A 43,173-nucleotide genomic window follows, 5' to 3' on the forward strand; every position below is an offset into this window, starting at 1 on the left:
GCCGACGGCCGCCATCAGTGATGATCTCTATCTCAGACATAAGCACGTGCTCAGGCATATGCCTAAGCCTCCATGGCTGTGCTCAAGTGTCCGGTCGAAACGGGGGCCAATTCACGACGCCAAGCCGATGACTCCCTTATCCCAACGGGGCCGAAGAGTGCCGACGCTTACAGAACCCAAGAAAAGCCGCGGTAGCGTTGCGTGGTTTTTCGTCCTGCTTTCCTGCAAAAGCCAGCCATTCATGGTACAAAGCGTGCACGTCATAACCCGGCGCCAACCTGCGCGCTTTGTCGAACGCGTCTGGAGAAACTTCGCGCTCAGCGTCAAACAGATCGCCCTGTTCTTGTACTGAACGCAACCGACGAGCAGGAGCAGTAGATTTCCTTGTAAATATCGCCTTTGGACCATCAATACTGATGTCATAATCAGGAATATGTCCGTCTGAAGCAATCTGCTTAAGGAAGAATCTGAATTTCTTCTCAGGAGAATTGCTCCCAACCTTCTTCTGAAGAACTGAGATATTTATGATAAACGGATGCGATTGGTCGCCCACATGCTTTCTAGCTAGCTCATAAATTCGACGTTCCAATGGTCTTCGCAAGCGGAAATATAGCGGGCTGATTGTAAGAACTTCCATTCCTTGAACCGCCCGATATGTCCAATCTGAAACTTTGACGCGTATCTGCGTAAGTCGCCCAAACGGCGACAACTCGCCCTTCGCGTTCTTTCTATTTATTTCAAACTCATCAATAAGCCCAAAGCCACGTGTTTGCGTGTGGCCATCCGTCGCTATATCAGTCAGAATTACCGTTCCTTTAAGCCTAATCAATGCTTCTTCAAATCGCTGATAGCTCGCGTCATTCGTTCTCCAATTAGTTGCAACCATTACCTCATGAGCACTCATTTCGACCCAAGGCGTAATTTCTTCTCCAGAGTTCTTCTGATGAACCATCTTACTTATGCAATACAATAAGATATCTTTGTCCATAATAGTGGCTAGACCCTTGCCACTAGGGACGACCCTCAATCGACGACCGTTATGCTCGTACTCAAGCTCCCGCATATCCGGCTTGACCGAAAGGGAGAACACCGGATGCTCCATCGACGCCAGATCATCCTTTGGCGCAGCGTCCGCCACGTCCAAGATAAAAAAGTCTCGGTTCGGATGACGGTTAGGCAGAAGGGTTCCCATGCGCTTCTGTAGCTCGGATTCGCCCCTCTGGGAACCCGCATTCGCCCTTCTAGGAACCTCGCGCTACCGAGCAACCAATTCACCGATTCGCCCTTCTAGGAACCGGGCTTCGCCCCTCGAGGAACCATTTGCGCTATCGGCTCACCATTGGCGCCCTTCGCCCGTCTAGGAACCGAGAATCGCCCTTCCAGGAACCGGAGAATCGCCCCTCTGGGAACCAAGATTCGCCCCTCTGGGAACCAAGAGAGGCATCACAGAGAAAGATGTATGCGCATTCCCAAGGCCTTAGATGATAGGGAATGCAGGCGTAACTACTCTAACAATACGTTAACTAAATTAACTAGCAGCCGCTCCAAGCGATTCTGTGGATAACAGTAGATTCGGACAGGATCGGGGATCGACGGGCTAACGCCCGCTCACCCCCGCCCTGACGACTTTGCCATTCCTGACGTCCGCCCAGCATCCGGGCGCCCGCGCGTCAACCGGCAAGCGGCGGCCAGGGCCGCCAGCTCCGCCGCCCCCGTGTCCTCGCCTCGGGCTGCGGGCCGCGCCAGGGCGTCTCCGCCCGGTTGACCCGCGCCCGCCCGGCCGCGGGTCGGGCAGTCGCCCTCCCCGCTCTGCCTTCCCCGGAAATGCGGGGTGCATTTCCGGTCGGCAGACCGGGACGGCTCCGCCCAAAAGCGGACCGAAGGGCAGAAGACCCCGGCCGCTCCACCACAAAGGAGAGACCAGCCATGATGGTTGTCGAACAGGTTTCGTTTGAGGACCTCTACATTCACCCCCTGAACCCGAGGCTCGACCCGCCGCAGGCCGAGATCGACGCGCTCGCAGCGAACATCCGCGAGCTCGGCCTGATCCAGAACCTCGCAGGCCTCCGGGGCGATGGCGGCAAGGTCGGCGTCATCGCCGGCGGCCGGCGGCTTCGTGCCCTCGCGCAGCTGCAGGACGACGCGCGTTTCGCGACGGTGCCGGTGAAGCTCGCCGACGACGAGGCGACGGCGGCGGTGTGGGCAGCTGCCGAGAACAGCCTGCGGTCGGCATTGCACCCGGCCGACGAGATCCACGAATACGCCATGCTCCGCGAGAAGGGCGTCGGCGAGGCCGCGATCGCCATCGCCTTTGGCGTCACCAAGGCCCACGTCAAGCGTCGGCTCCGGCTGGCCGGGCTTCCCGAGCCGGTTCTGGCCGCGCTCCGCGCCGACAGGATCGGCCTGACCGAGGCGGCGGTCTTCGTCCTCTGCGACGACCCTGTGCGGATCGAGGAAGTCCTCGCGCAGATCGGCGGGCATCCCGGCCGCTATTCCGAGGACAGCATCAAGCGGCTGTTGAAAGCCGGGGCGGTGCGCGACACCGACCGCCGGGCCTGCTTCGTCGGAGTTCCGGCCTACCGGGAGGCCGGGGGGCGGATATCCACCGACCTCTTCGGCGGCGAGGTCTATCTCGACGACGTCGACATCCTCGACGCCTGCTTCGCGGCCCGCTTCGCCGAGCTTGCCGAAGAAACCCGCGTGCGCGACGGCTGGAAGTGGGTGCAGACCAGCACCGACAGTTCGGCTTGGGGGATTTGCGACCAGCTCGACGCCATCACCCTCTACCCGGCCGAAGGGGCGCTGACCGAGGAGGAGACCGCGCGGCACGACGAGCTCGCCCTTCGCGCCGAGGGAGACGATCTCGACCCGGCGGAGGCCGAAGAACTGGACCGGCTGGCCGCCATCCTCGACGGAGACTATCTCCCGGGGCAGAAGCAGCATGCCGGCGTCGTCCTTTACCTCGACTACGGCGGCGAGCTTCGCGCCACCCACGCCATGGTGCTGCCGGTCGACCAGCCTGCGGCGGCCGAGGCGGGGATCATCGAGCGTGCTCTGGTGGCCGAGGACGACGAGGCGCCGGAGGCCGCCCAGGACGGCGCTCCGCGGCTCTCCGAGGCCTTGAAGCAGGATCTGCGGTCGGTTCGCCGCGGTGCCCGTCAGCATGCGGCCCTGCAGCAGCCTGACCTGCTGCTCGACCTGCTCGCCTTCCACCTGCACTCGAACGTCGGACGGGCCTTCTCCCTGCACCGCTACGCGGTGAACGTGACGCCGACGACGGAGACCGGCTATGCGCCCGATCCGCGTCTGCTCGACACCGAGACCGGGCGGAGCAACGCCACCGATCTCGCCAAGGCGTTCCGAGCGTTCCGCAAGCGCGGGCCTGAGCATGTCCGCGAGGTCCTCACGCTGGAGCTGGCCCGCCTGCTCGACCCGTCCGACTACGGCAACGACATGCTCGCGCCGGTCTTCGACAAGCTCGCGAAGGTCAGCCCGCGTGAAGTCTGGAGCCCGACCACCGAGAACTTCTTCAAGCGGGCGCCGGGCGGCTATCTCGACGCACTTTGGTGCGAGCTGCGCGGCATCGGGGCCGACAGCACCGAGGCCCGGACCTTCGCCAAGGCCAAAAAGGGCGAGAAGTGCGCTCGCCTCGAAACCTTGTTCCAGCCGGAGACCGAGATGCCGGCCGACCAGCGTGCCCGTGTGGCGGCATGGCTGCCGCCGGAAATGTTCTGAGCATGGCGGCCGGCGGGGACAGACCTCGCCGGCCGCTCCCTGCCCCGTGGCTCCGAGGAGCGCGTCGCCGATGATCGACTTCACCGCCTGGTCGCATCCTGTCCTCGCCGTCGCCTGCCCGAGCTGCGGTCGGAGGGCCGGCGTCATGTGCCGCCGCCCCTCCGGCCACAAGGCCGCCGACTTCCATGCCCGCCGCAAGGCCGAGGCCGATCGTCATTTTATTGATCGGCATGGCGCCGTCGCCAGCATCGAGCGCACCGTGGACGGGTGGCGGATCGACCCACGAGGCCGGCTCAGGCAAGGCAGTGTGCCCTGAGACTGCCGCTGGCGGCGCTTCGCTGCGCTACGCGCCGCTGTTGTCCTCGCGTCGGTCAGGCCTAAGCTTCCGCGCCGGCCCTTGGTCATCCCCCCGACCGAGCGGGGCCGACCCTTCCTCGTGGGGGAGGAAGAACTCGCCCCGCCTTTACGGCGGGGCGTTCTTTTGTTGTGTGACAGGATGTTGCAGGCGCGTCCTGCGACGGCTGGCGAGGAGAGTGCGCGGCAGCGACCTCCCCGTAGATGCTCGAGTTGCCGGCCGGCATTCGGCATCAGTAGTCCGTGCTAGCCGAGTCGAGAACGGGTTTGGGAAGGTTGGCGGATCAGGAACCGAAGCGTCTGTGGGGCGTAGGCGATCTTCATCCGAACGGCTCAACTTGACGGTGACGGCCGAGTAAGAACGCGTCGGCCACGTGAACCAGTGGCGACAAGTCCACGTCCGAGGCACGCTTCCCCACCAGCGCAACGAAGGTCGAGTAGAGCTTCCGGTACTCCCCGTCTTCGCCACAAACCCGGGGGTAACCGTCAACCGTAAAGTGGCTGCCGCCCCCTGAGAGCATCACGGGGCCCTCGTCGCTTTGGATCGTGATATCCCAGGTTTGCGGTCCGGTCTGGCGCCAGTCGAAGTCGGCCGTTACCGGCAATCCGCTCGCCGTGCGGCCTCGCAGGCTGGCGGCAATTGGTGCGGCACGGTTGGTCGGAAAGTAGAGATCGGCGTCCTCGACGAAGAACCCCTCGGGCAGGATGTAGGTTGCGATCGACAAGGCGTTGATGCCCGGGTCGAAGACGCCCAGTCCGCCCGGCTGCCAGATCCACTCCTGCCCGGGATGCCAGCGAAGGACATCCTCCTTCCACTCGATCGCGACCGAGCGGATGGTTCGCCCGGCAAGCACCTGGCGTGCGGGCTCCACGGCTCCCGCCATGCGCGAGTGCCAGCTGGCGAAGAGGGTCAGCCCGCGCGCCTCGGCCATCGCCGAGAGGAGCCGCACTTCGGAAATGGATGATCCAGGCGGCTTCTCGAGCATGACATGCTTGCCGGCGGCGAGGGCTGCGCGGGCCTGATCGAAGCGCCCCGCTGGAGGCGTGCAGAGAGAGATTGCGTCGATCTCCGGCTCGTTCGCGAGCAGGGTGTCGATGTCGGGATAGCCGGGGAGGTCCGGCAGGCGCGCGTGGCGACTGGCGATAGCGGCGAGCGCCACCCCTTCGGTCGCGGCGATGGCCGGGAGATGCTGCGTCGTGGCGATCTTGCCGAGGCCGACGAGGCCGAGCTTCAGTGTCATCCTGCTCCTCACCACTCGGCGAAGCTGCCGTCCTTGTGCCGCCACATCGGGTTGCGCCAGCGGTGACCTTCGGCTGCCGCGCGGCGAACGAAGTCCTCGTTCACGTCGATCCCGAGGCCCGGGCCCTGCGGAATGGCGACATGGCCGTCCTCGTAGGCGAACACCGACGGATCGACCAGGTAGTCGAGCAGGTCGTTCGTGGTGTTGTAGTGGATGCCGAGCGACTGCTCCTGGATAAAGGCGTTGTAGCAGACCGCGTCGAGCTGCAGGTTCGCCGCGAGCGCGATCGGCCCGAGCGGGCAATGCAGCGCCACCGCGACGTCGTAAGCCTCGGCCATCGCCGCGATCTTGCGGGTCTCGGTGATGCCGCCCGAATGCGAGGGGTCGGGCTGGACGATGTCGACGTAGCCGCCTTCGAGGATACGCTTGAAGTCCCAGCGCGAGAACAGCCGCTCGCCGAGCGCGATCGGAGTCGAGGAGTGGTTGGCGATCTCCTTCAGCGCCTCGGAATGCTCCGACAGCACCGGCTCCTCGATGAACATGAGCTTGAAGGGCTCGAGCTCCTTCGCCAGCACCTTGGCCATCGGCCGGTGCACGCGGCCGTGGAAGTCGACGCCGATGCCGAAGTTCGGGCCGAGCGCGTCGCGGATCGCCTGCACGCGCTCGAGCACCGCGTCGATCTTGTCGTGGGTGTCGACGATCTGCAGCTCCTCGGTGCCGTTCATCTTGACGGCGGTGAAGCCGCGGTCGGCGCAGTCTTTCGCCATCCGCGCGGTGTCTCCGGGCCGGTCGCCGCCGATCCAGGAATAGACCCGGATGCGGTCGCGCAGTTGGCCGCCGAGGAGCGCGTGGACCGGCACCCCGAGCGCCTTGCCCTTGATGTCCCAGAGCGCCTGGTCGATGCCGGCGATGGCGCTCATGTGGACGGCCCCACCGCGGTAGAAGCCTCCGCGGTACATCACCGTCCAGTGGTCCTCGATGAGGCGCGGGTCCTTGCCGACTAGGTAATCGGCGAGCTCCTCGACCGCGGCGGCGACAGTGTGGGCGCGGCCCTCGACGACCGGCTCGCCCCAGCCCGAGACACCTTCGTCGGTCTCGATCTTTAGGAAGCACCAGCGCGGCGGGATGATGAAGGTGGTGAGCCCGATGATCTTCATTGCCGACCTACCTGGTCGCGACTGCGCCAGGCGTCCGCGAAGGCGTTCGCCGTGGTGCCGACCTCCGCCGCGGACATGCCGGGCTTGTAGAGCGCCGAGCCGAGGCCGAAGCCGGCGGCACCCGCGGCGAGGTAGGGCGCCATCCCGTCGGGAGTGATGCCGCCGACCGGCAGGAAGCGGGTGCCGCGCGGGAAGACCGAGGCCATGGCACGCAGCACGGACGGGGCGACGAGCTCCGCGGGAAAGAGCTTCAGCGCGTCGGCGCCGGCCGCGAGCGCGGCGAAGCCTTCGGTCGGCGTGCAGACGCCGGGCGTGCAGGCAGCCCCGGCGGCCTTGGCCGCGCGGATCACCGCGACATCGGCGTGCGGCATGACGATGATGCGGCCGCCCGCCGCGACCACCGTCTCGACGTCGGCCGGGACGGTCACGGTTCCGGCGCCGACAAGGGTGTCTGGGCCGAGGTCGGACGCGAGCCGGCGGATGCTCTCGATCGGTTCGGGCGAGTTCAGCGGCACCTCGATGATCGAGAAGCCGGCGCTGACGAGGGCGCGGCCGATGCCGACCACCTCCTCCGGCTTCACTCCACGCAGAATCGCGACCAGCGGCAGCCGGTCCAGATACGCGGCAAACGACGTCATGCGACCTCCGTCTTCGTAGTCTTCACGATTCCCGCCGCGACCGCGATGCGCCACAGCCCGGCGGCAGCCGTATCCGGGATGGCCTCCGCTCCGTCGAAGCCGAAGCGGGCAAGCGCACCGGCGTAGCGGGCGGCGAGCGCCGGCTCGCCGATCAGCCGTGGCGCAGCGCCGGGTTCGGTGAGGGCGGACCGCAGCTCGTCGCCGATCAGCAGCCCCGAGAGGTAGTCGAGGGCGTCTTCCGGCGCGATACCGCCGGTCAGGACCAGCGCCCGCGCCGAGAACAGGAGCGGCGCGATACCGTCCGCTCCCCGGGCGGCGTCGACGCCGCGCAGGAAGGCCGCGTCCCTGTCGCGCCCCGGACCCGAGCCGGCTGTGCGGCCGAGGATCGAATGGTCCCGCAGGACCGCGAAGAGCTCACCGGTCATGTAGGTGGTGAAGCTCTCAATGCGGCCGTTGCAGACACGCGCCCACTTGGAGTGGGTGCCGGGGAGGACGATGCGGGCGTCGGCGGCCAGTTCGGGCCCAAGCGCGAGGGCGCCGGCGACCTGGGTTTCCTCGCCTCGCATGACGTCGGGACGGTCTCCCGGTTGCAGGACACCGGGCACGATCCAGAGCCGGCGGCCCGGCGCCTGCACGAGCGCGCCCGCGAGGTCGTCGGGGCTCGCCGGGCAGGGCAGGTACGGCGCCTCGACCCAGCCCTGGGCGCTCCCGACCATGCCGGCCGCGATCGCCGGAAGTCCGGGGTCACGCCCGAGCCAGGCGCGGGTGATCTCGTCGAAGACCGTGGCGAAGCCGGCCTCCACCTGCATGATGCCCTTCGGCTCCCGCGCGCTCTCGATCATTCGCCCGCTGCCGTCCAGCAGATAGGCGCGCAGGGAACTCGTCCCCCAGTCAAGCGCCACCAGCGCCGGCGATTTGTCGGGCTGCGGGGTGCTCATTGGAGGTCCTCACGCGAGGGCGCTGCGGCGCTCCGGCCGGCGCTGAAGTCAGCGACGCAGGACACGCAACTGTTCGCGGCAGGCCTGGCGCGGTCGATGCCATGTGCATCGCTATGGTGCATGTCGATATCGAGGGTCTCGGGGCCGGGCACTGCGTTCCTCCTGAGCGCTTGGGGGTTGACCCGGCCGATACCCGGGCGGGCATCCGGTCAGGCTGCCTTGCGCCGCAGCGGCCCGGGCACGAAGTCGTCGTGAGCGTCGAGCAAGTCGTCGACGAGCCGTGCGATCTGCTCGGGATCGAGCTCGGCGGCGGTGTGCGGGTCGAGCATCGCCGCATGCAACACATGATCGCGCCGCCCTGCCAGCACGGCCTCGACGGTCAGCTTCTGGACGTTGATCTGGGTCTGCATCAGGCAGGCGAGCTGCAGCGGCAGGTCGCCGATGATGGTGGGCTGCAGGCCGTTCCGATCGACGAGCACCGGGATCTCGACGCAACAATCGGGGGGCAGGTTGGTGATCGAACCGTGGTTTATCACGTTGCCGTAGATGACCCGCGGCGTGCCGGCCTCCATCGAGTGGATGATCTCCGAGCCGTACTCGACGCTGCGTCGCACCTCGATCGGCTTCGACCGGTTCTGAAGGGCCTCCGACATCCCCTGCCAGCCGGCGATCTGCGCCTCGCAGCGCCGCGGGTACTCGTCGAGCGGGATGTTGAACTTCTCGATGAGGTCCGGGCGGTCGCGCTTGATGTACCAGGGCACATACTCGGAAAAGTGCTCGGAGCTCTCGGTCACGAAGTAGCCAAAGCGCTTGAATACATCGTAGCGCACGCGGTTGGTGACGGGGATGCGGCCCTCGTCGACGACCTTCTGAATGAGCGGGTAGAGGTCCTGCCCGTCGCGCTCGAACTTCAGGTAGAAGGCGACGTGGTTCACGCCGGCGACGAGGTAGTTGATCTCATCGACCGGCACGCCGATGTCTTCGGCGAGCTCGCCCGCGGTGTGGCGCACCGAGTGGCAGAGGCCGACGGTCCTGATCTTCGAGCCGCGCAGCAGGCCGAGGCAGTTCATTGCCATCGGGTTGACGTAGTTCAGGTGCAGTACGTCGGGGCAGAGGCGCTCCATGTCGTGCGCCATCGAGAGCAGTACCGGCACCGTGCGGACCGCGCGCATGATGCCGCCGATGCCGAGGGTGTCGGCTATGGTCTGACGGAGGCCGGCCTTCGTCGGCAGCGCGAAGTCGGTGACCGTCGCCGGCCTGTAGCCGCCGACCTGAATCATGTTGATCGCGTAGTCGGCGCCGTCGAGAGCCTTCGAGCGGTCGGTGGTCGCCTCGATCGTGGCGCGGGCGCCGACCGCCTCGTTGATCCTCCGGGCGACGATCTCGGACTCGGCGAGCCGTTTCTCGTCGATATCGAAGAGCATGATCCGGGCGGCGGCGAGCTCCGGGTAGCCGAGGAGGTCGCCGATCAGGTTCTTGGCGAAGACGGTCGAGCCCGCGCCGATGAAGGTGATCCTGGGAGAGCGCATGGGCATATTCCATCGGGCCGGAGGCGAGGCCTCCGGCCTCGCGTTTCGGTCAGAGCTCGACGCGGTGTTCGGCGACGCCGCGACCTCCGCCTTCGACACGGAACGTGCGTCCGTGGCCGGGATTGGCGGCGATCTCGCTCTCCTCGATGCCGATGGCGGCGGAGGTGCAGAAGAGCGTCGTCAGGTCGGAACCGCCGAAAGCGGGGCAGGATGTCTGCAGGGCGGGGAAGCCGACGGCGCGCAGGAAGTCGCCGGCCGGCGAATAGACCCCCACGCGGGACGAGCCCCATTGCGCCGTCCAGATGTTGCCCTCGGCGTCGCAGACCGCCCCGTCGGCCACGTGCGGCGTGTCGCGCAGGTCCACCGCGATCGCGCTCTCGCCTTCGGGCCAGCCATCCACCCCCAGTGAAAGCTGCCGGATCACCTTCTCTGGCGTGTCCGAGTAGTAGGCGGTGCGGCCGTCGGGCGCGAAGCAGATGGCGTTGGGGATCGAAAGACCCGGCACGACCTTTCGCAGTTCGCCCTTGTAGTACCGGTAGATCGCCCCCGCGGCTGGTTCCTTTGCCAGGCTCATGGTGCCGAGCCAGAACCCGCCATGCGGGTCGGCACGCCCGTCATTGGAGCGACTGCCGGGATGGTCCCTCTCCAGGTCGCAGACCGGCTCGATGGTGCCGCTCTCGACGTCGAGGGTGACGATGGCGCGGGCCGTGGCGGCGATCAGCCGGTCCCGGTCCACCCACCCCAGGCACGAGACCTGGGTGTCGAAGGTCCAGTCCCGCAACATGCCCTGCTCGCGCGTCAGCACGCGGTTGGACAGGATATCGCACCAGTAGAACTGCTGGCGCTCCGGATGCCAGAACGCGCCTTCGCCCAGAAGGCATCGGGTGGTGTCGTGCGCGGTAACGTTCATGCCCCAGCCTCGTCACACGGCCCTCAGGTCGATGCACGCCGCCGGCAGCCGGTCGCTGGTGACGCGCACGCGCACGATTCCCGCCTCGCCGGTCGCGCGGAGCCAGAACCCGATCGTGCCACCGACGAGCGACGATCGCGGCGGGCCGATCAGACGGGCCGGGCCGTCGACCTCGATGCCGATGGTGTCGACGAGGAACGGCAGGACATTGCCGACCTGGTCGAGCGCGCGGACGATCACGCGGACCTCGTCGCGCGCCGCGGCGTCGAGCCGCGTCGCGTCCGGCGCGACCTCGAGCGTCGTCGGCAGCGGGTCGGCCACGTAGCGGCGGGTCATCACCGGCGCGCCGTCGCGCAGGCCGATGATCGTCGAGTCCTCCCACGTCATCCCCCACAGCCCCATCTCCTCCGGGCGGAAGTGCCGGTGGTCGATGATGACGGGCGGATGCGGCAGATGCGGAAAGCGCTCGCGATCGGGCTCGACCCTCTTGACCAGGGTGGAGCCGTAGCGCAGCTCCACCGCGTCGCAGTTCGTCAGCACCACGAGCGGCAGGACGCCGCCGATGTTGCGCTCGCCGCGGGCGAAGAAGCTGACCGGTTGCATCACCAGACCCTCCGCCGGGTCGCGCTGGCTCGCGTAGGCATAGGCGGCGAACTTGGGCTCGCGGAACATCGTGCTGACGCCGTGGTAGCAGATCCGGTCGCCGGAGCCGAAATCGCTGTGGGTGTTGTAGTCGAAGGCGCACCAGCCGATCGCCCCGGACACCGCCGGATCGCCGAAGGCCGCGTCGAGAACCTCGAGGTGGCGGATCACATGCTCGGCCTGGCGCTGCTCCTGGTCGAAGGCCTTGGTCGGGAACATGTGGCCGTTGTACTCGGTGATGAGATAGGGCACGGCCTCGCGGCCGGTCGTCTCGCGCCGCGGGCGCAGCGCCATGCGCGGCCGGTTCGTGCGCGGGTTCTCGAATTCGCCGAGCACGAAGTCGTTCATTGTGTAGACGTCCTCTAGAAGCTCGCTGTCGGTGATGTAGCGCACGCCTCCGGTCTGGCGCGTCGGGTCGAGCGCGCGGGCGACGCGGTTCGTCTCGGCATAGAAGTCGTGGCTGTCTTGGCTCTCGTTGATCCGCACCCCCCAGATCACGATTGACGGGTGGTTCCAGTCGCGCTCGACCATGCCACGGACGTTGTCGACCGACCGGGCCTGCCACTCCGGCCCGCCGATGTGCTGCCAGCCGGGGATCTCCTCGAAGACCAGCAGGCCGATCTCGTCGCAGCGGTCGAGGAACCAGGTCGACTGCGGATAGTGCGAGGTGCGGACGATGTTGCAGCCGAGGTCGAACTTCACGATCTCGGCGTCGCGCTCCTGCGAGCGGCGGCCCTGAGCATACCCGGAATAGGGGAAGTTCTGGTGCCGGTTGAGGCCCATGAGCTTCAGGGGCGCGCCGTTGAGCATGAACCCGGTCGGCGTGAAGCGCGCTTCGCGGAACCCGAACCGGACCGTCGTGCGGTCCTCACCCGCATCCGAGCGCAACGTCAGCGCGAGGGTATAGAGCGCCGGGTCCGAGAGCTGCCAGAGCTTCAGTCCCTCGATCCCATCGAAGGCGACCTCGGCGGCGTCGCCCGCGACAGGCACGGCCGCGCGCGCGACCTCGCCGCCGGCCGCATCGAGCAGCCGGGCCTCGACCTCGGCGCTGTCACCCGTGCCGCCGAGGATCACGCGGGCGCGGACCGACTTGGCGGGGGCGAGCGGATCGGGCGTCTCGACCTTGACGTTCTCGATCCAGCGCGGCGCCGTGACCCGCAGAGCCACTTCGCGGTAGAGGCCGGCATAGGTCAGATAGTCGATCCGGCCGCCGAACGGCGGGATCTCCGGATTTTCCGAGCCGTCGATCCGCACGGTGACGAGCGTGTCGCCTTTCGTCAGATGCGGGGTCAGCCGGACCGCGAACGGGGTATAGCCGTCGGTGTGGCGGGCAACCTCGACGCCGTTCACCCAGACGACGGCATCGGCCATCGCCCCCGCGAAGTGCAGCGAGATCTCGCGGCCGGCGAACCGCTCCTCCCAGGGCAGCGAGCGCTGGTAGGTGAACGGCCGTTGGTAGGATTTCTCGTCGAAGTAGTTAAACGGAAGCTCCACCGCCGTGTGCGGAAGCTCGACCGCGGCGCCGGGCATCGGCGCGACGATCCAGGCGGGCTCGAAACCCTCGGCGAAGGTCCAGCCGAGGTTGATCGGGGTTTCGCGGCCCGGGATCGGGTGGTCGAAAGATTCGCGACGCATGGATGGTCCTTTTTCGGCAGGGGGTCGGTTCAGGCGGCGCGGGTGCCGTCCGACTTGAAGACGAAGGTGCGGTCGGCCGGGATGGCGACGGTGATGCGCTCTCCCGGATGGGCGCCGCGGGCGGCGGCGCGCTGCAGCACGACGGCCTCGCCGGCCTTGGTGTTGGCATAGAGATAGCTGGTGGCGCCGAGATGCTCGGCGACGTCGAGCGCGAGCGTCAGGTCGCAGGCGCCTTCGCCGGGCTCGACGAAATGCTCGGGGCGGATGCCGACCACCGCCGCCTCGCCGGCCGCGAGCGGCGCCTGGAGCGGCAGCGCGATCTCGGCGCCGCCCTGGTTCGGCAGCCGGAAGCGTCCCTGCCCGAGGGATTCCGCGGCGAGGAAGTTCATCCGCGGCGAGCCGATGAAGCCCGCGACGAACTGGTTCGCCGGGTTGTCGTAGAGCTCGAGCGGCGCGCCGACCTGCTCGATCCGGCCGGCGCGCAGGACGACGATGCGGCTCGCCATCGTCATCGCCTCGGTCTGGTCATGGGTGACGTAGACCATCGTCGTGCCGAGCTCGGTGTGGAGGCGGGCGATCTCGACCCGCATCTGCACGCGAAGCTCGGCGTCGAGGTTCGACAGCGGCTCGTCGAACAGGAACACCTCGGGCTCGCGGACGATGGCGCGGCCGATCGCGACGCGCTGGCGCTGGCCGCCGCTCAGCGCCTTGGGCCGGCGGTCGAGCAGCGGCTCGATCTGCAGGATGCGCGCGGCGTCGCCGACCCGGCGCTCGGTGTCCGGCTGAGGGTTGCCGTTCATGCGGAGCCCGAACGAGAGGTTCTCGCGAACGGTCATGTGCGGATAGAGCGCGTAGGTCTGGAACACCATCGCGACGCCTCGCTCCGCCGGCTCGACGTCGTTGACGACGCGGTCCGCGATCGAGATCTCCCCTCCCGAAATGTCCTCGAGGCCCGCGATCATGCGCAGCAGCGTCGACTTTCCGCAGCCGGAGGGTCCTACGAAGACCACGAACTCTCCGGGATTGATGTCGAGGTCGACGCCGTGGACGGTCTCGATCGGGCCATAGGCCTTGCGCACGCCGCGCAGTGTCACGCCAGTCATGCCGGTTCCCTTATTTCACTGCGCCGGCGGTGATGCCGGACATGAAGAAGCGTTGCAGGAAGACGAAGACCACGAGCATCGGCACGGTCAGCACCACCGCGCCGGTCATGATCGCGCCCCAGGAGACGCGGGTGACGCCGATGAGGGTGCCGAGAGCCACCGGCGCGGTCATCATGTGTGGCTGCGAGGCGATGAGCAGCGGCCAGATGTACTGGTTCCACGAGGCCAGGAAGAGGATGATCGCCAGCGCCGCGATCGTCGGCTTCGCGAGGGGCAGCGCGATGCGGGTGAAGATCTGCCACTCGCGCACGCCCTCGACCTGCGCCGCGTCGAAGAGCTCGGCCGGCATCATCGAGAAGGCCTGCCGCATGAACAGCACGCCGAGCGAGTTGAAGAGCGGCGGCACGATCAGCGCGAACCAGGTGTTCGAGAGCCCGAAGTAGCGCGCCACCATGATGAACTGCGGGATCACCACGACGAAGTAGGGCAGCGTCAGCGTGCCGAAGATCACCGCGATGACCAGCGCCCTGCCGCGGAAGCGATAGCGCACCAGCGCCCAGCCGGCCATCGAGGTCAGCATCACCGAGAGCACGGTCGTCGTCAGCGCGACGACGACGGAGACGAGGACCGTCCGGAGGAACCCGGTGTCCGCCTGCAGCTCGCGGAAGTTCGCGAGGAAGCGGTCGGACGGCAGCAGGCGGATCTCCGGCGAGAAGATGCCGTTCTCCGGCATGGTCGAGAAGACGACCATCATCCAGAGCGGCAGCAGCCAGACGAGCGCCAGCGGCCCCAGCACCGCGTGGAGCGCGATCTGGCGCCCCCGCCGGCGAGCGGCTTTTCCCTTCATGCCCGTTCCCTCCCGAGCCAGAGGTTCAGTACCGAGATCGCCACCGCGAGCGCCGCGATCGTGTAGGCGACCGCCGAGGCGTAGCCGAAGTTCAGCACGGTGAAGCCCTGCCGGTAGAGGAAGACGCCGAGCGTCTCGGTGGCACCGCCCGGTCCGCCGCGGTTGGTGATGAGGAAGGGCTCGGCGAAGAGCTGCATCGAGCCGATGACCGACATCACCACGCAGAACAGGATCACCGGCCTCAGGAGCGGCAGCGTGATGAAGAAGAACTGCCGGACGGGGGACACCCGGTCGAGCGTCGCCGCTTCGTAGACGTCGTCGGGGATCGACTGGAGGCCCGACAGGATGATGATCGCATTGTAGCCGGCCCACCGCCAGGTCACCGCGATCATGATGAGCGCCATCGCCGCCGTCGGGTTCGAGAACCAGTCGACCGGCGGCAGCCCGACGAGCCCCAGCCCCTTGTTCACGATGCCGCGGTCGGCGGTGAACATCAGCCGGAAGACCGCGGCATAGGCGACCTCGCCGACCACGATCGGAGCGAAGAAGGCGAACCGCATCAGGCCGCGCGCCTTGAGCAGCGTGGAGTTGAGCAGGACGGCGAGGACCGTCGCGAGGGCGACCATCAGCGGCACCTGCACGACAAGGATGACGAGCGTGTTCTCGAGCGCGTTGAGGAACGCGGGATCCTGCGGCAGGCGTCCCCAGGTCATCGCTGGCCGGAAGGTCCAGGGCGGCTGACGGGTGGCGAGGAACGACAGCCAGAAGGAATAGAGGATTGGCCAGACCCAGAAGGCGGTGAAGATCACCAGATAGGGCGCAAGGAATCCGTAGGCCGTGCCGTTTCGGCGACGCATGGTGAAATCCCCCGTCGATGCCCCGGGACCGCGGCGAGCCGCCGCCCGGGGCGCGTAGGTCACTCGGCGATCGGGAGGCCCGTCACCAGCTCGATCTGGGTGGCGGCGTCGTCGAGGGCCGCCTGCGCGCTGTCGAAGCCGCCATTCAGGTATTGCGTCTGCACCGAGCGGACGACGCCGTCGGCGTCAGCAAAGAAGGCGGTGCCGCGGCTCGGACTGATCGTCGGCAGCGTTGGCAGGATCGTCTGCCAGACGGCCTCGCCGCCCCAGAACGCCGACGGCTCCTTGGCGTACGGATCGTCGACCGCAGTGAGCAGCGACGGCACGAGGCCGTACTCCTTCAGCATCGTCACCTGCCCTTCGTTGGTGCCGAGCGCGTACTTCATGAAGGCAAAGGCCGCCTCCTGGTTGTCCGAGCTCGAGGCGATCGCCAGCGCCGAGCCGCCGAGGTTCGCCGCATGCGTCCCGTCCGCGGTCATCGACGGCATCAGGTAGACGCCCCACTTGCCGGATTGGTCCTCGGGCGCGGTCGAGCGGATCGTGCCTTCGTACCAGCCACCGAACATCTGGGTTGCGACAGTGCCGCTGTTGTTCGACTGGATCTTCTCGTCCCAGGTCGCCGCCTTGAGCAGTCCGGCGTCGTAGAGCTGCTTGACGGTCTCGAGCGCGGCGACGCAGCCGGGCTGGTTTACGGTGATGCTCCCTGCATCCCCCGCGAAGTAGCCGCAGCCCTGCTCGTTGGCGATCATCCGGAACCATTCGGTGTCGCCGTTCAGGTCCGCCTGCGCCATGACGACGCCGGGGTTGGTCTCTTGGATCTTCTTACCGGCCGCGGCGAAGTCTTCCCACGTCTGGATCGCCGCCGGATCGACGCCGGCCTTCTCGTAGAAGTCGCGGCGGTAGAACATCGCCACCGGCCCCGAATCCCAGGGCATGCCGTATGCGACCCCGCCCGGCTCGAGCTCGACCCGCTTGAAGTCGGGGAACTGCGAGGCAAGGGCGTCGTCGTAGCCGAGCTGGCGCAGGTCGGCGAAGCAGTCGGGGAACTGCGCCCAGAAGATCTCGGATTCGTGGTTCTCGACGCTGACGATGTCGGGCAGGTCGGCGCCGCCGGCCGCGCAGGCGGCGAGCATCCGGTCGAAGACCTGCTGGTTGCCGAGATCCTCGACCGCGACCGTGACGCCCGGATGCTGCTCGACGAACTTCTCTGCGACGGCCCTGAGCGACGAGGCCGCGACGTTCCAGCTCCAGATCGAGACTTCGCCTGAAACCTCCTGCGCCTGGGCAAGGCCCGCTGCCGTCATGAGACCAAGCGCCAATGGCGCGCAAGCGCTACGCATTCTGCATCCTCCCCGTGGGGTTGCCCGTTGCCGGGTTGCAGCCTAGACTTTATTCGGCAAAGGGGAGGCCGTCTCTGTGAAAGCCTCAGCGGACTGGTCGAAAAGTAAGATGGACGGCAAGCGCTTCTGGGACCCGAGCAAGAGTGTCGCGGAACGGCTGCCGAACGATCTCGTGGTGAGTTGCGAGCAACCCGGCATTATGCCGTCACCGCACTGGCACGCGCAGGTCGAGGTTAACTACGTATTCCGCGGCAGCATCGACTACGCGATGCACGGTCATCGGGTGCAGTTCGAGGAAGGCGACCTCGCGCTCTTCTGGGGCGGCCTACCGCACCGGGTGGTCGATACGGGGCAGGATACCTACTATCACGCCATCCATTTGCCGCTGCTGCATTTCTTCCGCCTGCGGTTCGCGCCGGACCTGCAGCAGCGCCTGATGCGCGGGGCGACGCTGGTGACCGGCGAGCCGTGCGAGGACGATGCGCCGGCCTTCACCCGCCGCGCCCGGGCGCTCCTCTCGGCCGACGGGCGCGTCATCTCGCACGCGACCGACGAGCTGTTGCTGCGGCTGGAGCGGATCGGGCTCGAGCCGCATCGCATCCACGAGCCGAACGAGGCCGGAGCCGAACCCGCCGACGCCGGGGACAATCCAAGCTTCGAAACGATTCGCCGGATCTGCGGGTTTATCGCCGAGAACTTTCGCAGCGAGTTCGACGCCGTCGACGTCGCCGTGGCCGCCGACATTCATCCGAAATACGCGATGAGCGTCTTCAAGCGATCCACGGGCATGTCGCTCGGGGAGTACGTAAGCCTCATGCGCATCTCCTTTGCCCAGGCCCAGCTGCGGGACGGTGAGGAGAGTATCACGCAGATTGCGATGGACAGCGGCTTCGGCTCGCTTTCAGCCTTCAACAAGTGCTTTCGCAAGAAGACCGGCACGACTCCCTCGGAGTTTCGGCGCGCGCGCCACCGGCCGGTTTCGGCCGAGACGTGACATCGCGCTGCTTCCCCTGTGTGGACTGCAAACGGTCGCAGATGTCAGGGTGCTGGGTCCGAACCAGCGCATCTTCATCGCAATCTCGATCAGGGGCGCCCTGAGTACCACAGGCGGTGATGATGTGCACTGCGGTCTGCACGGCGGTGTGCCGCACTCCAGTTCGGCGGCCAATGCCGCAAAGGGCTGGGCAGGAGGCTCGCACCACTGAACCCCTGTGCTAGCATGTGTACAGGCAGCACAGGGGCCGTTATGCCTACTTCCGCCACCATGACCATCCGTCTCGCCGCCGAGACGAAGCGCAAGCTGGAGCGGCTCGCCGCCAACACCCGGCGCAGCAAGTCGTTCCTCGCCGCCGAGGCTGTCTCGGCCTACGTCGAGCGCGAGCTCGCGATCATAGACGGCGTGCAGCGCGGCCTTGTCGATGTCGAAGCGGGCCGCGTTATTCCCCACGACGCCGCGATGGCCGAGGTCCAGGCCGTGATCGACACTGCGAAGAGCGGCAAGGCGTGACGCTCACCAAACGGTCGCGGAAAGTTCCTGGACGCCCGGGGAACGCCCCCGAAGCAAAGGCGGCCGATCCCGACGGCGCCCTTGAGCAGCATGTCGCGATCGTCGGGCGCACCGGCAGCGGCAAGAGCTATGCCGCCCGCGGCGCGGTCGAAGCGCTGCTCGAGGCCGGGCGCCAGGTCGTCGTCCTCGATCCGACCGGCGTCTGGTGGGGGCTCCGCGCCGGCGCCGACGGCGGGCCGGGCTTCCCCGTGCCGGTGATCGGCGGCGACCGCGCCAACGTCGCGCTGCCGGCCGAGGCCGGCGCGGCACTCGCGGAACTCTTCGTCGCGCGCCGGCAGTCGGCGGTGGTCGACACCAGCAGCTTCACCATGGGCGAGCGCCCGGCGCTTCTACGGCGCCTTCCTCGCCGGTCTCCATCACGAAAACCGCGCAGCGCTGCACCTCGTCGTCGACGAGGCCGACGAACTCGCGCCGCAGCGTCCCCTGCCCGACCAGACGACCGTGCTGCACGAGATGGACCGGATCGTCCGTCGCGGTCGCGCGCAGGACTTCCGGGTGCTGATGATCACCCAGCGGCCGGCGGTTCTGCACAAGGACGTCCTGAGCCAGGCCGGCTGCCTGATCGCCATGCAGCTCACCGCCGCCAGGACCGGGCGGCGATCGGCGCCGAGCTGCGCTCCTCGGGGTGCTGGTGGCGCATGGCCGGCCGGCGACGATGCGCCAGTGGGCGACCCTCGCCGGGCTCTCCGCCAAGGGCGCACCTGGTCGACCTATGTCTCCCGCTTGAGCACCAGCGGCGACCTCGGCGCCGATGTCGGCGGCACTTGGTTTCGTGAACGAGGCAGGTCGAGCCGCCGCCGGCGAGGTTGGCCCCCCACCGAGCAGCGAGGAGCTCGTCGGCCGATGGTGCGAGGCCGTCGGCGCCGGCGGGGCCGGACGCATGCTGGCGGTGCTGGCCGGACGATACCCGGCCACGATCGACCGCGAGGCCCTCGCCGAGGAGCTCGGCCTCGCCGCCTCTGGCGGCACCTTCAGCACCTACCTCTCGCGGCTGGTCTCGAACGGCCTGGCGACCCGGTTGCCGGAGGGCGTCCGCGCGGGGGAGAGCTCTTCCTGGCCGGGAGCGAGGCGCCGTGAGGCGAGCGGTGGAGTGGTCCTGAGACGCCCTCGACGACCTGAAGGCCCAGATCGCCTATATCGCCGCCGACAACCCGGCTGCGGCGCAGCGCGTCGCCGATCGCCTGCGCGTCACCGGCGCCGCGCTCGGCGAAATGGCGACCGGCCGGCCGGGCCGGGTCGCGGGAACCTACGAGAAGTCGGTCACGGGGTTACGCTACATCATCGCCTACGCGCTGACGCGGCGCGGGGACCGCGAGATCGTCTCGATCCTCCGGGTGATCCACACCGCCCGCGACTGGCCCGACGAGGAATGGCCGCGGTAGCGGGAACCGGATCCCGAAACGAAGACAGCCTGTCCTCCTCGCGGAGGAACAGGCTGCCTCATTTCCGTCGGCGGTCATCGCCGTCCCCGGCTGTACCGCAAGGGGAATCGTAGATCAGGAATCCGCGGGATTCCAGCGCTGTATGCCGGATTTATCAGGTTATCTCCGATCCGAGCGAGAGTGTGGGGATAGCAGTTTATGCGCCCTTTGTGTTATAGGCTGCTCCGAGCAGGAGGTTGACGATGAACGTGTCAATCGGGAAGCGCTGGGAAGAGTTCGTCGAGGGCGTCGTGCAGGACGGCCGCTACGGCTCGGCGAGCGAGGTGGTGCGCGAGGGCCTCCGCCTGGTCGAGGAGCGAGAAGCGAAGCTCGCGGCGCTGCGCCAGACGATCGAGGCCTCGATCGCCGAGGGTGGGGCGCTGAGCCAGGACGAGGTGAGCGCCGCCCTGTCGGCGAAGGCGCAGGCGCTGGCGAGCGAAGGACTGTAGTGCGGCGCCTCGTCTACCTCGCGGCCGCGGAGCGCGATCTCCTGTCGATCCTCGAGTACATCGCCCGCGAGAGTGGCAGCGCGGCGATCGGCCTCGCCTTCACCGAGCGGCTTCAGGGCCAGTGCGCCCGGCTGGCCTCGCTGCCCGGCACGCTCGGCCGGGCCCGCCCCGAACTTCGACCCGACCTCCGCAGCTCCGCCTTCGGCAACTACGTGATCTTCTTCCGCTACCGCGACGACATGCTGGAGGTGGTGAACGTCCTGGAGGGCCACCGCGACATCGACACGTTCTTCAGCGCGGGCACGCCGCCGGAGGAGTAGGCCTCCTCACAGGGTCGCCGGCGCGACGGTGTCCTCCTTCTCCCCACGCAGCACGATCCGCAGGGCGCCGTCCGGCAGCGGTCGCTGCAGTGCCTTCGCCTCGCTCCACGGCGCCAAGAGCCAGGTTTCCCATTCGGCCGGCTCGGTCAGGATCGCCGGCATCGCCTTCGGATGGACGGTGCGGACCTCGGCGTTCGGCGTCGTGGTCAGGAAGCCGAAGAGATCCGCCGTCACCGGGCCCTCCTTCACCTTTCGCGTGCTGGTCCAGGTCGCCCATAGCCCGGCGAAGAAGGCGAGCGGCCGGGTCTCGTCGAAGGCGAACCACACCGGCGGCTTTGATCCGTCCGCCTGCGTCTCGTTCTCGGCGAAGCTGGTGAAGGGCACGAGGCAGCGGTGCTCGGGGCCGAGCCACGGCCGCCAGTGCGACGAGCTCGTCTGCCGGATGTTGGTGACGCCGCGGTCGACTTGTCTGCCGGTAAGGTACTGCGGCGGCGTCGGCATTCCCCAGCGCGCCATGACGAGCTCCCTGCCCTTGCCGGCGTTGCGGATGATCGGCGCCGGATAGTCCGGGTAGATTCCCGGCAACGGCGGCATGTTTCCGGCGCGCTCCTCGAGGCCGGCGAAGAGCCGGCGCATCGCCTCCTGGGAGCGGGTCATCGAGTAAAGATTGCACATGGGCGACTTCTCGTCCTGGGGCCGGCCGAACGGCAGATAGGGGGAGGTGTAGACCACGGAGTCGGTGCCGTCCGCCAGCAAGAGGTCGGGGAAGCGCGCGACGAACCGGTGCGCGGTCTCCGGCGCCCGGAAGTAGACCGCGACCGCGTCCCGCGTGATCCCGAGCGCGCTCGCGGCATGGAAGGCGTACTCACCGCGCCCGACCTCCTGATCGAGCCAGCGGCAGAGGTCATCGAACTGCCGCTCGAAGCCACCTTCGGGCACCAACAGTTTGACCCGCACCGGGAACGCTTCGTCGTCGATGCGTCTCTGGGGCGTGCTTCGGCGAGTCATGAGTCCTCAGGTGCGTGGGCATGTTCTTTAAATGTTCCGGATCGGCTCGCGGCGCAAGCGTGCTGTCGTGTGAGGGATCGCCGTCGGCGATCGAGATGATCCATGGCCAGGTCGGGGGATCGACGGGCCGAGGCCCGCTCACCCCCGCCCTGACGACTTCGCCATTCCTGACGTCCGCCCTGCATCCGGGCGAGCGCGCGTCAACCGGCAAGCGGCGGCCAGGGCCCGCCGGCTCCGCCGCCCCACCCGTGTCCTCGCCTGCGGCTGCGGGCCGCGCCACGGGGCGTCTCCGCCCGGTTGACCCGCGCTCCCCCGGCCGCGGGTCGGGCAGTCGCCCTCCCCGCTCTGCCCACCCGGGAAATGCGGGGTGCATTTCCGGTCGGCAGATCGGGACGGCTCCGCCCAAAGCGGACCGAAGGGCAGAGACCCAAGGCCGCGCCGCCACGAAGGAGACCGGCCGATGGCCATCGATGACGACGACTTCGAGGACGACGACGAGCTCGAGCTCTTCGAGGACTACGAGGACGGGGAGATCGGCTACGTCCGGTTTCTGCAGGCGCACGGGGTCGAGCGCACCTGTGCGCGCTGCGGCGCTCCCTTCCGCGGAATGCCGGACCACGGCTACTGCAACGCCTGCGCCGACGCGATCGAGGCGGGCCATCCGGTCGACTGACCGGACCCGAGGGCGGGGGGCGAGCGCCTCCCTCCATCCCAATCCGACAGATGGAGATCGCGATGCATCGCGCTGAATGGAAAGCCTTTCATCATTCGATCCGGCACGACGCCTGGACCTTTCGGGAGAGCCACGGCGGCTTCCCGTGCTTCATCCGCCGCCTCGTCCACAACGGCGAGGAGTGGAGCTTCACCCGCGCCCGCAACACGGACATGCGCTGGACCAGCCACCTGCGGAAAAGCCTGATCCGCCAGATGGGTTGGCGCCAAAAGCACGCCGACGAGATGAGCGACCTGCCCTACTGGCACCAGAAGCATCGCCGCGAGCCGTGGGCCCGGGCCACCTTCCGCCGGGCGATCCGCACGGCAGTGCGCTGTGCGCGGGAATGGCGCCTCGCCGGCCAGGCGGAGGGCTGACGATGTTCGGCACCTACTGCCGTCTCGGCGTCCCGGTCTGGTCGACCGACCGGGAGGTGATCCGGGCCGCCCGCCGGCTGCTCTCGGCAACCGCGCGATGCGGGCGGGTGCTGCGTGCCGAGCGCCATGCCTTCTTCCGGCAGATGCTGGAGTTCCACCACTGCGAGCAGGAGCTGGTCCGCGAGTACCGGCTCTGACCCCGCGGGCTCCCGCCGACGCGGGAGCCTCGTTTCCTGATTTCCCGAGTTCCTCATGCCGCGCGCCGGCGGTTTCCGTTCCCGGCCAGCGGAGATCGCCATGGGCGATCGCAGTGATCTGTGGACAGGCGGGGGATCGACGGGCCGGGGCCCGCTCACCCCCGCCTGACGACTTCGCCATCTTGGACGTCCGCCCAGCATCCGGGCGACCGCGCGTCAACCGGCAAGCGGCGGCCAAGGCCGCCGGCTCCGCCGCCCCCGTGTCCTCGCCTGCGGCTGCGGGCCGCGCCAAGGGCGCCTCCGCCCGGTTGACCCGCGCCCGCCCAGCCGCGGGTCGGGCAATCGCCCTCCCCGCTCTGCCTTCCCCGGAAATGCGGGGCGCATTTCCGGTCGGCAGACCGGGGCGGCTCCGCCCGAACGGCGGATCGAGGGCAGAGACCCCCGGCCGCTCCACCACGAAGGAGACCGGTTCCCATGCGGACGCACTTCACCTTTCTCGCCAGCTCCTACCACGGCTGGATCATCGTCACCCCGGACGAGCTCGCGGCGGTCGGGCTCACCGAGGTCGACATCACCCCCTACAGCTACCGGCACGGCGACCACCTCGGGCTCGAGGAGGACGAGGACGCCCAGACCTTCCTCGCCGCCTACAAGGCCCGCTTCGGCCGGGAGGCCGAGATCATCGACGACCTCGGCTCGTGCGAGGCGTGGGAGCGCTTCGGCAAGCGGCCGTGCCACTGAGGGAGGGCGGAGCCATGAACATGCACGCCCCTGCCCTGCGTCGCCGCCTCTCCGACATCGTCGAGGAGTACGACGCCAAGCGCGCCGGCATCCCCGAAGCGCTCGCCGCCTACGGCCGCGTGGTCGCCGAACTCTCCGCCGCTGCCAGCATCGGGACCGTCTACGGCGGCCCCCTGCTGCGCGACAGCTCCGGCCCCGCGCCGTGGGCGATGGAGGCCGCCCTCCTGAAATCCGCGTGGCGCCACGTCTACGAGGGCCTTGCCGTCGCCGAGATCGCGTCGGCCGCCGACAAGCGCCGCTTCGAGCAGATGCTGGAGAAGCCGCCGGCGTTCACGCTCGTGGAGATCCGGGAGCGGTTCGGCGACTACCTCCTGAACCCGCGCCACCACATCCTCCGCGGCCTCGCCGAAGTGTTCTGCGGATTGGATCCGGCCTACCGCTCGCACTCCAAGGTCAAGGTCGGCGTCGCCGGCCTGCCGAAGCGGGTCATCCTGCAATCCGTCGGCGACTATGGCGCGTGGGGGACCGACCGGCTCCGCGACGTGCTGAACGCCCTCGCCTATCAGCGCCTGCCGCTCGTCACCTGGCCGGAGCTGCGCGCCCTTCTCGACGACGGGGAGGCCTGCCTCGCCGGCAAGGAGATCCGGCCCGGCTACGGCGAGCCGTTCCGCACCGTGGCGCGGGGCGTGCGCCTGCGGCGCTTCGCCAACGGCAACGGCCATCTTTTCTTCGAGGAGCCGACGCTCCGCGACATCAACCGGGCGCTGGCCGAGTGGTATGGCGAGGTTCTGCCCGATGTCGAGGAGGAGGAGGCGTCGGGTCGGCCGCGCGCCGTGACGGCGGTGGCGCGGGACCTGCAGTATTACCCGACCCCTGCCCCGCTGGCGCGGCGGATCGTCGAAGGACTCGGCCGCATCGGCGGTGAGCGGGTGCTCGAACCCTCCTGCGGCTGTGGTCGCCTGCTCGACGCGCTGCGCGCTGCCGGCGCCGATCCCTTCGGCATCGAGGTCGACCCCGCCCGCGCCGCGCAGTGCCGGGAGAAGGGACACGTCGTCCAGTGCGCGAACTTCCTCGAGACGGCGCCAACCGGTGACTACGACAGGGTGGTGATGAACCCGCCCTTCTACGGCACCCACTACGCCCGCCACGTCGAGCACGCGCTGCGCTACCTGCATCCAAACGGCGTCCTCACCGCGATCCTGCCGGCGACGGCGCGCTATGACCACGGCCTCCTGAGCGGCTCCTGGGAAGACCTGCCCGTCGGCGCCTTCAGCGAGAGCGGCACCAACGTCAACACCTGCGTCCTGACGCTGCGCCGGCCTGCCGAGCTCGGTTGAGCTCGCCCTCGGGGCGGGGTCCCTCCCCTGCCCCATTTTCGTCGTTCAAATATCTACCGTGTTCCCCCGGTCAACGTCTGGGCGCAACGGCAGCATGGGCAAAGAGCGTGGAGACCCCAAATATCGGAACGCTCTTTGCCCATGCGGGCCCTTTTCCTCAGGTTTCTCTGGGATGCTCCATTTCCGGAGCGGATATCCCGCGGTGCTTGTCCGGAAAGGGCGGAAAGCTGTCGTTCGCGCGGGCGTTCGGCCGGATGCTCCGGCGCCGAGATCCGGTCATTCACGTCGACGCGTCAAGCCGACCGCCTGCGTGGCGCCGCCGTCTCCGCAGCGGCGTCCGAAAGTGTGCGGGACTTCCCGGCCGGTTGCCCGCACCTACCGACCGCGTCAGAACCGCCAGGTCAGCTTGAAGGCGCCGGACTGGGCCGTGTAGCCGTCGGCGTAGGCGCCCTGGTACTCGGCGGTCAGGTCGAGGTTGCCCTTGCTCATGACCGTCACGCCGGCGCCGAAGGTCGCGACGGTGCTCGGATTGTCGACCTCGGAGGAGAAGCCGCCGGCGCTGCCGGGCGCGTTGCGGAAGCGCGCATCGACCGTCCAGTCGTTGCCGGAGGCGAAGCGGACACCGGCGTTGGCGAAGGGGCGCAGCACGGTTCCGTCGCCGAGATCGAAGCGCGTGCCGATCTCGACCGCGGGGGTCGCCGACAGCACCCAGGCGTCGCTCGAGTCCACGCTGAGGCCGAAGTCGCCGGCGCCGGTCTCGTCGTAGCCGCCGAGGCTGATCCAACTCGCGTCGAGGTCGAGGCGCGGGCGGAGGTAGAAGCTGTCGTAGGGGAGCTCGTAGGCGATGCGGGCGTGAAGGCCAGCGTTGCGGGCGTCGGGCGAGCCCTTGGCGCGGAAGCTCTCGCCACCGACGGTGACGCTCCGCACGGTGTCGAAGCTGCCGAAGCCGAGGTCGACCGTCGCGGAGGCGAGGAGCGGCCCGGAGAGGTACTTGACCCCGAAGCCGGCGAGCCAGCTGTCGCCGTCGGCGGAGGCGCCGAAGTCGTCGCGGAGGCGGCTCCCCTCCCAGCCGACCGCGCCGGTCAGGAAGAGGCCGTTGTCGAGCCGGCGCTGGCCGCCGAACTGCATGAGCGTCGCGTCGTTGTCGAAGCCTGCCGCGTCGCTCGCGCCGTCATGGTCGAGATGGGCAGAGGACGCGCGGGCCCAGACGCAGTCGGTCTCGCCGAGCATCAGGCCCGCGCCGTCGAAGACCGGGCAGCTCTGCATGTTGGCGACGAAAAGGCGCGAGACCTCCATCCGGGTGGTGGCGATGGCGCCGACCTGCCGGCTCGCCAGCCGGTCGAGCGTGGCGGCGTAGTCCGCGGCGCCGCCGACGCCCGCGAGGGCGGCGAAGCCGGTCGCCATCGCCTCGGGCCGGTCGCCGTCCCAGACCCGCTGGAGATGGCCGGCGAGGCTGCGCCGGTCATGCGTGAGCGCGCCCTTCGCGAAGTCCGCCGAGGGAGTGATGGTCAGGGCGTCGCCCTCCGCCTTCGGCGTGAAGTCGAAGAGGTAGGCGCCGGTGGCGTCAGCCATCCCGGCGGCCCTGTCGAGCGCGCCCGCCGTGAGGACCGTGACCTTGCCCGGGACCAGTGTCTCGGGCAGGACGATGACGCCACCGCCGATGCTGGCGGTGCCGGAGACCTCCAGCCGGTCGGCCACGCCGGCGGCAAAATCCGCACCGATCACCAGCCGGCTGCGGGATCCGGCGACGAGATCGCCGGTGAGAGTCGTCGCCCGCGCGCCGGCGGTCAGGTCGAGCGTCCCCCGGTTCGTCAGCGTCCCGTCGCCGAGATCGACGGCGGAGAGGGACACGTAGGTGCCGTCGTTGGTGAAGCTCGACGCCATGACGTTGCCGGTCATGGCGGCGCCCGCCTCGTTCGTCACCGCGACGCTGCCGGCGTTCACGTAGACCGCGTAGCCGCCGCTCGACTCATGGGTGTTGATCACGCCGTAGTTCTGGACCGTGCTGCCCGCGCCCGCGTTCAGCACGTAGATCGCCGCCGCGTCCGAGCCGAATTCGTCACCGCCCCAGACCGCGCCGGTCGAGTTCACGGTGACGTTCACCGTCCCGCCCGCGCCCGATCCGCCGTTGTCTGCGCCGCCCGTCGACTGGGCGATGATCCCGGCCGAGGCGGGGCCGCGGGCGTCCACCGTGCCGTTCACGGTGACGGTGACGGAGCCGCCCGTGCCGCTGCCGCCGGCCGAGCCGACGAAGGCGCCGTTCTTGTTGGCGATCCAGCCGCCGCCGCCACCGACGGACTGCGCGATGATGCCGGGCGCGTTGCCGGCGCCGCTCGTGGTGGTGATCGTCGCGCCCTGGTCCACCGTGACCGTGACGTCGCCGCCGTCGCCGGTGTAGCTGCCGCTGCGCCCCATGGTCGTCTTCTGCATCGTCCAGCCGATGTCGCCGGCGATGCCGCCCGAGCCGCCGACCGACTGGGCGAAGACCCCGACGCCGCCCTTGCCCGAGGTGGTGATGTCGTCGCCGACGGAGACGATCACGCCCTGGTTCGAGTCGGGGTCCGTCGAGCTGCCGGGGTTGACGTAGCCCGACTTCGAGCCACGCCCGAGGAAATCGAGCGCCGTCGTGCCGAACGGCTTGCCGCCGAGGGCGAGGCCGCCGCCGCCCGCGACCGACTGGGCGAGGATGCCGATGCCGTTGTCGCCCGAGGTGGTGATCGTGCCGCCCGTGGTGGTGGTGACGAGCGCCGCGCCCGAGAAGCGCGAGGTGTTGTCCCGGCCGTTTCCGAGGATCATGTCGATGACGAAGTCCTTCGACAATGCGGCGGAACCGCCGTTGCCCGAGCCGCCGTAGTTGTCGAGGTCGGTCGCCAGCGTCTTGATGATCCCGCCGCCGCCCGAGACCGACTGCGCGATGATGCCGTAGCTGTCGTGCCCGCGGGTCTCGAGCGCGCCCGAGCTCATCACGCTCGCCGCCTCGGAGATGCCGGTCTCGCCGGCCGAGCCGCCGAGCCCGATCGGGATGCCGATGCTGTCGTCGCCATTGCTGTTCTTCGTGGTGGGCGTGGCGCTGCCGCCGATACCGCCGCCCGAGCCGACCGATTGGGCGACGATGGCGTTGGCGAGTGCGCCGACGGTGTAGACCTCGCCCGAGTTCTGGACGATGGCCTGGCCGCCGTTGGAGGAATTGGAGGTCGAGCCCGAGCTCCCGCCGCCGGTGCCTCCCACGACGACGACCCCGGAAAAGTCCGAGGAGGAAGCGGTCGAGGCCGCGCCGCCCTTGCCGCCGCCGCCGCCGATCGACTGCACGACGATGCCGTCGGACTGGTGGCCCATGGTCCCGATCGTGCCGGTGTTCGTCACCGTCATGTAGCCGGCCGCGCCGCCCTTGCCGCCCGAGCCGCCGATGGCGACGCCGAGGGCGGTCGAGGTCGTCTCGTTGTCGTCTTCCTGCTCGCCGCCCGAGCCGGCCGCGTCGTCGAGTGCATCGACCGGATCGTCGTCGCCGAGGCCGGTTACGCTGGCGTTGCCGAGGAGGCCGTTGACCACGTTCATCACGTTGCCGAGGCCGGCATAGTTGGCGAGCGCGCCCGCGCCCTCCTTGGCATAGGTGCTGGCGATGCCGCCGAACACGTCGGAGACGTCGTCGTCGTCGCCGTTCGAGCCGTCGTCGTTCGACTTGGCCGAGCCCATCGAGGAGGCGCCCTTGCCGCCCGCCCCGCCGCCGCCGCCGATCGACTGGGCGAGGATGCCGGGTGCGTCGGCCCCGAAGGTCGCGATGGTGCCCGAGTTGGTCACGCCCGAGTTCGAGCCGTTGTAGAAGGTGTCGCCGCCTTCGCCGCCCGAGCCGCCGAGGGTGACGCCCGCGGTGACCGTCGCGCTGTTCGAGGCCGCCGCGCCGCCCCCCCGCCCGCCGCCGCCGCCGAGCGTCTGCACGACGATGCCGTGGGCGCCGTCGCCGAGGGTGATGATCGAGCCGCTGTTCGTCGCCACGGCGTCATACCCCTCGCCGCCGCCGCCGCTCGAGCCGCCCATGGTGATCGTCGCGGAGAAGCTCTTCTCGACATTGGTCGAGGCCTTCGAGTCACCCGACCCCCCGGAGCCGCCCCCGCCGCCGATCGACTGCACCAGCATCCCGTCGGCCGACTCGCCGGTCGTGATGACGAGGCCGTTGTTCACCGCCGTCACGTCGCCGCCGTCGCCGCCGCCGCCGCCCTTGCCGCCGTGAGTCACCTCGGCCTGGAAGTTGAAGCCGCCGCCATTCGCCGTCGACGCGCCGCTCGCGTCGCCGCCGGTGCCGCCGCCGCCGCCGATCGACTGGCCGACGATGCCGATCGCCCCGTTGCCCGAGGTGGCGACGAGGCCCGAATTCTGCAGGTAGACCGTGTCGCCCGAGCCGCCGCTGCGGCCGGAGCCGCCGGTCGAGAGGGTGAGCGACAGGCCGGGGAGGTCGCCGCCTGACTCCACCTGGCTCTTTGCTGTCGAGGCGCCGCCCGCGCCGCCGCCGCCGCCGATCGACTGGCCGCGGATGCCGAAGCTCTCGGCGCCGGTCGTCACGATGCTGCCGGCGTTGTTCTCGCCCCGGGCCGCGTTGACCGTGCCGCCGTCGCCGCCCAGGCCCCCCGTGCCGCCGACCGAGATCGAGGCGCCGTAGAAGGCCGAGTAGCTCTGGCCGTAGGCCGACCCGCCGGCGCCGCCGCCGCCGCCGATCGACTGCATGGCGACGCCCGAGGCATGGACGCCCGCGGTGGTGATCGTGCCGTTGTCGAGGTTGGCCGCATAGGCGTCGGAGCCGGCGCCGCCGTTGCCGCCGGTGCCGCCGATCACCATGCTGACCACCGCCCCGCCGCCGGTCGCGTCGCCGCCCGTCCCGCCGCCGCCGCCGACAGACTGGGCGACGAGCCCGGAGGACGAGTTGCCGAAGGTCACGACCCTGGAATTGGAGAGCGCCACGCTGACGGCCGCGCCGTTCGAGCCGTCGCCGCCCGCGCCTCCGACCGCGAACCAGCCGTTCGACGACGGCCCGATGCCGCCCGAGCCGCCGATCGACTGGGCGAGCACGCCCGGCGCGGTGTCGGAATCCCCGGCCGTGAAGCCGCTCTGGATGTCGGCGCCAGTCCCCGTCACCGTCACCGTGTCGGACGTGCCGCCGTTGTTGCCGTCGCCGCTCGTCGGGTTGAACGACCAGTCCGCCGCGCCGCGTGGCCGCCGTTGCCGCCGACATTGCCGAGCGACTGCGCCAGCACGCCCGGCGAGGCCGTGCCGACCGCCGTGCGCACGAGGCCGTTCACCTCGACGCTCACCGCCCCGGCGTTGCCGCCCTGGCCGCCGGTGCCGCCGATCTCGCCGCCGCCGCCCTTGCCGCCCTGGCCGCCGAGCGACTGGACCCAGAGGCCGGCCTGGTTGATGCCGTAGCCGTGGACCTCGCCCCCGGCCGCGAGGGTGACGCTGACGTCCTGGCTGCTGCCCCCGTTGCCGCCCTGGCCGCCCTGGCCCGAGCCGCTGCTTTCCCCGGCGCCGCCGCCGCCGCCGCCGCCCCCCATCGAGGCGATGTGCACGCCCGCCGTCTGGCCCTGGAAGTAGCCGTTCAGGATGACATCGACCGTGCCGCCATCCCCGCCCGGCCCGCCGTCGCCGCCGAACTTGTTCGAGGTTCCGCCGTTTACCGCCCCGCTGCCGCCGTTGCCGCCGACCGACCAGATGTCGGCGCCGCGCCCGTTGTCGGAGACGAAATTGCCGCCGGCCGTCACGGTCAGCGTGCCGCCGTCGCCGCCAGTCCCCGCCGCGCCGATCACGCCGCCGTTGTCGGCGCCGAGCGCGCTGGCGCCGCCGGCACCGGCGGTCGAGTTGACGGTCAACCCGCTCGCGATGCTGCCCGAAGCGCCGGCGACGGCGGCGCTCCCGTGCGACGGGCTCGCGACCGTGAAGGTGATCGCGCCGCCGTCTCCGCCACGGCCGCCATTGCCGCCCTGGCCGTTGTTCGTGCCGCTGTCGCCCCGGTTGCCGCCCGCGCCGTCGCTGCCGACGGCGGAGACGTTCACCGGCGAGTAGTAGAAGGTGCCGCCCGGCCCGGTCACCACGTCGTCCTGGTAGGTCGCCGGCGTGTCGAGCGTCGAAGTGATCGCCGGCCCGGTGTTCCCCGGCCCGCCCGAGGCGCCGGTGCCGCTCGCCGGCGCCGCGGCCGCGCCCTCGGTCGCGATCATGCAGGCAGGCCCCTGCATGACGCAAGGATTGCCGCTGTCGGCGAAGGCAGGCCACCCCGCCGCGGCGGAGACGAGGGCAGAGGTTGCGAGCAGGCGCGCGAGGGCGGCCGGCCGGGACATGGGTCGCATGGCTTCTCTCCAGGATCGGGTTTGGTCGGGTTCTACCGCGCTTCGTCGGCGCAGGCCTTCGCCGGGCGTCTCAAGTTTGGTCCGCGCGTCTCGACTTGCGGGCTATGGCGGCGGCCGTCAGCCGCGGCCGTCTGCACCGGGCAGGAGGCCGCCGGTGCCGGCCGGGTAGCCTGCCGCGGCGAAGGCGCGGGCCTTGGCGGCGAAGTAGTCGCGCACCCAGGCGAAGCGGTCGCCCGACTTCGAGAGGCCGACGGTGTCGGCGATGCTGGCGAGGCTGATGGTCCTGCCGCCGGCGGCCCAGTTGCCTTCGGTCACCTCGTCGAGGATGACCTGGATGCTGTGCCCGTCCTCCGGCGCCGCCCCGATGGTGGCGAGGATCGCGGCGGTCACGTCGGCCTGCACGCCGCTCTTGGTCGGCTGGTCCATGTAGCCCTCGGGGATCGAGACATGGACGAGGAAGGCGCCGGACGGCGAGACGTGGGTTCCGTCCGGGCGGCCGCCGACGAACCAGAAGCCGGCGGGGACCTCGGTCAGCAGCACCGTGGCGAAGGCGCGGCCGCCCTCGGTGTTCGCGCCCCCCTCCATCTGGATCATCACCTCGGTCAGCCGCCCGGCCAGCGCCTGGCGGGCGGCCGCGTCGAGGCGGCCGGCGGGGTAGCGGACATCCATGATCGGCATCTCAGTGCTCCGTCTCGGCGGCGGGCGCGAAGGCCAGCGCCCGCCGGCAGGTTTGCGACTTGCAGGTCGCCCGGTTCGGGCAGGGCTGGACCTCCGCCTCGGCCGCGGCGAGGGCCACGACCGCCGGCAGCGGCGCGGGGGTCGCCGCGCGTTCAGTGGTCGGCGTCGGCATGGACCTTCTCCCATTCCTTGATCCGCGCGTCGTCGATCATCGCGGTCTCGACGATCAGGATGTCGGTCTCGTCCTCGACGGGTTCGATGGTGAAGCTGCCGGTCTCCCAGACGCCCAGGCTGTCGCGCCGCCCGAGCGTCACGTCGCCGATCCGGGCCGACCCCTCGAGCACGAAGACATAGGCGCCGTGGCCCGCGGTCTTCAGCGCGTAGTCGAAGCTGCCGCCGTCATCGGCGACGAGCCGTGAGGTGCGGAAGTCCTGCGGCATCGGCAACGCGCCGTCGGCGAGGCCGACGAGTTCGACGATGTGATTGCGCCGCTTGCGGAAGTCGAAGTGCGCCCGGTGGTAGGAGGGCGGCAGGTAGAGCTGCTCCGGGATCACCCAGACGTAGATGATGTTGGTGTCCTCGCCGGTGACGCTCAGCTCGCAGTGCTTGCCGCCCGAGCCGGCGGAGAAGACGTAGAAGTCCCCCGCCTGCAGGTTGTCGACCATGCCGCCGCCGGCGGTGTTGATGTGGGTGAGCTGGCCCGAGAGCACGAAGGCGCAGATGGCGAAATTGTGGTGCGGGTGCATGTTGTAGCCGACGCCGTTGCCGCGGAAGACCTCGTCGCCGAAGACTCGCATCGGGCCGAAGCCCGGCCGGCCGCTCTGGTACTGGTTGAAGTTGAAGCTGGACTCGCGGGTGATGAAACCGTCCGGGTGCCCGGCGAGGTAGGAGGCGCGCGACCCGTCGGAGCGCAGCGTCTGGTGGCCGCGGTCGGCGGCGCGGAGAACGAAGGAATTCATGGCTGTTGCCTCCTGTCAGGCGCGCTGCGCAAGATCGGGGCCGCCCTCGGCATAGCCGATCACGACCATCTCGAAGAGGTGCTTGGGCGTGCCGCAATCGGGGCAGACCCAGCTGTCGGGGATCTCGGCCCAGCGGGTTCCGGGCGCGAGGCCGTGCTCGGGCAGACCGAGCGCCTCGTCGTAGGAGAACCCGCAGCCGAGGCACATCAGCCTCTGGAACGGCGGCTGGTCGGTCATGGCTGGTTCCTTTCAGGATCAGGGGTCAGAGGCCGACGGCGAAGGCGAGCAGGAGCCCGCCGACGAGCCCGACATTCACGATGAACTCCGAGCGCATCCACATCCGGTCGGTGCCCTCCGCCCGCCAGAAGGCGAGGAAGGAGAGGCTGGCCGCGACCGTGAAGGCCGCGAGGCCGAGCGCCGCCCAGGGCCGCAGCGGCCCGAGCGCGAGGCAGAGGCCGGTGGCGATCTGGAACGCCGATACGCCGGCCAGCAGCGGCCCTGCCGCGGGCCAGCCGTGGCTCGCGACCATGGCCTTCACCGCCGCGAAGTTTCGGAAGTGGTCGACGCCCGCGAAGACGAAGATCCCGCCCATCAGCAGGCAGGCGAGCGTTGCGGCGATGTCGGTCATGGGCGGGCCCCGGCTGGACTGGATGCGCCCCGAGTCCTACCGGAACGGGGCGCGCAAGGCTTTGCACCCGCGTCTCAACCCTGTTCCGCCCGTCTCAAATCCGCAGTCTTCGGCCGGAGCCCCGCCCGCATAGCCCGAATGCGCGGGCCTCCTCCGCTGGCCGATCCTGCGGCTTGAGACGCGCAGACCGGACTCGAGACGCGGGAGAAGCCGGGCGGCCCGCGCGGGGGCTGCGATGGCTGATCCTGCCTTGCATGCCGCGGAAACGAAGGATCAGCCGCCGAGGCTGCGCAGCCATCGCTCGTAGGCGAGGCGTTCGTCGTTGACCGGGCCGGGCGGGGGCAGGCCCGCGGCGCCGCCGCCCGTCTCGCTCGGAGAGAGCCCGTAGCGCGCCTTGTAGGCCCGGCTCATGTGGCTCTGGCTGGCGAAACCGTGCTCCTCGGCGAGCCGGCCGAGGTGGTGATGCCGCGTCGGGTCGAGAAGCTCGGCATGGATGCGCGCGAGCCGCCGCGCCTGCGCGTAGGCCGCGACCCCGCCGAGCGGCTGCATCACCCGGTAGAGCGTCGCCCGGCTCATGTGGAACGCCCGGCACAGCCGCTCCTGGCTGAGGTCCGGGTCGAGCAGATGCGCCTCGACATAGGCCGTGATCCGCCGGCGCAATGCGTCCTCGACCGCGCCGCGCCCCTCGCCGCCCGCGGGGACGGCCCCCGACAGGGCCGCCGCGAAAAGCTGCAGCGTCGCCCGCGCCAGCGCCGGCGCGGCGGCGGCGGCGGGCGCGTCGGGCGCGGCCAGCGCGCGGACGAGCCCGGTCATCTGGTCGCGCAGCAGGGCCGCGAGCGGCCCCCCGACGGCGCGCCCGTGCAGGTCCGGCGCGCCGGGCAGCAGCGCCTCCACTTCGGGTCGCGACAGGTAGAGCACGATCGTCTCGCTGGCCTCTTCGGATCGCTGCCCGCCCGCCCGGGAGAGGTCGGTGACAATCAGCCCGCCCGGCCGGACCAGCTGCCGCCGTTCCCCCGCCTCGACGCCGACGACCCCGCCGGAGACCGAGAGGTGGAGCTTGTAGCCGGCCGCGCCCGATCGCCGGATCACCTTCTGCGTGCGCTCCGCGCGCAGCGCCGAGTAGCCGCCGTGGGCGGCGACCACCGGACCGAGGTTCCAGACCGTCGTCCGCACCGCCACCGCCTCGGGCGACAGGCTGTCATGCGGCCGCGTGTCGTGCACCGAGGCGATCGCAGCGCGCCAGGCCTCCAGCCGGTCGCTTGGCGCGAGCGCGCCCGAGTCGAAGCGGAGGGACGGGATCGAAGGCGGCGGATCGTCCTCCACGCCGGGGGAACCTCTGCGATCTGAGACGCCGGCGCCAAACTTGAGACGCGGGGAGCAAGCGGCGCCGGTCCCCCTGCATTAGAGATGACGCGAGGTCCCCGCCCGGGGTCGAAGCTACAGGATCGATCCAGCCGTGAAAACCTCTGCGGAAGCGCGCAGGCCGACGCACGATTCCGCCTCGACGGCCGGGCTGGCATGACCCGTTGCGCCACGCTCCCGCGGATCTCCGAGGCGGACTTTGTCCTCGTCCTGACCCGCGGCCGCCTCGTCGCCGTCCTGACCGAGCCTCCGACCGCCCCCGACGCCCCTGCCCGCCTCGCGCCGACCCTCCATGCCCTCGGCGCCGGTTCGGCGGGCCTTGGAACGGCGATCCTCCTCGGCCCGGCCTCGGCGGTCGCTGACCTCAGCTTCGCTCCCTGGCCCGGTGCGTCACAGCCCCATACGGGAGCGGACCTCGATCATCTCGCCGTTGCGGCCGCACTGGCCTCCCGCCTCGTCGGACGGGTCCTTGCCGAGCCCGTGGTGCAGGTCGCTGTGCCGCCCGGCCGGGACCTGCTGCACCTTGTGCCGCCGCGCTGCTGGTGGCACGGGACCTGGCGCATCCACCGCCGCGGGACGACCGCCCGGGTCGCCGCCCGCCTGCTCCTCCACGGCGCTCTCGTCCTCGGATAGGAAGCGCCGCTTCGGGACAGGGGTGGCCAGCAACGGCTGCTTTTCGGTGAGGCAAAGCGAGATCCCACCCCTTGCACGAACGGCCGCTCAGGGCCGACCGATGCCTTAGGGTCCTAGGTTCACGGCCTCGACGGGCACCGAAAGGATACTTTTAACAGGACCGCGCCCCCCTTGCCGGCTCACCGGTCTTCAGCACGGCGTTCAGGATCACGATGAGCTTCCGCATGACTGCGGCGATGACGACCTTGGAGGGCTTTCCGGCTGCTTTGAGCCGTGCCGCGAACGCCTTCATCCCCGGATCCCAGCGCAACGCGCTCAGCGCGGCCATGTAGAGGTTCGCTCGGACCTCCCTTCGCCCTCCCGTAATCCTTCGCTGACCTTGCGTCTTCCCTGAGTCCTGGGCGTGCGGGGCGAGTCCGACGATCGCAGCCGCTTCTCCTTTCGTCAGCGATCCCAGTTCGGGCACGTAGGCCAGACACGCCGCGGCCGTGGCGGCGCCGATGCCTTTGATGGACTGCATCAGGCCGGACTTGTGACGAAACGTCGGCGTCGCCGAGATCAGCGCCGCAATCCTGGCATCCAGCTCCGCGATTTCCTCGCTCAGAATGAGCACGTGGCGATTCAGGGACAGGATGATCGCCTCGATATGGGCATGCTCGATCCGGTTCTTCTCGATCCGAACCATCTGGGCGAGGTCGTCACGCCGACGGCGCAATGCGCGCAGCTCGAGGGTCTCGGGGCTGGGCGGCTCCCAAAGGCGGAGATCATCGGAGCGCTGCGCGAAGAGCGCGAGCATCCTCGCGTCGATGGCGTCGGTTTTGGCGGACAAGCCAAGGTACTTGGCGAAGCTTCGGGTTCGCGACCCGTGCGCACGGTGGACAGGCAGGTCCAGCGCGACGCAGCAGAGCAGGAGCTGGCGCTCGTACCCTCCCGAAGCCTCACAGATGACGAAGGCGGATCGCTCGCCCGTCAGCTTCTTGAGCAAGGCAGTGATTGCCGATTCGGTATTGACGATCACGGTCTGCCGATCGTCGGGGAGTACATGCACTGTCAAACTTGCCTTTGATACCTCGAAGGCAATGATCTGATCCCTGCTCGTCTCTTTGAAGTCGCCGTCCATCAAGTCGTCCTGATCCTCGATTATGTCCGGCCGCGAGGGCCCTTCTACCGTTCGGATGGCCGGATGCAGGTGGCGGGTGGCGAGATATTTTTCGACCGCTCGGGTCATTCCTCGGGGAGGCCCGCCCGCCACCAGCGCTTAGGATGGCCCTCCGAAGCGCCGACCGCCCCCAACGTCGGCGTCGCCGTCGTCGGAGGCAATGGCCAACACATAATCCTCGGGGGGTGCCGGGGGGCAGACGGCCCCCCGGCTTCGACATCCACCCGCGATGCCGGCGGAAACCCGGCGCGTGGGCTGCGGAGATCGCCGGTGGCGATCGAGGGGTTTGCTGGCGGGCGGCGGCTCGACGGGCTTTTGGCCCGCTCGCCGCCGCCCGGGTCCCGCTCCGGCCGCGCGCACCGCTTGTTAGGGGATCGCCGGCGAGGATCGGCGGAGACAGAATGGCGAGGAAGCGGCAGTGCGCATCATCGAGTTCGTGGCACAGGCGTTGACGGCGGTCAGCATCATGCTGACGCTTGGTCTGCCGGCGGGCGCGACCGAGGCGGTGCGCCGCGACGCCGAGATCATCGGAGTCGCCAGCGTGATCGACGACGACACTCTCGAGATCCACGATCGGCGGATCCGCCTCGACGGGATCGACGCGCCGGAGTCGGCGCAGCTCTGTCTTCGCGAAGGCCGGAAGGAGCGCTGCGGACAGAGGTCGGCGCTTTTCCTCGCCGATCTGATCGGGCACGGGACGGTGCGGTGCGTTCCGCACGACGTCGATCGCTACGGGCGGGACATCGCGACCTGCTGGCTTGGCGACGTGAACCTCAACGAGGAATGGCCGCAGCCGGTCAGGCGGTGGCCTACCGGAAGTATTCGAAGCGGTACGTCGTGGCCGAGGGTGAGCGAAGGCGGCAGGGCTCGGGATCTGGTCGACCCGGTTCGAGATGCCGTGGAACTATCGCCGGGCGCATTGGCGAAGGCGCGAGGCCGGCATTGAGCGGTTGCACCGGGATGCCCTAGGATCCGGCCCGGGGAGCTGGGGGGCGGCAAGAGACTACGATTGCGGCGATTTCTCGACGCAGGCCGAGGCGCAGCGGGTCTACGAGGATGCCGGTCCGGGAGACCCCTATCGGCTCGATCGCGATCATGACGGGGTCGCCTGCGAAACCTTGCCCTGACAGCTACACCAGGGCGCGTCCCGGCGACGGCCGGGACCGGGCTCTACTCGGCCGTGCCGGCCTCCCCGAGCCGGCAAGCCGTCTCGGCCCATTCGGGTGACGATCCCTCGCGCGAGCCCCCTGCCCTGCCCCGAGTGCGCATGGTCGAAACGTCGGCCGGATCCAGTCGTCCGGTCCGGTGCTCAACGTCACCTTGGGGGTCCGGCCAGCCGGTGCGAAGAGTCTTCGAGTGGGCTGACGCCGGGTTGGTCGATCGGGCGCGATGGTTCGCCTCTTGGCTCCGGACGGCGTGCTCGACGGTGCCTGTGACGACGGATTCCTCGGCGATGCCGATGGCGCCTTCAGCCGGAGAATGCAGGCCGTAGACCGAGCCACGGTCAGCCTCCTGTTTCGCAGCGATGACACTCTCGCGGATCGCGGCCAGGGCGTGCCCGGCGCGGACGCGCCGGCAACCACGAATACGGCTTCCGCTTCGCGGACCCTCCGCATTCGCGGCTGCCCCCTGCCCTCTTCCGATCCGCCGGCCGGTCGTCACCGAAACAACGGAGGCTGACATGACCCGCTACGTTCTTACCGTCCCCTACACCTTCGAGCGCAACGGCCAGACCGAGACCCGCTTCCGCCGCGTCGGCGCGATCTTCGAGAACGCCCGCCGCGAGACCGGCGAGGTCTTCCTCTCGGTGAAGCTCGACTTTCCCGTCGCCGTCACCGAGTTCGTCGGCTTTCCGCCCCGGCCGGAAGACGACCCAGCCTCGGACGAGGTGACGCAGTCCTGACGGACCGGGAGGGCGGCTGACCGGCCGCCCTCTCCTTCGCTGTGCGACGGTGCGGATACACGGCAAAGCGGCAGAACGCCGATACGGCATAACGGCTGAGATCGCCAAGGCGATCGTGATGATCTCCGGCCAGGCCGGGGGATCGACGGGCCGAAGCCCGCTCACCCCCGCCCTGACGACTTTGCCATCCAAGACGTCCGCCCAGCATCCGGGCGCCCGCGCGTCAACCGGCAAGCGGCGGCCAGGACCGCCGGCTCCGCCGCCCCACCCGTGTCCTCGCCTGCGGCTGCGGGCCGCGCCAACGGGGCTTCTCCGCCCGGTTGACCCGCGCTCGCCCGGCCGCGGGTCGGGCAGCGCCCTCCCCGCTCTGCCCACCCGGGAAATGCGGAGAGCATTTCCGGTCGGTCGACCGGGAGGCGCCGCCCAGACGGCGGGCCGAGGGCAGAAGACCCCGACCGCTCCACCACGAAGGAGACGGACATGACCGGCAAGTTTGACGCGCAGCAGGAAGTGACGGACCGCATCATCGCGGCGATCAAGGCGGGCACGCCGCCGTGGCGGAAGCCGTGGACCGGAGATCGGGGCGGTGCGGCCTTTCCGCTGCGGGCCCGTGGCGAGCCCTACCGTGGGATCAACGTCATCCTGCTCTGGCTCGAGGCCGACGCCAAGGGCTACGCCTCGCCGCACTGGTTCACCTATCGGCAGGCGCAGGAGCTGGGGGCCCAAGTCAGGAAGGGCGAGAAGTCGGCGCCGGTGATCAAGTTCGGCACCTTCGACACCGACAAGGCCGAGCCGGCGAGCGAGGATGCCGCCACCCGCAAGGTGATGTTCACCAAGCTCTACCACGTCTTTAACGCCGACCAGATCGACGGGCTGGCGGAGAGTTACTACTGCCGGCCGGAGCCGGCCCGTGACCTCGGCACCGAGCCTGACGCCGAGCTGGAGGCCTTCTTCGCGGCAACCGGCGCAATCGTCGAGACCAGCGCCGACCCGCGCGCCTACTACAACCCGGTGGCCGATCGCATCCACATGCCGCCGGTCGGCACCTTCGAGTCCGCCGGCGCCTACTACGCGACCCTGGCCCACGAAGCGACGCATTATGCCGTAAGTCGGATTATGCCGACTTCGTAGGTACTCTGCTGAAAATACATGAGATGGGCGTCTTTGCGCCCGGCATAATCTGTCGCCCTAATGAAGCTCAAGGTACGCTGAGGATTCCAGTTGGGGTAGCGCGGTCGCGATCCGGTTTTCCGAATGCGGCTTTCGCGAACGGCGGCGTTGAAACCTTTATCGATCTCGCGACGGCGTCATTGGCCCTCGCTTGGATCGCGAGAGCGGATCACCGTTATGCAAGGTTTGCCATCCCAAGAACCAGACCAGCAGCTGCGCACCCGGCGAGAACCGTCACTGGGCCGAGCTTGAAGCGGAACACCGCGACAAGCGCGGCCAGCACCAAGGCCCCAGCAGACAGGTTCAGTGTGGACCAGACGGGCACATCGAGGTCGAGGCCGAAAGACGTGATCGTCTGCACCTCATCGAAAACAACATGCAGACCGAACCAGACCGCAAGATTCATGATCACACCCACGACGGCGGCCGTGATCGCGGTCAGGGCTGCTGTCAGCACTTTGTTGTCTCGCAAGCGCTCGATGAACGGGGCACCTAGGAATATCCAGAGGAAGCAGGGTGTGAACGTCACCCATGTCGTCAGCAGCCCGCCCAGCGTTCCCGCCATCAAGGGCGATATGCTGCCCGCATCGCGAAAGGCTCCCATGAAGCCCACGAACTGCGTCACCATGATAAGTGGCCCGGGCGTGGTCTCGGCCATGCCGAGCCCGTCCAGCATCTCGCCTGGAGCGAGCCAGCCGTAGTTCTGCACCGCCTCTTGGGCGACATAGGCCAGCACCGCATAGGCGCCGCCGAAGGTCATCACAGCCATGACGCTGAAGAAGCCCGCGATCTGGGCAAAGACATTGGCCGGACCGAACACGGCGAACAGCAGGGCGACAGGAGCCAGCCAGAGCAGGAGGAACACTGCCGATATGCGGAACGCCCAAGCCCGGTTGACCCGCGTGTGATCCGGCGACTCTTCGCCCAGCAGGGTATCGGCGTCATCGACCTGGACGCTACCCACCTTGCCGTGCCCGCCGCCACCATGGAATGCTGGCAGACCCGCACGTGCGCCAAAAAAACCGATCAGGCCGGCAACGAGGATGATGAGCGGGAAGGGAATGGCGAAGCCGAAGATGGCCACGAAGGAGGCGGCGGCGATGGCGACCATCGCGCCATTCTTCAGGGCACGCGAGCCGATGCGGATGACCGCCTGCACGACGATCGCGAGCACCGCCGCCTTGAGCCCGAAGAACAGCGCCTCGACTGGCCCGACATTGCCGTAAAGCGCATAGATCCAGCTCAGCGCCATGATCGCCGCGACGCCGGGCAGCACGAAGAGGACGCCCGCGATGATGCCGCCGAGGGTGCGATGCATCAGCCAGCCGATATAGACGGCGAGTTGCATGGCTTCCGGTCCCGGCAGCAGCATGCAGTAGTTGAGCGCGTGAATGAACCGCTTCTCGCCCAGCCAGCGCTGCTCTTCGACGAGGATGCGGTGCATGAGCGCGATCTGTCCTGCTGGGCCGCCAAAACTCAGCAGGCCAATGCGAGCCCAGATGCGGGTGGCCGAAGCAAGGGTTGGATATGCGCGGTCCTGCATCAGTCTGCCTTCGGCTTGTTGGTGGGCCAATTATGGGTCTCGTCGGTCGCGTCCCGTGCCCACCGATAAAAGGCGTCATAGAGGAGCATCCCGGCCTCAAGTTGTTCCAGATCGTCGGAATACATCCGCGACAAGCCGAGCGAAGCGGCAAGCAAACCGGCCGCCTCGGGTGCAAGGTCGAGCCGGGCGGTATCGGCGCCGCGCACGATGGCTGCAAGTCGGTCGAGCGCCGGAATGGTCAGGCCGAACTCGGCCAGCATTACGTCGAAGGTGCAGAGCTCGCCCCGATGGCTCCAGAACACGTCCTCGATGTCGAACGGCGCGGCGTTGTAGCGTTCGGAGACGCCGACTACCTCGGCGGGCGCCACGAACAGGATGATGGCGCGGGGATCCAGAAACCGCCTGATCAGCCACGGGCACGCGATGCGGTCAATCTTGGGGCGCGAGCGCGTGACCCAGATGGTGCGGCCCTGCGCGTCGCGCGCGGGCAGCTTCGCCGGATCGATCAGCGGCAGCCCGGCCGAGCGCCAGGCCTCGAACCCGCCGTCTAGATACTCCGAGGCGCAGCCCTCGGCGCGAAGCCAGGCGGCAGTGCCCTGACTGCGCCGGTGACCGGCCTGACAAACGGCGATCGAAGGCTGGCCGCCGAGCTGTGGCGCGAGGGCGGTAAGCGCCTGGTCGTCGATCCGGGTCGCACCGGGGAGCAATCGCGGATCAGAAGCGAAATCGTCCTCGGACCGCACGTCTAGCAGGAGCGGTGCGCGTGGGGTCCCGATGATACGGGCAAGCTTGTCGGATGAAATGGCATTGGGCGCAGGCATGTGCGTTCCTCCGTCGCCGGGGTTGAACAGGAACGCGATCTTCGGCTGGCGCCTCGTGGGGAGCTCGCAATCCCCATAATTTTAGATACGAAAGATCGGGTAGCCACGTCAAGAACTCTATATGCGGGTCAGCGTTGAAGAGGTGACGTGGAAATATTGTCTTGGCCGCGCATGCCCTCGGATGAAGATCGACTGGTCACAAAGCGGGGATTTGGCGCGAAGTTCTTTGCTTCATCAACATGGAGCACAGAAATGGAAAAATCCGATCATACATGCCTTGATCAGTATCTCGCAGCATTCGAAGAAAGCCTTGCGTCCAGAAACTACAAGCCGGATACGCTGAAAAATTATCGTTATTTGCTTCGACGCTTCGGTCGCCTGCTCGATGACGAGGCCATTGCACCGTCGGCGTTGACGCCAGATCTTGCTGTCGAATTGGGACGGCGATTGCCAGCGACACCGCAGAGCCAGATCAAGGTTCCCAATCTTGCCAGGCTGTTCGTCGCGCATCTGATTGAAATCGGCGTGGCGACACGACCGCCGCTGACACCTGCGCAGGCCGAGCGCACAGAGTTGCTGAGCAACTTTGAAACCTATCTCATCCGGCAGCGTGGTCTCAGCCCGCGCACGATCTATCATGTGCTCCGGTTCGCAGATCGCTTTCTCGATCATCGCTTCGGCGACAATATGCTCGATCTGCCGGCGCTGAACGTCGGGGATGTCGTGGCGTTCATGGAACACCTTCTGACGCGCAAGCGCCCGTTCCGCGACAAGACGCCGGCCACGCATCTGCGCAGCTTCTGCCAGTATCTGTTCGCGATGAGAGCGGCGGTGCAAAAACCGGCCACGGTAGCGGCGGGATAGTCCGGCCGCGGGCGGAGTAAAATCCGGCCACCTATTTCCCTTCTGCATTGAACGCAGGAGGGACAG

43 protein-coding genes and 1 pseudogene are annotated in these 43,173 nt (G+C 68.8%); 18 read left to right on the top strand and 26 right to left on the bottom strand.

From position 1 onward, the window contains the following. Window positions 1–136: 136 nt before the first annotated feature. Entirely contained in the window at window positions 137–1,192 is a 1,056-nt protein-coding gene (locus ACLJK8_RS14490; protein ID WP_184155474.1) for a replication initiator protein A, read from the bottom strand. Between the two features lie 734 nt (window positions 1,193–1,926). Between ACLJK8_RS14490 and ACLJK8_RS14495 the strand changes: the two genes are divergently transcribed. Together ACLJK8_RS14495 and ACLJK8_RS14500 are read left to right on the top strand one after the other, a co-directional pair. Next, window positions 1,927–3,735 (top strand): ParB/RepB/Spo0J family partition protein, encoded by a 1,809-nt coding sequence (locus ACLJK8_RS14495; RefSeq protein ID WP_413151014.1) that lies wholly within the window; start codon window positions 1,927–1,929, stop codon window positions 3,733–3,735. A gap of 70 nt (window positions 3,736–3,805) precedes the next feature. Next, window positions 3,806–4,051, top strand: coding sequence for a hypothetical protein (locus ACLJK8_RS14500; protein WP_413151015.1), 246 nt, complete (start codon window positions 3,806–3,808; stop codon window positions 4,049–4,051). Between the two features lie 358 nt (window positions 4,052–4,409). Here the strand turns inward: ACLJK8_RS14500 and ACLJK8_RS14505 are convergent, their stop codons facing one another. From ACLJK8_RS14505 to ACLJK8_RS14555, 11 genes are all read right to left on the bottom strand, one after another. Continuing rightward, entirely contained in the window at window positions 4,410–5,330 is a 921-nt protein-coding gene (locus ACLJK8_RS14505) for a Gfo/Idh/MocA family protein (RefSeq protein WP_413151016.1), read from the bottom strand. Window positions 5,331–5,338: 8 nt separating this feature from the next. Further along, window positions 5,339–6,487: a galactonate dehydratase gene (gene dgoD / locus ACLJK8_RS14510; RefSeq protein WP_413151017.1), complete on the bottom strand. Its 1,149-nt coding sequence runs from the start codon at window positions 6,485–6,487 to the stop codon at window positions 5,339–5,341. Further along, window positions 6,484–7,125 (bottom strand): 2-dehydro-3-deoxy-6-phosphogalactonate aldolase, encoded by a 642-nt coding sequence (locus ACLJK8_RS14515; RefSeq protein WP_413151018.1) that lies wholly within the window; start codon window positions 7,123–7,125, stop codon window positions 6,484–6,486. The genes dgoD and ACLJK8_RS14515 overlap by 4 nt, the downstream gene beginning before the upstream one ends. Beyond that, a complete protein-coding gene (locus ACLJK8_RS14520) occupies window positions 7,122–8,063 on the bottom strand; it encodes a 2-dehydro-3-deoxygalactonokinase (RefSeq protein ID WP_413151019.1) in 942 nt (313 codons plus the stop codon). The genes ACLJK8_RS14515 and ACLJK8_RS14520 overlap by 4 nt, the downstream gene beginning before the upstream one ends. A 209-nt stretch (window positions 8,064–8,272) precedes the next feature. Continuing rightward, complete coding sequence (locus ACLJK8_RS14525) at window positions 8,273–9,592, bottom strand: alpha-glucosidase/alpha-galactosidase (protein WP_413151020.1); 1,320 nt, start codon at window positions 9,590–9,592, stop codon at window positions 8,273–8,275. Window positions 9,593–9,641: 49 nt separating this feature from the next. After that, a complete protein-coding gene (locus ACLJK8_RS14530) occupies window positions 9,642–10,502 on the bottom strand; it encodes an SMP-30/gluconolactonase/LRE family protein (RefSeq protein WP_413151021.1) in 861 nt (286 codons plus the stop codon). 12 nt (window positions 10,503–10,514) lie between these two features. Next, entirely contained in the window at window positions 10,515–12,779 is a 2,265-nt protein-coding gene (locus tag ACLJK8_RS14535; protein ID WP_413151022.1) for a glycoside hydrolase family 2 protein, read from the bottom strand. Window positions 12,780–12,808: 29 nt separating this feature from the next. Next, the gene (locus ACLJK8_RS14540; protein WP_413151023.1) at window positions 12,809–13,882 is read right to left on the bottom strand and encodes an ABC transporter ATP-binding protein; all 1,074 of its coding nucleotides are present in this window, start codon (window positions 13,880–13,882) and stop codon (window positions 12,809–12,811) included. A gap of 10 nt (window positions 13,883–13,892) precedes the next feature. After that, complete coding sequence (locus ACLJK8_RS14545; protein ID WP_413151024.1) at window positions 13,893–14,729, bottom strand: carbohydrate ABC transporter permease; 837 nt, start codon at window positions 14,727–14,729, stop codon at window positions 13,893–13,895. Continuing rightward, entirely contained in the window at window positions 14,726–15,586 is an 861-nt protein-coding gene (locus tag ACLJK8_RS14550; RefSeq protein WP_413151025.1) for a carbohydrate ABC transporter permease, read from the bottom strand. Before ACLJK8_RS14550 ends, ACLJK8_RS14545 begins: the two co-directional genes overlap by 4 nt. 59 nt (window positions 15,587–15,645) lie before the next feature. Then, a complete protein-coding gene (locus tag ACLJK8_RS14555) occupies window positions 15,646–16,926 on the bottom strand; it encodes an extracellular solute-binding protein (protein WP_413151027.1) in 1,281 nt (426 codons plus the stop codon). 109 nt (window positions 16,927–17,035) lie between these two features. On the opposite strand from ACLJK8_RS14555, the gene ACLJK8_RS14560 reads away from it, so the two are divergent. From ACLJK8_RS14560 to ACLJK8_RS14570, 3 genes and pseudogenes are all read left to right on the top strand, one after another. Further along, window positions 17,036–17,920: a helix-turn-helix domain-containing protein gene (locus ACLJK8_RS14560; RefSeq protein WP_413151028.1), complete on the top strand. Its 885-nt coding sequence runs from the start codon at window positions 17,036–17,038 to the stop codon at window positions 17,918–17,920. Window positions 17,921–18,190: 270 nt separating this feature from the next. Then, complete coding sequence (locus tag ACLJK8_RS14565; RefSeq protein WP_413151030.1) at window positions 18,191–18,433, top strand: CopG family ribbon-helix-helix protein; 243 nt, start codon at window positions 18,191–18,193, stop codon at window positions 18,431–18,433. After that, a pseudogene (locus ACLJK8_RS14570) lies at window positions 18,430–18,621 on the top strand (helicase HerA domain-containing protein); the annotation flags it as partial. The gene ACLJK8_RS14565 and the pseudogene ACLJK8_RS14570, both read left to right, overlap by 4 nt. Before the next feature lie 175 nt (window positions 18,622–18,796). Here the strand turns inward: ACLJK8_RS14570 and ACLJK8_RS14575 are convergent. Further along, on the bottom strand, window positions 18,797–19,024 hold the full coding sequence (locus tag ACLJK8_RS14575) for a hypothetical protein (protein WP_413151061.1): 228 nt from the start codon (window positions 19,022–19,024) through the stop codon (window positions 18,797–18,799). Between the two features lie 584 nt (window positions 19,025–19,608). On the opposite strand from ACLJK8_RS14575, the gene ACLJK8_RS14580 reads away from it, so the two are divergent. The 3 genes from ACLJK8_RS14580 to ACLJK8_RS14590 all read left to right on the top strand — a co-directional run bounded on the left by ACLJK8_RS14580 (window position 19,609) and on the right by ACLJK8_RS14590 (window position 20,683). Beyond that, complete coding sequence (locus ACLJK8_RS14580) at window positions 19,609–19,875, top strand: type II toxin-antitoxin system RelE/ParE family toxin (RefSeq protein WP_413151060.1); 267 nt, start codon at window positions 19,609–19,611, stop codon at window positions 19,873–19,875. Between the two features lie 242 nt (window positions 19,876–20,117). Continuing rightward, on the top strand, window positions 20,118–20,363 hold the full coding sequence (locus ACLJK8_RS14585; RefSeq protein WP_413151031.1) for a type II toxin-antitoxin system ParD family antitoxin: 246 nt from the start codon (window positions 20,118–20,120) through the stop codon (window positions 20,361–20,363). Then, a complete protein-coding gene (locus ACLJK8_RS14590) occupies window positions 20,363–20,683 on the top strand; it encodes a type II toxin-antitoxin system RelE/ParE family toxin (RefSeq protein ID WP_413151032.1) in 321 nt (106 codons plus the stop codon). The genes ACLJK8_RS14585 and ACLJK8_RS14590 overlap by 1 nt, the downstream gene beginning before the upstream one ends. Before the next feature lie 6 nt (window positions 20,684–20,689). On the opposite strand, the gene ACLJK8_RS14595 is transcribed toward ACLJK8_RS14590, so the two are convergent. Further along, window positions 20,690–21,640: an SOS response-associated peptidase gene (locus ACLJK8_RS14595; protein WP_413151033.1), complete on the bottom strand. Its 951-nt coding sequence runs from the start codon at window positions 21,638–21,640 to the stop codon at window positions 20,690–20,692. Window positions 21,641–22,151: 511 nt separating this feature from the next. Between ACLJK8_RS14595 and ACLJK8_RS14600 the strand changes: the two genes are divergently transcribed. From ACLJK8_RS14600 to ACLJK8_RS14620, 5 genes are all read left to right on the top strand, one after another. Further along, the gene (locus ACLJK8_RS14600; protein ID WP_413151034.1) at window positions 22,152–22,364 is read left to right on the top strand and encodes a hypothetical protein; all 213 of its coding nucleotides are present in this window, start codon (window positions 22,152–22,154) and stop codon (window positions 22,362–22,364) included. A gap of 50 nt (window positions 22,365–22,414) precedes the next feature. Then, window positions 22,415–22,780, top strand: a complete 366-nt coding sequence (locus tag ACLJK8_RS14605) for a hypothetical protein (RefSeq protein WP_413151035.1) — start codon at window positions 22,415–22,417, stop codon at window positions 22,778–22,780. A gap of 2 nt (window positions 22,781–22,782) precedes the next feature. After that, window positions 22,783–22,977, top strand: a complete 195-nt coding sequence (locus ACLJK8_RS14610) for a hypothetical protein (protein WP_413151037.1) — start codon at window positions 22,783–22,785, stop codon at window positions 22,975–22,977. 474 nt (window positions 22,978–23,451) lie between these two features. After that, on the top strand, window positions 23,452–23,718 hold the full coding sequence (locus ACLJK8_RS14615; RefSeq protein WP_413151039.1) for a hypothetical protein: 267 nt from the start codon (window positions 23,452–23,454) through the stop codon (window positions 23,716–23,718). A 14-nt stretch (window positions 23,719–23,732) separates the two neighbouring features. Next, complete coding sequence (locus ACLJK8_RS14620) at window positions 23,733–25,055, top strand: DUF4942 domain-containing protein (RefSeq protein ID WP_413151040.1); 1,323 nt, start codon at window positions 23,733–23,735, stop codon at window positions 25,053–25,055. A gap of 387 nt (window positions 25,056–25,442) precedes the next feature. Here ACLJK8_RS14620 and ACLJK8_RS14625 read toward each other — a convergent pair whose 3' ends face one another. From ACLJK8_RS14625 to ACLJK8_RS14670, 10 genes are all read right to left on the bottom strand, one after another. After that, window positions 25,443–30,182 (bottom strand): hypothetical protein, encoded by a 4,740-nt coding sequence (locus ACLJK8_RS14625; RefSeq protein WP_413151041.1) that lies wholly within the window; start codon window positions 30,180–30,182, stop codon window positions 25,443–25,445. A 2-nt stretch (window positions 30,183–30,184) separates the two neighbouring features. Continuing rightward, window positions 30,185–31,387: a hypothetical protein gene (locus ACLJK8_RS14630; protein WP_413151042.1), complete on the bottom strand. Its 1,203-nt coding sequence runs from the start codon at window positions 31,385–31,387 to the stop codon at window positions 30,185–30,187. A gap of 117 nt (window positions 31,388–31,504) precedes the next feature. Further along, window positions 31,505–32,065 (bottom strand): tautomerase family protein, encoded by a 561-nt coding sequence (locus tag ACLJK8_RS14635; RefSeq protein WP_413151043.1) that lies wholly within the window; start codon window positions 32,063–32,065, stop codon window positions 31,505–31,507. Between the two features lies 1 nt (window position 32,066). Next, on the bottom strand, window positions 32,067–32,237 hold the full coding sequence (locus ACLJK8_RS14640) for a hypothetical protein (RefSeq protein ID WP_413151045.1): 171 nt from the start codon (window positions 32,235–32,237) through the stop codon (window positions 32,067–32,069). Further along, the gene (locus ACLJK8_RS14645) at window positions 32,218–33,024 is read right to left on the bottom strand and encodes a pirin family protein (protein ID WP_413151046.1); all 807 of its coding nucleotides are present in this window, start codon (window positions 33,022–33,024) and stop codon (window positions 32,218–32,220) included. The genes ACLJK8_RS14640 and ACLJK8_RS14645 overlap by 20 nt, the downstream gene beginning before the upstream one ends. A 15-nt stretch (window positions 33,025–33,039) precedes the next feature. Beyond that, window positions 33,040–33,261 (bottom strand): rubredoxin, encoded by a 222-nt coding sequence (locus ACLJK8_RS14650; RefSeq protein WP_413151047.1) that lies wholly within the window; start codon window positions 33,259–33,261, stop codon window positions 33,040–33,042. A 25-nt stretch (window positions 33,262–33,286) separates the two neighbouring features. After that, a complete protein-coding gene (locus ACLJK8_RS14655) occupies window positions 33,287–33,652 on the bottom strand; it encodes a DoxX family protein (protein WP_413151049.1) in 366 nt (121 codons plus the stop codon). 273 nt (window positions 33,653–33,925) lie between these two features. Beyond that, window positions 33,926–34,975 carry an AraC family transcriptional regulator gene (locus tag ACLJK8_RS14660; protein ID WP_413151050.1) on the bottom strand — a complete coding sequence of 350 codons (1,050 nt, stop codon included), beginning with the start codon at window positions 34,973–34,975 and terminating at the stop codon, window positions 33,926–33,928. Between the two features lie 429 nt (window positions 34,976–35,404). Continuing rightward, window positions 35,405–35,680 (bottom strand): hypothetical protein, encoded by a 276-nt coding sequence (locus ACLJK8_RS14665; RefSeq protein ID WP_413151051.1) that lies wholly within the window; start codon window positions 35,678–35,680, stop codon window positions 35,405–35,407. Between the two features lie 118 nt (window positions 35,681–35,798). Next, the gene (locus ACLJK8_RS14670; RefSeq protein ID WP_413151052.1) at window positions 35,799–36,875 is read right to left on the bottom strand and encodes an IS110 family transposase; all 1,077 of its coding nucleotides are present in this window, start codon (window positions 36,873–36,875) and stop codon (window positions 35,799–35,801) included. A 349-nt stretch (window positions 36,876–37,224) separates the two neighbouring features. Between ACLJK8_RS14670 and ACLJK8_RS14675 the strand changes: the two genes are divergently transcribed. The 4 genes from ACLJK8_RS14675 to ACLJK8_RS14690 all read left to right on the top strand — a co-directional run bounded on the left by ACLJK8_RS14675 (window position 37,225) and on the right by ACLJK8_RS14690 (window position 39,840). Then, window positions 37,225–37,752 (top strand): thermonuclease family protein, encoded by a 528-nt coding sequence (locus tag ACLJK8_RS14675; RefSeq protein ID WP_413151053.1) that lies wholly within the window; start codon window positions 37,225–37,227, stop codon window positions 37,750–37,752. Then, on the top strand, window positions 37,700–37,933 hold the full coding sequence (locus ACLJK8_RS14680; protein ID WP_413151054.1) for an excalibur calcium-binding domain-containing protein: 234 nt from the start codon (window positions 37,700–37,702) through the stop codon (window positions 37,931–37,933). The genes ACLJK8_RS14675 and ACLJK8_RS14680 overlap by 53 nt, the downstream gene beginning before the upstream one ends. Before the next feature lie 554 nt (window positions 37,934–38,487). Then, window positions 38,488–38,709 (top strand): hypothetical protein, encoded by a 222-nt coding sequence (locus tag ACLJK8_RS14685; RefSeq protein ID WP_413151055.1) that lies wholly within the window; start codon window positions 38,488–38,490, stop codon window positions 38,707–38,709. A 480-nt stretch (window positions 38,710–39,189) separates the two neighbouring features. Beyond that, window positions 39,190–39,840: an ArdC family protein gene (locus ACLJK8_RS14690; protein ID WP_413151056.1), complete on the top strand. Its 651-nt coding sequence runs from the start codon at window positions 39,190–39,192 to the stop codon at window positions 39,838–39,840. Window positions 39,841–40,054: 214 nt separating this feature from the next. Here ACLJK8_RS14690 and chrA read toward each other — a convergent pair whose 3' ends face one another. Further along, entirely contained in the window at window positions 40,055–41,422 is a 1,368-nt protein-coding gene (chrA, locus tag ACLJK8_RS14695) for a chromate efflux transporter (RefSeq protein ID WP_413151057.1), read from the bottom strand. Beyond that, complete coding sequence (locus ACLJK8_RS14700) at window positions 41,422–42,243, bottom strand: chromate resistance protein ChrB domain-containing protein (protein ID WP_413151058.1); 822 nt, start codon at window positions 42,241–42,243, stop codon at window positions 41,422–41,424. Before ACLJK8_RS14700 ends, chrA begins: the two co-directional genes overlap by 1 nt. 252 nt (window positions 42,244–42,495) lie before the next feature. Here ACLJK8_RS14700 and ACLJK8_RS14705 point away from each other — a divergent pair, with 252 nt between their 5' ends. After that, window positions 42,496–43,107, top strand: a complete 612-nt coding sequence (locus ACLJK8_RS14705) for a hypothetical protein (protein ID WP_413151059.1) — start codon at window positions 42,496–42,498, stop codon at window positions 43,105–43,107. The last annotated feature ends 66 nt before the right edge of the window (window positions 43,108–43,173 follow it).

Source organism: Amaricoccus sp. W119 (assembly GCF_047275745.1).
GTDB lineage: Bacteria > Pseudomonadota > Alphaproteobacteria > Rhodobacterales > Rhodobacteraceae > Amaricoccus.

What these genes read in the sequence shown, in the direction of transcription:
- ACLJK8_RS14670 (WP_413151052.1), bottom strand. Translation starts at nt 36,875, where the DNA reads ATGACCCGAGCGGTCGAAAAATATCTCGCCACCCGCCACCTGCATCCG.
- ACLJK8_RS14550 (WP_413151025.1), bottom strand. Translation starts at nt 15,586, where the DNA reads ATGCGTCGCCGAAACGGCACGGCCTACGGATTCCTTGCGCCCTATCTG.
- ACLJK8_RS14525 (WP_413151020.1), bottom strand. Translation starts at nt 9,592, where the DNA reads ATGCGCTCTCCCAGGATCACCTTCATCGGCGCGGGCTCGACCGTCTTC.
- ACLJK8_RS14545 (WP_413151024.1), bottom strand. Translation starts at nt 14,729, where the DNA reads ATGAAGGGAAAAGCCGCTCGCCGGCGGGGGCGCCAGATCGCGCTCCAC.
- ACLJK8_RS14500 (WP_413151015.1), top strand. Translation starts at nt 3,806, where the DNA reads ATGATCGACTTCACCGCCTGGTCGCATCCTGTCCTCGCCGTCGCCTGC.
- ACLJK8_RS14705 (WP_413151059.1), top strand. Translation starts at nt 42,496, where the DNA reads ATGGAAAAATCCGATCATACATGCCTTGATCAGTATCTCGCAGCATTC.
- ACLJK8_RS14555 (WP_413151027.1), bottom strand. Translation starts at nt 16,926, where the DNA reads ATGCGTAGCGCTTGCGCGCCATTGGCGCTTGGTCTCATGACGGCAGCG.
- ACLJK8_RS14540 (WP_413151023.1), bottom strand. Translation starts at nt 13,882, where the DNA reads ATGACTGGCGTGACACTGCGCGGCGTGCGCAAGGCCTATGGCCCGATC.
- ACLJK8_RS14585 (WP_413151031.1), top strand. Translation starts at nt 20,118, where the DNA reads ATGAACGTGTCAATCGGGAAGCGCTGGGAAGAGTTCGTCGAGGGCGTC.
- ACLJK8_RS14645 (WP_413151046.1), bottom strand. Translation starts at nt 33,024, where the DNA reads ATGAATTCCTTCGTTCTCCGCGCCGCCGACCGCGGCCACCAGACGCTG.
- ACLJK8_RS14515 (WP_413151018.1), bottom strand. Translation starts at nt 7,125, where the DNA reads ATGACGTCGTTTGCCGCGTATCTGGACCGGCTGCCGCTGGTCGCGATT.
- ACLJK8_RS14640 (WP_413151045.1), bottom strand. Translation starts at nt 32,237, where the DNA reads ATGCCGACGCCGACCACTGAACGCGCGGCGACCCCCGCGCCGCTGCCG.
- ACLJK8_RS14605 (WP_413151035.1), top strand. Translation starts at nt 22,415, where the DNA reads ATGGAGATCGCGATGCATCGCGCTGAATGGAAAGCCTTTCATCATTCG.
- ACLJK8_RS14495 (WP_413151014.1), top strand. Translation starts at nt 1,927, where the DNA reads ATGATGGTTGTCGAACAGGTTTCGTTTGAGGACCTCTACATTCACCCC.
- ACLJK8_RS14600 (WP_413151034.1), top strand. Translation starts at nt 22,152, where the DNA reads ATGGCCATCGATGACGACGACTTCGAGGACGACGACGAGCTCGAGCTC.
- ACLJK8_RS14535 (WP_413151022.1), bottom strand. Translation starts at nt 12,779, where the DNA reads ATGCGTCGCGAATCTTTCGACCACCCGATCCCGGGCCGCGAAACCCCG.
- ACLJK8_RS14610 (WP_413151037.1), top strand. Translation starts at nt 22,783, where the DNA reads ATGTTCGGCACCTACTGCCGTCTCGGCGTCCCGGTCTGGTCGACCGAC.
- ACLJK8_RS14655 (WP_413151049.1), bottom strand. Translation starts at nt 33,652, where the DNA reads ATGACCGACATCGCCGCAACGCTCGCCTGCCTGCTGATGGGCGGGATC.
- ACLJK8_RS14620 (WP_413151040.1), top strand. Translation starts at nt 23,733, where the DNA reads ATGAACATGCACGCCCCTGCCCTGCGTCGCCGCCTCTCCGACATCGTC.
- ACLJK8_RS14630 (WP_413151042.1), bottom strand. Translation starts at nt 31,387, where the DNA reads ATGCGACCCATGTCCCGGCCGGCCGCCCTCGCGCGCCTGCTCGCAACC.
- ACLJK8_RS14700 (WP_413151058.1), bottom strand. Translation starts at nt 42,243, where the DNA reads ATGCCTGCGCCCAATGCCATTTCATCCGACAAGCTTGCCCGTATCATC.
- ACLJK8_RS14635 (WP_413151043.1), bottom strand. Translation starts at nt 32,065, where the DNA reads ATGCCGATCATGGATGTCCGCTACCCCGCCGGCCGCCTCGACGCGGCC.
- ACLJK8_RS14650 (WP_413151047.1), bottom strand. Translation starts at nt 33,261, where the DNA reads ATGACCGACCAGCCGCCGTTCCAGAGGCTGATGTGCCTCGGCTGCGGG.
- ACLJK8_RS14520 (WP_413151019.1), bottom strand. Translation starts at nt 8,063, where the DNA reads ATGAGCACCCCGCAGCCCGACAAATCGCCGGCGCTGGTGGCGCTTGAC.
- ACLJK8_RS14490 (WP_184155474.1), bottom strand. Translation starts at nt 1,192, where the DNA reads ATGGGAACCCTTCTGCCTAACCGTCATCCGAACCGAGACTTTTTTATC.
- chrA (WP_413151057.1), bottom strand. Translation starts at nt 41,422, where the DNA reads ATGCAGGACCGCGCATATCCAACCCTTGCTTCGGCCACCCGCATCTGG.
- dgoD (WP_413151017.1), bottom strand. Translation starts at nt 6,487, where the DNA reads ATGAAGATCATCGGGCTCACCACCTTCATCATCCCGCCGCGCTGGTGC.
- ACLJK8_RS14530 (WP_413151021.1), bottom strand. Translation starts at nt 10,502, where the DNA reads ATGAACGTTACCGCGCACGACACCACCCGATGCCTTCTGGGCGAAGGC.
- ACLJK8_RS14505 (WP_413151016.1), bottom strand. Translation starts at nt 5,330, where the DNA reads ATGACACTGAAGCTCGGCCTCGTCGGCCTCGGCAAGATCGCCACGACG.
- ACLJK8_RS14685 (WP_413151055.1), top strand. Translation starts at nt 38,488, where the DNA reads ATGACCCGCTACGTTCTTACCGTCCCCTACACCTTCGAGCGCAACGGC.
- ACLJK8_RS14560 (WP_413151028.1), top strand. Translation starts at nt 17,036, where the DNA reads ATGGACGGCAAGCGCTTCTGGGACCCGAGCAAGAGTGTCGCGGAACGG.
- ACLJK8_RS14565 (WP_413151030.1), top strand. Translation starts at nt 18,191, where the DNA reads ATGACCATCCGTCTCGCCGCCGAGACGAAGCGCAAGCTGGAGCGGCTC.
- ACLJK8_RS14690 (WP_413151056.1), top strand. Translation starts at nt 39,190, where the DNA reads ATGACCGGCAAGTTTGACGCGCAGCAGGAAGTGACGGACCGCATCATC.
- ACLJK8_RS14615 (WP_413151039.1), top strand. Translation starts at nt 23,452, where the DNA reads ATGCGGACGCACTTCACCTTTCTCGCCAGCTCCTACCACGGCTGGATC.
- ACLJK8_RS14680 (WP_413151054.1), top strand. Translation starts at nt 37,700, where the DNA reads ATGCCGTGGAACTATCGCCGGGCGCATTGGCGAAGGCGCGAGGCCGGC.